The sequence below is a fragment of the Pseudomonas sp. RL genome (assembly GCF_000647775.1).
Classification (GTDB): Bacteria; Pseudomonadota; Gammaproteobacteria; order Pseudomonadales; family Pseudomonadaceae; genus Serpens; species Serpens flexibilis.
In genome coordinates this window covers 55,368-111,503 of sequence record NZ_JBOY01000010.1, presented here as the reverse complement: position 1 = coordinate 111,503, position 56,136 = coordinate 55,368, and the positions used below count along the sequence as shown (strand labels likewise).

Below are 56,136 nucleotides of genomic sequence, written 5' to 3'. Positions count from 1 at the left end.
GGCCATGACCGAGCACAGGCTTTCCAGCTCCTCGGCCGTCAGCGACTGCTGCGGGTGGTCGAGGATCAGCGCGATGGTCATGTAGAAGCGCTGCAGGGTCTGCACGATCGAGCGCGACAGCAGGGTGAGCAGCACGAATTGTCCGGAACTGGGCGCCGGGCGAATGAACACATCATCCTCGCGGCGCAGCAGCTGCATGTCGACAAAGGCGTCCAGCCACCGGTCGACCGCCGCCTCCAGCTCCTCGGCCTCGAAACGGATGAACAGCTCCGCCTGCAGGTACGGGTACTGCGCGCGGGTGTAGCGCAGGATCTGCTCGCGGCTGATGCGTCCGCTGTTCTGGAAGAAGCTGGCCAGCAGGGCGGGCAGGGCGAAGATGTGCAGCACGTTGTTGCGGTAGTAGGTCATCAGCACCGCGTGCTGTTCGTTCAGGTAGATGATCTCGCCGAGCGCATCGCGCTGGCTGTCGATCAATTCCATGTCCAGCACATGCTGGATCAGCGCCTCGCCATTGCCCTGCGGCACGGTGGTGTGCGGCGAGTAGGGCACCTGGCGCAGCAGCGTCTGGTAGGCCTCCAGTATGCTGGCCAGGCCGGGACGGTCGATGGCCAGCTTGCTGGTGGAGAGCATGACCATGGCCACCAGGTTGACCGGGTTGATCGCCGCCGCCTCGTTGATGTGGCGCGCCACCTCGGTGCCCAGCTGGTTGGTCACGCCGTTCAGCCATTCGGGACGGTAGTCCGGCCCGCCGCTGTTCTGGCGCCAGTCCGGCTGCCGGCGGTCGAGGAACTCGGCCAGACGGATCGGCTCGCCGAAGTTCACCGACACCTGGCCGAAACGCTGGCGCAGCGCGCCGAGTACGCGGAACAGGTCGCCGATGGACTCCTTCTTCTTCGCCGCGCCGCGCAGCTCGCCCAGGTAGGTGCGGCCCTCCAGGACGCGCTCGTAGCCGATGTACACCGGCACGAAGGCGATCGGCAGGCGGCTGGAGCGCAGGAAGCTGCGCAGGGTGATGGCCAGCATGCCGGTCTTCGGCTGCAGGGTGCGCCCGGTGCGCGAGCGGCCGCCCTCGACGAAGTACTCCACCGGGAAGCCCCGGCTGAACAGGGTGTGCAGGTACTCGTTGAACACCGCCGTGTACAGCGGGTTGCCCTTGAAGGTGCGGCGCATGAAGAAGGCGCCGCCGCGGCGCAGCAGTCCGCCGATCACCGGCATGTTGAGGTTGATGCCGGCGGCGATGTGCGGGGTGCTCAGGCCGTTGCGGAACAGCAGGTAGGAGAGCAGCAGGTAGTCGATGTGGCTGCGGTGGCAGGGCACATAGATGATCTCGTGGCCGTGGGCGATGTGCTTCACGCCGTCCACGTTGTTGACCTGTACGCCGTCGTAGATCTTGTTCCAGAACCAGGTCAGCACCAGCTCCAGGAAGCGGATGGCAGTGTAGGCGTAGTCGGAAGCGATCTCGTTGCCATAGCGCAGGGCGCGGGCCTCGGCCTTTTCCAGGCTGATGCCGTCGCGTTCGGCTTCGGCGGCGATGGCCTCGCGTACCAGCGGCGCATGCACCAGGCCCTTGACCAGGTTGCGCCGGTGCGAGATGTCCGGGCCGATCACGGCGGCCTTCTGGTTGCGGAAATGCACGCGCAGGATGCGGTGGGCCATGCGCTGGGTGCGTTCGGCACCCTTGCCCTGGCTGACCAGTTCGCGCAACTGGATCGGCGCGGAGAACTGCACGCGGGTCTTGCGACCGAGGAACAGGATGGTCAGCAGCTTGCGCAAGCGCCCTGTGACCGCCCAGCTGTCGGCGAACAGCAGTTTCCACGGGCTGGTTTCGCGTGACGGCGACTGACCCCAGTACACGCTGACCGGCACGATCTGCGCCTCGGCCAGCGCGTTCTGGCTGACCAGGGTGACCAGGCGGGTCAGGGTGGGTGCAATCACCGGCTTGCTGCGCCGGCCGAGCCAGCGCGACGGCGCGTCGAGGAAGAAGCAGGCTTCCGGCTCCTGGTGGCCCTCCATGGATACCTGGGCCAGCGGACGGGGCAGGGCATTCTTCCGGCATTCCTGCTCGACCACCATCAGGTCGCTCAGGGACGGACTCTGCAGCACGTAGAACACCGGCTTGCTGCGATCGAGGTCCAGTGTCAGGGCGGATTTGCCAATGGTCTCGGAGCGAACCCAGAGATACAGCAGGCGACGCAGGGTGCCGACAACCAGACGGCTAAAGGGAAGGCGGGGCATACGGGATTCAGGTCAAACGAGCAATTGCTCGGGAGGCGCTAGTGTGCCCCATGGCGGGGCGGTGGAAAAGCGTAAAACGCTGAAACGCAATGACCTTTGACAGGCGCGCGGACTGGTCGCTGGCGTCTTGCCAGTGCCGCCGGGCTGCTTCTATAGTCCGCCGTCATTTGCAGGCACGGGTGACGGGCCGCGCAGGCGCCTGGCACCCGCGACAACGGAGGGTTAATCAAGCCATGATCGAACTGCGCCAATTGACCAAGCGCTTCGCTCGGCACACGGCGGTCGACGCCCTGTCCCTGACCGTGCGCCCCGGCGAGGTACTGGGCTTTCTCGGCCCCAACGGGGCCGGCAAGTCCACCACCATGAAGATGCTCACCGGCTTCCTGGCGCCCACCTCGGGCACCGCCCTGATTCAGGGCTTCGATATCCAGACCCAGACCCGCCAGGCCCAGCGGCTGATCGGCTACCTGCCGGAAGGCGCGCCCTGCTACGAAGACATGCGCGTCGGCGCCTTCCTCGGCTTCATTGCCGAGGTGCGCGGCTACCGGGGCGAGGAGCAGCGTCGCCGGGTCGCCCGCGTGGTCGAGCAACTGGAGCTTGATCGTGTCCTGGGTCAGACCATCGACACGCTGTCCAAGGGCTTCAAGCGCCGCGTCGGGCTGGCCCAGGCAATCCTCCACGATCCGCAGGTGCTGATCCTCGACGAACCCACCGACGGGCTGGACCCCAACCAGAAACACCAGGTGCGCGAGCTGATCCGCGGACTGGCGGCGGACAAGATTGTCATCATCTCCACTCACATCCTCGAAGAAGTCGGCGCCCTGTGCTCCCGCGCGGTGGTGATCGCCAACGGCCGGCTGGTGGCCGACGACACGCCGCTGGCCCTGGAACGTCGCTCCCGCTATCACCAGGCGGTGACCCTGGTCAGCGATGAGGCGCTGGACAGCGAGGCGCTGCGCGCGCTGCCCGGCGTGGCGGGCATCGAGCGCAACGCCCGCGAGCACAGCCTGACGCTGCTGGCCGCGCCGGGGCAGGTGATCTATCCGCAGGTCAGCGAACTGATCCGCCAGCGCGGCTGGGTGGTGCGCGAGCTGGACGTCGAGCGCGGCCGGCTGGATGAAGTGTTCCGCAACCTGACCCGGGGAGAGGCGGCATGAGGCAGTTGTCGGTGATCTTCAAGCGTGAGCTGGCCAGCTACTTCGCCACGCCGCTGGCCTATGTGTTCCTGATGATCTTCCTGGTGCTGTCCGGGGTGTTCACCTTCTACCTGGGCGGTTTCTATGAGCGCAACCAGGCCGATCTCACCGTGTTCTTCGGTTTCCATCCCTGGCTGTACCTGTTCCTGGTCCCGGCCATCGCCATGCGCCTGTGGGCCGAGGAGCGCAAGTCCGGCACCATCGAACTGCTGATGACCCTGCCGATCAGTCGTGCCGAGGCAGTGGCCGGCAAGTTCCTCGCCGCCTGGGTGTTCGCCGGGTTGGCGCTGCTGCTGACCTTCCCCATGGTGCTGACCGTCAACTACCTGGGCGAGCCGGACAACGGCGCCATCCTCACCGGCTACCTGGGCAGCTGGCTGCTGGCCGGCAGCTACCTGGCGGTGGGCGGCTGCATGTCGGCCCTGGCGCGCAACCAGGTGATCGCCTTCATCCTCGCGGTCAGCGTGTGCTTCCTGTTCATCGTCAGCGGCTTCCCGATGGTGCTCGACCTGTTCAGCGCCTGGGCGCCGCAGGGGCTGGTCGACGCGGTGGCCTCGCTGAGCTTCCTGGTGCGTTTCGACGCCATCAGCAAGGGCGTGATCGACCTGCGCGACCTGTTGTATTTCCTCAGCTTCATCGCGGCCTGGCTGGCTGCGACAGCGGTGGTGATCGATCTGAAGAAGGCGGACTGACCCATGAAACGCATCCTGTATTCCGGACTCGGGCTGCTGCTCATCGCCGTGGCATTCCTGCTCTTCAACGGCCTGTCCGGCGCGCTGCTGAGCGGCGCGCGACTGGATCTCACCGAGCAGAAGCTCTACACCCTGTCGCCGGGTACCCGGCAAATCCTCGCGTCGCTCGACGAGCCGCTGACCCTGCGCCTGTTCTATTCCGACCAGGCCACCGGCGAGCTGCCGGCGCTGCGCAACCAGGCGCGGCGTGTCGAGGAACTGCTACGCACATACGTGCGTGCCGCCGATGGCAAGCTGAGCCTGCAGGTGATCGATCCGCAGCCGTTCTCCGAGCAGGAGGACGAAGCGGCCCAGGCGGGCCTGCAGGCGGTGCCGCTGAATACCTCCGGCGACCAGGTCTATTTCGGCCTGGTGGCCAGCAATGCGCGCGGCGACCGGCAGGTCATTCCGTTCTTCGCGCTGGATCAGGAGGCGTTCCTCGAATACGAGATCAGCCGGCTGATCCATGTTCTTGTGCGACGTGAGCTGCCGGTGGTGGGTGTGCTGTCCGGGCTGCAGCTCAATGGCGGCTTCGACATGCTGGCCCGCCAGCCCACCGCGCCCTGGATGATCATGGAGGAGATCCGCCAGCTGTTCCGCATCGAAAGCCTGGACGCCGAACTCGACGAGATCCCCGAGCATGTCTCGGTGCTCATGCTGGTACACCCCAAGCAACTTTCGCAGCCGACGCTGTATGCCATCGACCAGTTCGTGCTGCGCGGCGGCAAGCTGCTGGCGTTCGTCGACCCCTACAGCGAGGCGGATACCGGCACTGGCTTCCCGGGCGAGGAGATCGAGCGCGCCTCCAGTCTCGACCCGCTGCTGGCCGCCTGGGGTGTGCGCCTGGCACCCGATCAGGTCCTCGCCGACGGCGGCTACGGCATGACCGTAGGGATGGGTGCGGGCCGTGCGGTGCGCCATCCGGCCTGGGTCAGCCTGCCGTCCGAGGCAGTGGATCCGGAGGATGTGGTCACCGCCGGCCTGGAGGCGGTCAACCTGGCCAGCGCCGGTCTGCTCGAACCCCTGGCGGGCGCCAGCACCCGTTTCACGCCACTGCTGCGCAGCTCGCCGCTGAGCATGCCGGTGGACGCCAAGCGCCTGGGCGTGCTGGGCAATCCCGAGGAGCTGCTGCGCGACCTGCGGCCGGACGGCCAGCGCAAGGTGCTGGCCGCCCGCATCGAAGGGCCGGCGCGCAGTGCCTATCCCGAAGGCATCGAAGGTCGCAAGGACGGCCTGCAGGAGGCCGGGCGCATCGACCTGATCCTGGTGGCGGATACCGACCTGCTCAGCGATCACCTGTGGGTGCAGGTGCAGCAGTTCTTCGGTCAGCGGGTGCCGCAGCCGTTTGCCGACAATGCCGGCTTCGTTGTCAACGCGCTGGACAACCTGGCCGGCTCCCCGGCCCTGATCAGCGTGCGTTCGCGCGGCCGTTACCAGCGCCCGTTCGAGGTGGTGCAGACGTTGCAGCGCCAGGCGGAGACGCGCTTCCTGGAACAGGAACAGCGCCTGCAGCAGCGCCTGGCGGAGACTGAGCGCCAACTGGCGGAGCTGCAGCGCCCGGCGGATGATGGACAGCTGCTGGAACTGAACGCTGAGCAGGAAAAGGCGGTGCGCCGCTTCCTCGACGAGAAGCTGCGTATCCGCAAGGAACTGCGCGAGGTGAATTACCAGCTCAACGCCGATATCGAAGCCCTGGGGCGGACGCTGAAGTTTCTCAATATCGCCCTGGTGCCGCTGCTGCTGACGCTCGGTGCGCTGGCAGTGTGGTTCTGGCGTCGGCGGCGGGCCTGATGAAGCCCTGGCTGGCGCTTGCGCTCTTGCTACCGTTTGGCGCGCTTGCCGCGCCGGCGTCGTCCTGGACGGCGCGGCTGGCGGAGCTGGATGGGCTGGAAGTGCACCGCGCAGGGTTGCCACCCGTCCGCCTGGCGCGCGAGAACGAACGCTGGGTACTGGTCGACAAGGCCGGGTACCCGGCCGACCCGACACTGGTGCGGACCTTTCTGGCCGCCCTGGCCAGCGCGCAACCCCTCGAGCACGTGGCAGCCGAGGCAGTGCCTCGCGACATCCGCATCACCTTGCGCCATGGCGAGGCCGTGGAGTCGCTCCACCTGGCGAGCGAAGCCGGCCAGGAAGGACGCCTGCTGTATCGAGGAGACGAGCTCCGGCCGTGGCGGGTGGACGGCGTGCTGCCGTTGCCACTGCAGGAGTTGCACTGGCTGGATCGCCGGCTGATCGCCGTTCCGCCCGCCGAGATACGTGAACTGCAGTTGCACAAGGCCAACGGATCGCAGCTGGTGTTCTTCCGGCACGGCGATGCGCCGATGCGCCTGGAGCAGTTGCCTGGCCGGCAGGTACCGGATGCGCGGGCGCTCGACGAGCTGCTGGCGGTCTTCGCCGATCTGCGTTTCAGCGAGGTGGTGCCTCAGGACCAGCTGGCCTTCAGCAAGCGCCCCCGGCTGCGCTTCACCCTGCGTACCCAGGCGGGCGCAAGAGTCGACGGTGCGGTTTATCGTCACAGAAGCTTCCACTGGCTGACCCTTTCTCAGGGCAGCAGCCTGCCGGAGGCGCAGTGGTGGGGACGGGCCGGTTGGCTGTATCGACTTGAATCCTGGCAAGTTTCCTTGCTGGAACGCGAACTGGCTGCCTACAGCGGGCAACGGCAGTCAAGGCATTGAGCCAGCAAGTTGGCCAAAAGGGGTCTTTTCAGAGCAGGCGGTTTCTTTATACTGCCCGGGCGGTCCGCTCTGCGAGCAAGCCTTTCAGTGGGGAGCTGAGTCTCGCCGGCATCATGGAACGCACTGGCCCCTCGATGGATTCCAGGGGGCCCCTACTAATAAAAATTGCTTAGTTGGAGATGTGGTAAAGATGGCTAATCGTGAATTGGGCACCGTCAAGTGGTTCAACGACGCCAAGGGCTACGGATTCATCCAGCGTGAGGGCGGCGCTGATGTGTTCGTCCACTACCGTGCCATTCGTGGCGAAGGTCACCGCACCCTGACCGAGGGACAGCAGGTGGAGTTCGCCGTCATTCAGGGCCAGAAGGGCCTGCAGGCCGAAGACGTTGCCGCACTCTGACTAAGCAAAAAGCCCGCCCTCCGGCGGGCTTTTTGCTGTAAGCGTGTCGAGCAGTGCTTCCATCAGGGTCGGGCCGTCGGATGGCGGCCGATCCTTTCGTCAGCCCGTGCGCCAGGCAATCTCTGCCACGCCCTCGTCGCTGACCCGCAGCCAGCGGTCGGCGTCTTCCTCCCCCTGCTTCTCATCCCAGCTCCCCGGCGAGCAGCGTACTTCCACGCCCAGCGCGGCATGGGCCGCCTGCGCGCAGGCGAGGTCGTCCGCCCAGGGCGTGGCGTCGCTTTCCAGGTACAGGCTGTGCCACTTGCCCACCGCCTGCGGCAGCCAGGTCACCTCGATATCGCCGCTGAGGCACTTGAAGGTCTGCCCCTTGCGTTGCCAGGGCGTGCAGGGGCCGATGGCCTGTTCCAGCCAGGCGGTCACGGCCTGCTGATCGGCGTCCTTGAGATAGATCTCGATGTCCGGTTGGCGCATGAAGGGCGATCCTGAAGAAGGGCGGAAAGTGGGCGGAGTTTATCCTGTTGCGGCGATGTCTGTACCGGGCTGTCCGCTCCCACAAACAAGCAGCGGCCTGCACGGAGCCCCGAGGGAGCGAATTCATTCGCGAGCTTTGGGGCGGCCGGCTAGGGGCGGCCGGCTAGGGGCGGCCGGCTAGGTGCGACCGGCCAGGCGCAGCCTGCACCAAGAGCTCGCGGACAAGTCCGCCACAAAAACCAAAAAACAGCCTAACCGCGCGTGATCCAGTCATAGCGAATCGACACCGTCACCTCCAGCGGCGCATCCACCACGGCGGCGCGGCGCTCGGCGGTGGCGCGCCAGCCGTGGGGCGTCATGGCGAGCAGATCGGCGCGGGCCTGGGCGTCGCCCAGGCGCAGGCGGTATTCGAGGGTCTCGCTGTGGGCCAGCGCCATGCCGTCCGGAATCTGCGTCAGGTGCTTGGCGTCGTCGTAGGGGCGCACCTCGTCATACAGGCGCGCGCGCAGCTCCAGCAGGTGCTCCTGGGTCGGCCCCATGCGCAGCAGGCCGCCGCCTGGCGCCAGCAGGCGGCGGGCTTCCAGCCAGTCCAGCGGGCTGAACACGCTGGCCAGCAGGTCGCAGCTGGCGTCGGCGAGCGGCACGCGGGCCATGCTGGCGACCATCCAGGTCAATTGCGGCGCACGCCGGCAGGCACGCTTGACCGCCTCGCGGGAAATGTCCAGCGCGTAGCCGTCGGCCTCGGGCAGTTTTTCCGCGATCTGCCCGGTGTAGTAGCCCTCGCCGCAGCCGATATCCAGCCAGCGGCGCGGCGTGTAGCCGGCCGCCAGTTCCGCCAGGCGCCGGGCCAGCGGCGCGTAGTGGCCGCCGTCCAGGAAGCGCCGGCGTGCTTCCACCATGGCCTGGTTGTCGCCGGGGTCGCGGCTGTTCTTGTGCTGTACCGGCAGCAGGTTCAGGTAGCCCTGGCGGGCGCGATCGAAGCGGTGGCCGGCCGGGCAGGCCACGCCGTTGTCGACGTTGTGCAGCGCGCCCTGGCAGAGGGGACAGATCAGCATGGTCAGGCCGCCAGCAGTTTCACCAGGGTCTGGTAGTAGACCTCGGTGAGCAGATCCAGATCGCTGGCCAGCACGCGCTCGTCGATCTGGTGGATGGTGGCGTTGACCGGCCCCAGCTCGACCACCTGGGTGCCCAGGGTGGCGATGAAGCGCCCGTCCGAGGTGCCGCCGCTGGTGGACGGGGTGGTGTCATGGCCGGTGATCTCGCGAATGCTCGCCGCCACGGCATCCAGCAGTTCGCCCGGCTGGGTGAGGAACGGCAGGCCCGACAGCGACCAGTCGATGCTCCAGTCCAGGCCGTGCCGGTCGAGGATCGCTGCCACGCGCTGCTTGAGGCCGTCCTCGGTGGATTCGGTGCTGAAGCGGAAGTTGAACACCACCTGCAGCTCTCCGGGGATCACGTTGGTGGCGCCGGTGCCGCCGTTGATGTTGGAGATCTGGAAGCTGGTCGGCGGGAAGAAGGCGTTGCCATCGTCCCAGTGCTCGGCGGCCAGCTCGGCCAGCGCCGGGGCGGCCAGGTGGATCGGATTGCGCGCCAGGTGCGGGTAGGCCACATGGCCCTGCTTGCCGCGCACGGTGAGTACGGCGCCCAGCGAGCCGCGCCGGCCATTCTTCACCACGTCGCCGAGGCGCTCGGTGCTCGAGGGCTCACCGACGATGCACCAGTCCAGGCGCTCGCCACGCGCGCGCAGGCGCTCCACCACCGCCTTGGTGCCATGCTCGGCCGGGCCTTCCTCGTCGCTGGTGATCAGGAAGGCGATGGCGCCCTTATGGTTCGGATGGTTGGCCACGAAGCGCTCGACGGCGATGATCATCGACGCCAGGCTGCCCTTCATGTCCGCCGCGCCACGGCCGCGGAGCATGCCGTCGGCGTCGATCTGCGCCTCGAACGGACTGAGCTGCCACTTGGCCTCCGGGCCGGTGGGCACCACGTCGGTATGGCCGGCGAAGCACAGCACCGGGCCTTCGCCGCCGCGCCGCGCCCAGAAGTTGTCCACCTCGGCGATGCGCATCGGCTCGACGGCGAAGCCACAGGCTTCCAGGCGACGCATCATCAGCTCCTGACAGCCCTCGTCCAGCGGCGTGACCGAGGGACGGCGAATCAGCTCGCAGGCGAGTTCCAGGGTGGGGGACAGGGTGCTCATGAGGGCTCCACGGTGGGTTGGCGAATCGGGCGCGTATCTTAAAGGAAAGCCGCGCGTCGCCGTCAGCCCTCGGTGGCCAGTGTTTCCACCCGCTCGCGGGCCGGTAGCGAGGACAGCAATGCCATGATCAGCGCCGCCAGGTAGGGCAGCGACTGCACCAGCAGCACCAGCACCCAGAAGTACAGGTCGCCGCCCGGGTTGTCCTCGGTGAGCAGCAGGCCCGCCGCTGCGCACCACAGCAGCAGCATGACGAACACCTCCTCGCGCGCCTCCGCCAGCGCCTTGAACAGCCCCGAGCGGCTGGCCAGCTTGGGGGTGCGGAAGAAGGGGATGCTGCGGGTGACGAAGCCGAACAGCACCGCCTTGGCGATGGTGTAGGACAGCGCCAGCCCGGCCACCGCCGCGTACAGCGCATCGGTCAGGCTCACGCCCACGGCGCGGCGGTACAGGTAGAGCATCTTGCCGACCTTGAAGACGAACAGCGCCAGCGGCGGCAGGGCGAAGATCAGCAGCGGCGGATCGACGCGCTGCGGCACGATGATCATCGCCGCCGACCACAGCAGCGCGCCAAGGGTGAAGAAGATGTTCAGCCCGTCGGCGATCCACGGCAGCCAGCCGGCGATGAAGTGGTAGCGCTGACCGGACGTCAGCTGGCAGTCCTTGCCGAGCAGCAGGCAACGGGCGTGGTGCTTCATGATCTGGATAGCGCCGTAGGCCCAGCGAAAGCGCTGTTTCTTGTAGTCGCTGAAGGTGTCGGGCATCAGGCCACGACCGTAGCTGCGCTCCGAGTAGCCCGCCGATAAACCCTGTTCGAACACCCGCAGGCCCAGCTCGGCATCCTCGGTGATGCACCAGTCGGCCCAGCCCAGCGCGTCCAGTACGCTGCGGCGCGTCATGGTCATGGTGCCGTGCTGGATAATGGCGTCGCGTTCGTTGCGGGTGACCATGCCGATGTGGAAGAAGCCCTTGTACTCCGCGTAGCACAGGCGCTTGAAGGTGCTTTCCTCGCCGTCGCGAAAATCCTGCGGCGACTGCACCACGGCAATCTTCGGGTCGGCGAAGTGCGGCACCATGTGCCGCAGCCAGTCGGGTTCCACGCAGTAGTCGGCGTCGATCACCGCGATCACTTCGGCATCCGGCGCGGTGTGCGGCAGCACCCAGTTCAAGGCGCCGCCCTTGAAGCCTTCCAGCGGTGCGACGTGGAAGAAACGAAAGCGCGGACCAAGCCGTTCGCAGTGGGCCTGCACCGGCTGCCACACGGCCGGGTCTTTGGTGTTGTTGTCGATCACCAGCACCTCGAAGTCCGGATAGTCGAGGCGGGACAGCGCATCCAGGGTGCGCTTGAGCATGTCAGGCGGCTCGTTGTAGCAGGGCACGTGCACGGACACCTTCGGCCGGTAGGCATCGTCGCGGGTCACCGGCGGAAAGGGGCGCCGGCGCCGGCTCAGCCAGACGGTTTCGGCCAGCTCGTGGGCCTCGGTGAGCAGCACGATGAACACGCCCAGGGCGCCAACGCCGAGCAGCGCGCCCACCGTCAGGGTGAACCAGGTGGCGTATTGCAGGCTGTAGTCGTAGGCCATCCACACCAGCAGTGAGCCGAAGGCGAAGGCCACCAGGGCCAGGAAAGCGCGGCCGTGGGTGCGCAGGTTGCTACCGTCGATCAGCAGCAGGGTCAGCGCCAGCACGGCCAGCACCGCCGAACCGATGGCCAGCAGGCGCCACTGCGGGATGGCGATCACCGGGCCGCTGAAGGCGAACTTGGGCTGTCGCTCCAGGTTCCAGACGCCCCAGTAGGCACCCACCGAACCTTCGTCATCCATTTTCCACGGCTGGTCGAAGGCCTCGATGATGAAGTAGTTGTAGCCGCGCAGGTTCAGCGCATTCACCAGGGTGCGCAGGTAAATGGCCTGGTCCGCCGGGCTGGCCTCGGCCGGGCCGCGCGCCCGGCCGTTGCTGGGCCAGCCCACTTCGGAAAGCAGCAGTGGCTTGCCGGGGAACTGTTTCTTCAGGTCCTGCACGCGTTCCAGCACGAAGGCAGTGGCGTGCTGGCGGGGAATGAATTCCCAGTAGGGCAGGATGTGCGCGGCAATCAGGTCCACTTCGCGGGCCAGCTGCGGGTGCTCCTGCCAGATGTGCCACTGCTCGGAGGTGGAAACCGGCACCTTGACCGCCTCGCGCACGCGGCGGATGTAGGCGATCAGCGCCTCGGGCTCGATTTCGCCCCGGTACAAAGCTTCGTTGCCGACCAGCACGCGCACCACGCTGCGCGACTGGTTGGCCAGCTCGATGGCCCGGGTGATCTCCCGTTCGTTGCGCTCGAGATCGGTGCTGATCCACACCCCCAGGGTCACGCGCAGGCCGAACTCCTCGGCCAGGCGGGGAATGTCGGCCTGGCTGCCTTCCACCGAGTAGGTACGGATGTTGTTGGTCTGGCCGCTGACCAGCTGCAGGTCGCCGCGGATGTCCTCGTCGCTGGGGTAGCGGTTGTCGCGCGGGTCCTGGCCGGGCCGGAACGGCGAGAAGGAATAGCCCGCCACTTGCTCAGGCCAATTCGGCGCGGGCATCGGGCGGTTGACCAGCGCCCAGGCGCCGATGAACAGCGCGGCGATGGCCACCACGATGACCAGGGTCAGCAGTGGTCGGGTGGGGTGGTTCATGAACGCGGCCTCCTTGGCCTCACCGCAATGAGCATTGGTCAGCAAGCGGGTGGCGGAAGTTCTCTGCCCGACAAAGCATCGCCACTGAAGCCGCTACGCGCCCGCAGGTGCACTTCATTACTCCGTTGAACGCGCGGATAATGCCGACCCGTTCGTGAGGTACGGCAATGAGTAGCGAAGATCAGCGTTTCGGCGGCATCGCCCGCCTGTATGGCCGCGAGGGCCTGGACCGCCTGCAGGCGGCGCATGTGGCGGTGGTGGGGATCGGCGGGGTCGGTTCCTGGGCGGCCGAGGCCCTGGCGCGCAGCGGGGTGGGCGAGATTTCCCTGTTCGACCTGGACGATGTCTGCATCACCAACACCAACCGCCAGTTGCACGCCATCGAAGGCAACGTCGGCCGTGCCAAGGTGGAGGTGATGGCCGAGCGGATTCGCGCCATCAACCCGGCCTGCCGGATGCATGCCGTGGCGGACTTCGTGACCCGCGAGACCATGGCCGAGTACATCACCCCGCAGCTCGACTACGTGATCGACTGCATCGACAGCGTGCAGGCCAAGGCGGCGCTGATCGCCTGGTGCAAGCGCCGCAAGATCGGCATCGTCACCACCGGCGGCGCGGGCGGGCAGATCGATCCGACGCAGATCCAGATCGCCGACCTGAACAAGACCTTCAACGACCCGCTGGCCGCCAAGGTGCGTTCGCTGCTGCGCCGCGACTACGGCTTCTCGCGAACCCCGGGCCGCACCTACAGCGTGCCCTGCGTGTTCTCCAGCGAGCAGCTGCGCTATCCCAAGCCGGACGGCGGGGTGTGCCAGAGCAAGAGCTTCGTCGGCGAGGGCGTGAAGCTGGACTGCGCCGGCGGCTTCGGTGCGGTGATGATGGTCACGGCCAGCTTCGGCATGGCCGCCGCCGCCAAGGCGGTGGAGAAGCTGGTAGCCGGCGCGCGCCGGCCGGCGGAGCGGGGCGTTTCTTAGGGCGGCAGCGTAGATACGGCTGCCCGATGCTCCGTCCGGTGGCCAACGCGTTGCGTTGACCACCCTGCGCGGCCTTCTGGGTGGGCGTTCCCGTGCCTGAAAACGTAGGGCAGTCGGCGCATTTCCCGGCCGCCGATGCGGCAGGCACCAACGCCGCGTCGCAGGACAACGTTTTCTTGTCCGCCATCGCGCCGTCCCGGCGCGCCGTGGCGGCCGGAACAACGCCGACCGCCCTACGAGCGGGTCAGCTCCCGCATGCGCTGCAAGACGGCATTCATGCCGTTGCTGCGCGACGGCGAGAGTTGGCGGGACAGGCCCAACTGGTCGAACCACTCCGCCACATCGAGCTGGGCCAGCTCTTCACCACCGAGACCATCGACCCGCGCCAGCAGCACGGCCAGCAGGCCGCGCAGCAGGCGGGCATCGCTGTAGGCGCGAAAGTGCCAGCAGCCCTCGCGCCGTTCGGCCAGCAGCCACACGCTGCTTTCGCAGCCCTGCACCTGGTTGGCCGGCACGCGCTCCACCTCGCCGAGCGGTTCAAGACGTTCGCCCCACTGCATCAGCAGGCGCGCGCGCTGCTCCCAGCCGGGACAGCCGGCGAAGGCGTCCAGCGCCGCCCGTGCGGCAGGTGGCAGGCTCATCGCAGGATCTCCAGCGCCTGGTCCAGGGCGGCGAAGAAACGGGTGAGGTCCTCGCCGTCGTTGTACAGCCCCAGCGACACGCGAATGGCGCCCGGCACGCCGAGGCGCTGCATCAGCGGCATGGCGCAGTGGTTGCCGCCGCGCACGGCGACACCCTGTTCGCCCAGCAGCTGGGCCAGGTCGGCGTGGTGCACGTCGTCCACCACGAAGCTGGCCAGCGCCGCCTGGGGCTCGCCGAGCAGGCGAACGCCCTCGCGTACCGACAGGCCGGCCACCAGATGCTCCAGCAGTGCCTGCTCGTGCCGGCGCACGGCCTGGGCATCCAGGCTGCACAGGTAGTCCAGGGCCGCGCTCAGGCCAATCACCCCGGCGATCGGCGGCGTGCCGGCTTCCAGGCCCATGGGCGCGGCATGGAAGTCCGCGCTGTGGAAGTCCGCCCGGCGCACCATCTCGCCGCCGAACTGCCAGTGCTTGAGGCGATCCAGGCAATCGGCGCGCCCGTAGAGCACGCCGACACCGTCCGGCCCGTAGAGCTTGTGGGCGGAGAAGGCATAAAAGTCGCAGCCAAGCGCCTGCAGATCGTGGCGGCCGTGCACGCTGGCCTGGGCGCCGTCGACCACGGTGATCGCGCCCTGCGCCCGGGCCAGTTGCAACAGTGCTTCCACGGGTTGCCAGCGGCCGAGCACGTTGGACAGCTGGCTGACCGCCAGGATGCGCGTGCGCGGGCCGATCAGGCGGGCCGCGGCGTCCAGTTCGATCTCGCCCCGGGCGTCCAGCGGCAGGATCACCAGCCGGGCCTGGGTGCGCAACGCCAGTTGCTGCCAGGGCAGCAGGTTGGCGTGGTGCTCCAGGGCGCTGATGGCGATCTCATCGCCCGCCGCCAAGCGATGCTCCAGGCCGTAGGCCAGCAGGTTGAGCGCTTCCGTGGTGCCGCGGGTGAAGACGATCTGGCTCGGACTGGCGGCATTCAGCCAGCTCGCTACCCGCTGCCGGGCGGCCTCGTACAGGCGGGTGACCCGCTCGGCCGGCGAATGCTGGGCGCGATGCACGTTGGCCACGCCGCTGGTGTAGTAGCCGGTCAGCGCGTCGATCAGCGCCTGCGGCTTCTGGGCGGTGGCGGCGCTGTCCAGATAGGTCTGGCCCTGGGCTTCGAACAGCGACAGGGCCGGAAAGTCAGCGCGCCAGGGGGAATGCAGAACCATGCGTACCACCTCAGGCGGCGGCCGCGAGTCGCGGTCGCGGCCTGTCGTGACAGGTCAGTTGTGGGCGTGCAGCGCTTCGTTGAGCTCGATGGCGCTCTTGTTGGTCTTGCATTCGACCGCGCCGGTCTGGGAATTGCGGCGGAACAGCAGGTCCGGCTGGCCGGCCAGGTCGCGGGCCTTGACTACCTTGACCAGCGCGTTCTGGTCGTCGAGGACCGCCACCTTGGTGCCGGCGGTGATGTACAGGCCCGACTCCACGGTGTTGCGGTCGCCCAGCGGGATGCCGATGCCGGCATTGGCGCCGATCAGGCAGCCTTCGCCGACGCTGATGACGATGTTGCCGCCGCCCGACAGGGTGCCCATGGTGGAGCAGCCGCCGCCCAGGTCCGAGCCCTTGCCGACGAACACGCCGGCGGAAATGCGCCCTTCGACCATGCCCGGGCCGGCGGTGCCGGCGTTGAAGTTGACGAAGCCTTCGTGCATCACCGTGGTGCCTTCACCAATGTAGGCACCCAGGCGGATACGCGCGCTGTCGGCGATGCGCACGCCGCTCGGCACCACGTAGTCGGTCATCTTCGGGAACTTGTCCACCGAGAACACTTCCAGCAGGCGGCCCTTGAGGCGCGCTTCGAGCTGGCATTCGGCCAGTTCGGCAAGATCGATGGCGCCTTCGCTGGTCCAGGCCACGTTGGGCAGCAGGGGGAAGATGCCGGTCAGGTTCAGGCCGTGGGGCTTGACCAGGCGATGCGACAGCAGGTGCAGCTTCAGGTACGCCTCCGGGGTGGAGGTCAGCGCGGCGTCTTCCGCCAGCAGGGTGGCTACCAGCGGCTTCTGGCTTTCGGCCAGGCGCACCAGCAGCGCGGACTGGACCGCGTCGATGCCTTTCAGGGCGGCGGCCAGGTCGGCAGCCTTGTCCTTGTTGATGGCGATGGCCTGGTTGCCGCCGGTGTAGTCCAACAGCGGCAGCACGGCGGCTACCAGCTCGGCAGACGGCTTGAGCAGCGGCTGGGCGTAGAAGATTTCCAGCCAGGCGCCCTGACGATTCTGGGTTCCGACCCCGAAGGCCAGGCTGAAGAGAGAGGTGGTCATGGTCGGTATTCCTTCTGGGTCGTCAGGTGTAAAGGGGAATCAGCCGATGGCTTCGCGATACAGATCGGGCTTGAAGCCGACCAGCGTGCGCGCGCCCAGGTCGAGCACCGGGCGCTTGATCATCGAGGGCTGGGCCAGCATCAACTCGATGGCCCGGGCTTCGTCCAGGCCGGCCTTCTGGCTGTCGTCGAGCTTACGGAAGGTGGTGCCGGCGCGGTTCAGCACGGTCTGCCAGCCATGTTCGGCACACCAGCGCTGCAGGTGCTCGCGCGTGATGCCGGCGCTCTTGTAGTCGTGGAAGGCGTACTCGGTGCCGTGCTCGTCGAGCCAGGCGCGGGCCTTCTTCATCGTGTCGCAGGCCTTGATGCCGTAGAGGGTGTAAGCCATTGGTTTCGATTCTCTTGCGGTCGCCGGCGGCCGGTGCCGGACGGGCGGCGAATTATGCCACGCGCCGCCGTTGTGTTGTTTGCGCGTGAGGCGCGCATCCGCATGTGCGTGGGGTGGTCAACGCTGCGCCTTGACCGCCCTACAGGGTTGGATGGCCCGCCGTCCTAGGCGGCCAGGAAGCGGCGGATGCGCTCGGCTGCCTCGACGCATTCCTCCAGCGACGCTACCAGCGCCATGCGCACGCGGCCCGCGCCGGGGTTGAAGCCATCCACCTCGCGGGACAGGAACGAGCCGGGCAGCACGGTGACGTGTTCGGCGGCGAACAGGTCGCGGGCGAAGGTGGCATCGTCCCCCGGGGTTTTCGCCCACAGGTAGAAGCCGCCGTCCGGGCGCTGCACGTCGAGTACCGGCGCGAGGATGTCCAGCACCGCATCGAACTTCTGCCGGTACAGGGCGCGGTTGGCGCGCACATGTGCCTCGTCCTTCCAGGCCGCTTCGCTGGCCAGCTGGACATGGCCGGGCAGGGCGCAGCCATGGTAGGTGCGGTAGAGCAGATAGCCCTTGAGGATCTCGGCGTCGCCGGCCACGAAACCGGAGCGCAGGCCCGGCAGGTTGGAGCGCTTGGACAGGCTGTGGAACACCACGCAGCGCTTGAAGTCGCTGCGCCCCAGCGCGACGCAGGCACTGAGCAGGCCGGGCGGCGGGCTGTTCTCGTCGAAGTACAGTTCGCTGTAGCACTCGTCCGCGGCGATCACGAAGTCGTGTTCATCGGCCAGGGCAATCAGCCTCTTCAGGGTTTCCAGCGGCAGCAGGGCGCCGGTGGGGTTGCCTGGCGAGCAGATGAACAGGATCTGCGTGCGCTGCCAGATCTCGGTCGGCACGGCATCGAAATCCGGTGCGAAGCCGTTGTCGGCCAGGCATGGCAGGTAGTGCGGGGTGGCGCCGGCCAGCAGGGCCGCGCCTTCGTAGATCTGATAGAAGGGGTTGGGACTGACCACCAGCCCGCCCTGCTCGCGGTTGAACACCGCCTGCACGAAGGAGAACAGCGCCTCGCGGGTACCGCTGACCGGCAGCGCGTGGCGCCCGGCGTCCATCCAGCCGTCCGGTACGCCGAAGCGCTGCTGGCACCAGGCGACGATGGCTTCGCGCAGGGCGGGCGAACCCAGGGTGGCCGGATAGACCGACAGCTGGTCCATGTGCGCGGCCAGCGTCTGGGCGACAAAAGCCGGCGCGGCATGCTTGGGCTCGCCGATGGACAGGGCGATGTGCGACCGGTCGGCCGGCGGCTGCGCACCGGCCATCAGGGCGCGCAGCTTCTCGAAGGGGTAGGGGTGGAGCAGGGACAGGGCTGAATTCATGGGAGTGTCAGATGCTGAGGTGGTTCAGGTTGATGGCGGGACTGCCTTCCACAGCAAGCTGTTCAACAATGGCCTTCTGCAGGCGTGCGCACAGCTCGGGATCGGAGAGGGGCTGGTTGTGGGCGTCGGTGATGAAGAACACGTCTTCGACGCGCTCGCCCAGGGTAGTGATCTTGGCGTTCTGCAGAGAAAGATCGAAGTCCAGGAAGATCTTGCCGATACGCGCCAGCAGGCCGGGGCGGTCGGGAGCGATCAGCTCCAGCACGGTGACAGCGCGCTGCGCATCGTTGTGGATGGTCACCTGGGGCGCGAAGGCGAAGTGCTTGAGCTGGCGCGTCACCCGACGCTGGATGATCGCCGGATAGTCGGGACTCTTCAGGGCATCGATCAGGCCGCGGCGAATCTCCTCGACGCGCTCGGGCGTGTCGATCACCCGGCCGTCCTCGGCGTCCAGCACGATGTAGGTGTCCAGGGTGAACTGGCTGGTCGAGGTGATGATCCGCGCGTCATGGATATCCAGGTTGAGCTGGTCCATGGCGGCCACGGTCACCGCGAAGAAGTCGTGCTGGTCGGGGGCGTAGATGAAGATCTGGCTGGCGCCTTCCACCTCGCGCTGGGCGGTCTGGCGGATCAGCACCAGCGGTTCGCCGCCGGGCGGATGGTCGAGGATGGCCTGGGTGTGCCAGGCGATGTCGTCGGCGCTGTGGCGCAGGAAATAGTCGTCGCCCAGTTGGCTCCACAGCTGTTCCGCCGCATCCGGGTCGATGCCGGCGGCGGCCAGCAGGTCGAGCGCGGCGCTCTGCGTCTGGCAGATCTGCTCCTCGCGATCCAGCGGGTTGGCCAGACCCCGGTTCAGGGCGCGCTTGGTCTCGTCGTAGAGCTGGCGCAGCAGGCTGGCCCGCCAGGAGTTCCACAGGGTCGGGTTGGTGGCGTTGATGTCCGCCACGGTCAGTACGTAGAGGTAATCCAGCCGCGTGCCGTCGCCGACCATCTGGGCGAAGTCGTTGATCACCTGTGGGTCTGAGAGGTCCTTGCGCTGCGCGGTGGTGGACATCGCCAGGTGGTTGTTGACCAGCCAGACGATCAGCCGGCTGTCCCACGGCGGCAGCTGGTGGCGGGCGCAGAAGGCTTCGGCGAACTGCGCGCCGATCTCCGAGTGGTCGCCCCCGCGGCCCTTGCCGATGTCGTGGTAGAGGCCGGCCAGGTAGATCAGTTCCGGCTTGGGCAACTGGTCGATCAGGCGGCTGGCCAGCGGGAACTTCTCCGCCAGCTCCGGCCACTTGAACTTGCGCAGGTGCTTGATCAGGTTGAGGGTGTGCGCGTCCACCGTATAGATGTGGAACAGGTCGTGCTGCATCTGTCCGACGATCTGGCCGAACTCCGGCAGGTAGCGGCCGAGGATGCCGTAGCGGTTCATGCGCCGCAGGTTGCGGTGAATGCCCTGGCTGCTGCGGAACAGCTCGATGAACAGGCTGGTGTTGCGGATGTCGGCGCGGAACTCGTCGTCGATCAGGTAGCGGTGGTCGCGCAGCTGGCGAATGGTGTCGGCGCGCACACCCTTGATGCCCGGCTGCTGGGCCAGCAGCACGAAGATTTCCAGGATGGCGAAGGGCGTGCGCTCGAAGACCTGATCGTGGGTCACTTCCAGGTAGCCGTTGCGGATCTGGAAGCGGTTGTTCAGCGGTACCGGCGGCTCGTCGCCGTCGTGGGCGAGGATGACTTCCTCGAAGTGCTGCTTGATCAGGTCGTTGAGTTCCGCCACGCCCATGACCACGCGGTAGTATTTCTGCATGAAGCGCTCGACGGCAGTCTTGGCGTCGTTATTGCTGTAGCCGAGCAGGCCAGCGATGCGCCGCTGGTGGTCGAACAGCAGACGATCCTCGGCGCGGCCGGCCAGCATGTGCAGCGCGTAGCGCACCTTCCAGAGGAACTCCTGGGCGCTGGTGAGGATGGCGTACTCGCTTTCCAGCAGGAAACCCTGCGCCACCATGGCCTGCATGTTCAGGGTGCCGAAGTGGCGGCGGGCCATCCAGAGGATGGTCTGGATGTCACGCAGTCCACCCGGCGAACCCTTCACGTTGGGCTCCAGGTTGTATTCGGTGTCGTTGTACTTGGCGTGGCGGGCGCGCAGTTCCTTGCGCTTGGCCAGGAAGAACTCCTCGCTCGGCCACATCTGCTGCGGGCTGGTGACCGCCTGCATGCGTTCGCGCAGGTGCTCGGGGCCGGCGATGGTGCGGCTTTCCATCAGGTTGGTGATCACCGTCAGATCGGCGCGCGCCTCTTCGGCGCATTCGTCCACCGAGCGCACGCTCTGGCCGACATCCAGGCCGATGTCCCAGAGCAGGGTGAGGAAGCCCTCGATGGGCTCGCGGAACAGCTCGTGATCCTCGCCGTCCAGCAGAATCAGCAGATCGATGTCCGAATAGGGATGCAACTCGCCACGCCCGTAACCGCCCACGGCCAACAGGGCGATGGCCGCATCGTTGCTCCAGTCGAACCGTTGCCAGGCCAGCTGCAGGATCTGGTCGACGAACCAGGCGCGATCCCGGACCAGCTGGCGGATGTCGTGGCCCGCCAGGAAGCGGTGATCCAGCACCTCGCGGGCGCGGGCAATAGCCTTCTTGAAGGCCGCGATGGGGCTGGCCTTGAGGGACAGTTCCGCCTGGAACTGGCTGGGGTCGAACAATTCGGTATCGGTCTGGAGCATGACGGCGGCCTTACTGCGGGATGGGCGGCTGAGGCAAGTTTCAGGCCGATCGGTGAGCGATGGTGTCGTCCTTGCGCAGGGTCAGGATCTCGTAGCCGGTGGCGGTGACCAGCAGGGTGTGTTCCCACTGGGCGGACAGCTTGCGGTCCTTGGTGATGGCGGTCCAGCCATCGCCCAGGGTGCGGGTTTCCGGGCGACCCTGGTTGAGCATCGGCTCGATGGTGAAGGTCATGCCTTCCTTGAGTTCCAGGCCGGTGCCTGCCTTGCCGTAGTGCAGCACCTGGGGTTCCTCGTGGAAAACCGCACCAATACCGTGCCCGCAGTACTCGCGCACGATGGAGAAGCCGTGGCTCTCGGCATGCTTCTGGATCACTTCGCCGATATCGCCCAGATGGGTGCCCGGACGCACCAGTTCGATGCCCTTGTAGAGGCACTCCTGGGTGATGCGGCACAGGCGTTCGGCCCATTCCGGCACGTTGCCGACCATGAACATCTTGCTGGTATCGCCGTGGTAACCGTCCTTGATGACGGTGATGTCGATGTTGATGATGTCGCCGTTCTTCAGCGGCTTGTCATTGGGGATGCCATGGCACACCACGTGGTTGATCGACGTGCAGATCGACTTGGGAAAGCCGTGGTAGTTGAGCGGGGCGGGGATGGCCTGCTGAACGTTGACGATATAGTCGTGGCAGATGCGATCCAGCTCCTCGGTGGTGACCCCGGCCTTGACGTGGGGCTCGATCATTTCCAGCACCTCGGCGGCCAGGCGGCCGGCGACGCGCATCTTCTCGATTTCTTCCGGGGTCTTGATGGACACGGTCATGGGGGATCTCTTTCCGGCGCTCGGCGGCGCGCTCTGCAATACAAGGAAGCGAAATGATAAACCAAAGCGATTGCCGTCGGGCGGCTGGCGCGGCCGGCCGGGTCGGCAAAAAAGCCGCGCGCCAGCGCCGGCCCTTCTAGCTTCCGATTGCTCGTTATGCTATAAAACGCGCCGCTCGACGGGGTGGTCCCGTCAGGCGATCAAATCCGCACACGCGTCGACACGGTTTCCTGGGTGCCCGAAAGGGTTGGAGATCGGGATGCGTGGAGGCCTAACCCGACTTATAGAGGAACGATCATGTCCCAAGTCACCATGCGCGATATGCTGAAGGCCGGTGTGCACTTCGGCCACCAGACCCGTTACTGGAACCCGAAGATGGGCAAGTACATCTTCGGTGCGCGCAACAAGATTCACATCGTCAACCTGGAAAAGACCCTGCCGATGTTCAACGAGGCTCTGGCCTTCGTTGAGAAGCTGGCTGCCGGCAAGAACAAGATCCTGTTCGTGGGCACCAAGCGTTCCGCTGGCAAGATCGTTGCCGAAGAAGCCGCCCGTTGCGGCATGCCCTATGTCGACCACCGCTGGCTGGGCGGCATGCTCACCAACTACAAGACCATCCGCGCCTCCATCAAGCGTCTGCGCGAGCTCGAAGGCCAGTCCCAGGACGGCACCTTCGACAAGCTGACCAAGAAGGAAGCCCTGATGCGCACCCGCGACCTCGAGAAGCTCGAGCGCAGCCTGGGCGGTATCAAGGACATGGGCGGTCTGCCGGACGCGCTGTTCGTGATCGACGTCGACCACGAGCGTATTGCCATCAGCGAAGCCAACAAGCTGGGCATCCCGGTCATCGGCGTTGTCGATACCAACAGCAGCCCGGAAGGCGTGGACTACATCATCCCCGGTAACGACGACGCCATCCGCGCAGTCCAGCTGTACCTGGGCGCGATGGCCGACGCTGTGCTGCGTGGCAAGCAGAACGGTGGCGCTGGCGACGAGTTCGTCGAAGAAGCTGCTTCCGAAGCCGCCGCTGGCTGATAGCTCGACACCGTTGAGCGAAGCGTCAAGCGAAAAAAGGGGGCTAGGCCCCCTTTTTCGCCACTCCCGAATCGACTGGCCCGCCTGGCGGGCAAGCAAACGAATCAATCCCTTTCCTGAGGATCGCGAACATGGCAGAGATTACTGCAGCCCTCGTCAAAGAACTGCGTGAGCGCACCGGCCAAGGCATGATGGAGTGCAAGAAGGCCCTGGTTGCCGCCAATGGCGACATCGAGAAGGCCATCGACGACATGCGTGCTTCCGGCGCCATCAAGGCCGCCAAGAAGGCTGGCAACATTGCCGCCGAAGGCTCCATCGCCGCCAAGGTTTCCGATGACAACAAGACCGCTGTCATCATGGAAGTCAACTCCCAGACCGACTTCCTGGCCCTGCAGGCCGATTTCAAGACCTTCGTCGCCGAGAGCCTGGACAAGGCGTTCGCTGCGGGCTACACCGACGCCGCTCCGCTGGTCGCTGATCGCGAAGAAGCGCGCCAGGCCCTGGTTGCCAAGTGCGGTGAAAACGTCAACATCCGCCGTCTGACCCGCGTGGAAGGCGACGTGGTGGGTGCCTACCTGCACGGTCACCGTATCGGCGTCCTGGTCTGCCTGAAGGGCGGTAACCCGGAGCTGGCTCGCGACATCGCCATGCACGTGGCTGCCGCCAACCCGGCCGTTCTGAACCCCTCCGACGTTTCCGACGAGCTGATCGCCAAGGAAAAGGAAATCTTCCTGCAGCTGAACGCCGAGAAGATTGCCGGCAAGCCGGAAAACATCGTCGAGAACATGGTCAAGGGCCGTATCAGCAAGTTCCTGGCCGAAGCCAGCCTGGTCGAGCAGGCCTTCGTCAAGGATCCGGAAGTCAAGGTCGGCGAGCTGGCCAAGAAGGCCGGCGCTGAAATCGTCTCCTTCGTGCGTTACGAAGTAGGTGAAGGCATCGAGAAGGTCGAAGTAGACTTCGCTGCCGAAGTAGCTGCCCAGATGGCTTCTTCCAAGTAACAAGTCTGACGGTTTTCGAACTGTCGCCCCGAAGAGGCTGCCCGCTCACGCGTGCGGCCTTTTCGTCAAAGAGGGGACGCAAAACCGTTTCAGCCGGACGTGTCCGGTATTTGGGTGGTCTCACGGGCACCCATTCGCAGGCCAGGCCTGCAAGAACAGCAAAACGCCGCAGGAGAGATACGCAATGGCACAGCAGGTGAGTGGTCAACCTCGCTATAAACGCATCCTACTCAAACTCAGCGGCGAAGCCCTGATGGGGTCTGAGGATTTCGGGATTGACCCCAAGGTGCTGGATCGTATGGCGCTGGAGGTCGGGCAACTGGTCGGTATCGGCGTCCAGGTCGGTCTGGTGATCGGCGGCGGCAACCTGTTCCGCGGTGCCGCGCTGTCGGCGGCGGGCATGGACCGCGTCACCGGTGACCATATGGGCATGCTGGCCACCGTGATGAATGCGCTGGCCATGCGTGACGCCCTGGAACGCTCCAACATCCCTGCGTTGGTCATGTCGGCCATTTCCATGGTCGGCGTCACCGACCACTACGACCGCCGCAAGGCCATGCGCCACCTCAAGAGCGGCGAAGTGGTGATCTTCTCCGCCGGCACCGGCAACCCCTTCTTTACCACCGACTCGGCAGCCTGCCTGCGCGCCATCGAGATCGATGCGGATGTGGTGCTCAAGGCCACCAAGGTGGACGGTGTCTACACGGCTGATCCGTTCAAGGATCCGAATGCCGAGAAGTTCGAGCGCCTGACCTATGATGGCGTACTGGACCGCAAGCTGGAGGTCATGGACCTGACGGCCATCTGCCTGGTCCGCGACCACAAGATGCCGCTGCGCGTCTTCAACATGAACAAGCCTGGCGCCCTGCTGAACATCGTTCTGGGCGGCGCCGAAGGAACCCTGATCGAGGAGTCGAACGTATGATCAACGAGATCAAACAGGATGCGCAGAGCCGCATGGAAAAGAGCGTCGAGTCGCTCAAGACCGCTTTCGCGAAGATCCGTACCGGTCGCGCCCACCCCAGCATCCTGGATGGCGTGATGGTCTCCTACTACGGTAGCGACACCCCGCTGCGCCAGATCGCCAACGTCACCGTCGAGGACTCCCGCACCCTGGCGCTGACCGTGTTCGACAAGGGCATGATCCAGGCCGTGGAGAAGGCGATCATGACCTCTGACCTGGGTCTGAACCCGGCTACCGCTGGCACCACCATTCGCGTGCCGATGCCGCCGCTGACCGAGGAAACCCGCAAGGGCTACACCAAGCAGGCGCGTGGCGAGGCCGAGAACACCCGTGTGGCCATCCGCAACATCCGGCGCGACGCGCTGGCTCAGCTCAAGGATCTGGTCAAGGAAAAGGAAATCAGCGAAGACGACGAGCGCCGCGCCGCCGACGAGGTGCAGAAGCTCACCGACAAGTTCGTCGCCGAGGTTGAGAAGGCTCTGGAAGCCAAGGAAACCGACCTGATGGCCGTTTGAGGTCTGCAGGAACCAGCATGAGCAAGCACAACCAGGAAACCCAGCCGGCAGTACCGCGGCATGTGGCGATCATCATGGATGGGAACAATCGCTGGGCCAAGAAGCGCTTGCTGCCCGGTGTCGCCGGCCACAAGGCCGGCGTCGACGCGGTGCGGGCCGTCATCGAGGTATGCGTCGAGTCGGGCGTGGAGGTGCTGACGCTGTTCGCGTTCTCCAGCGAGAACTGGCAGCGTCCCGCTGACGAAGTCAGCGCGCTGATGGAACTGTTCCTCACGGCCCTGCGCCGCGAGGCGCGCAAGCTGAGTCAGAACGGCATTCGCCTGCGCATCATCGGCGACCGCTCGCGCTTCCACCCCGAGCTGCAGGCCGCCATGGCCGAGGCCGAGGCGCTGGCCAGCGAAGGCCGCTTCCTCCTGCAGGTGGCTGCCAACTATGGCGGCCAGTGGGATATCACCCAGGCCGCACGGCAACTGGCCGAACGGGTGCAGGCGGGCGAGTTGCGCGCCGAGCAGATCGATGCAGCGATGCTGGAGGGCTGCCTGGCCACCGCCGGTCAGCCGTTGCCCGACCTGTGCATCCGCACCGGCGGCGAGCACCGCATCAGCAACTTCCTGCTCTGGCAACTGGCCTACAGCGAGCTGTATTTCTCCGACCTCTACTGGCCGGATTTCAAACACGAGGCCATGCGCAAGGCGCTGGCCAATTTCGCCACCCGGCAGCGACGTTTCGGCAAGACCGGAGACCAGGTGGCTGGGGACTCTCGCGGATGTTGAAACAACGCATTATCACCGCCCTGATCCTGCTGCCGGTTGCGCTGGCGGGTTTCTTCCTGCTGGAAGGCCAGTGGTTCGCTCTGTTCATCGGCGCCGTCATCACCCTTGGTGCCTGGGAGTGGGCGCGGTTGGCCGGTCTGCAGGCCCAGAAGCTGCGTATCGCCTACGCGCTGGTCGTGGTGATCCTGGCGAGCTGGCTGTTCCGCTTTCCGCAGCTGGCGGTGCCGGTGCTGGTGCTGGGGATGCTCTGGTGGTTGGCCGCGATCTGGGCGGTGCTGCGCTACCCGGCCAGCGCCGAAGCCTGGCGCGCCCAGCCGGTGCAGCTGCTGATCGGCCTGCTGATCCTGCTGCCGGCGTTCCAGGGCCTGCTGCTGCTCAAGCAGTGGCCGCTGGGCAACTGGCTGATCGTGGCGGTGATGGTGCTGGTGTGGGTCGCCGATATCGGTGCCTATTTTTCCGGTCGCGCGTTCGGCAAGCGCAAGCTGGCGCCGAAAGTCAGCCCGGGCAAGAGCTGGGAAGGGGTGTTCGGTGGACTGCTGGCCAGTCTGCTGGTGACGCTGGGCGTCGGCCTCTATCGCGACTGGCTGCCCAGCGATCTGCTGCTGGCCATGCTGGGCGCCGCTGTGGTGGTGCTGATCTCGGTGGTCGGTGATCTGACTGAAAGCATGTTCAAGCGCCAGGCCGGGGTGAAGGACAGCAGCAACCTGCTGCCCGGGCACGGCGGCGTGCTGGATCGCATCGACAGCCTGACCGCGGCCGTTCCGGTGTTCGCGGTCCTGCTCTGGGCTGCTGGTTGGGGAACCCTGTGAAACCTCAATGGATTACCGTGCTGGGTGCTACCGGCTCCATCGGCCTGAGTACCCTGGACGTCGTGGCGCGGCACCCCGAACGCTACCGCGTCTTTGCGCTGACCGGGCATTCGCGTCTCGTCGAACTGGAAACCCTGTGTCTGAAGCACAAGCCGCGCTTTGCCGTGGTGGCCGACCAGGCCGCCGCGCGGCACCTGCAGGAGCGCCTGCAGGCCGCGGGCCTGGAAACCCGGGTGCTGGCGGGCGAGGATGGGTTGTGCGAGGTCGCCGGTCACCCTGAGGTGGATGCGGTGATGGCTGCGATCGTCGGCGCCGCCGGCCTGCGTCCGACCCTGGCGGCCGTGCAGGCCGGCAAGCGTGTGCTGCTGGCCAACAAGGAAGCGCTGGTGATGTCCGGCGCGCTCTTCATGCAGGCGGTGCGCGAGCATGGTGCGGTGCTGTTGCCCATCGACAGCGAGCACAACGCTATCTTCCAGGGCTTGCCCGGCGATTACGCCCGCGGGCTGTCCGCAGTGGGCGTGCGCCGCATCCTGCTGACCGCGTCCGGCGGCCCGTTCCGCGAAATGCCGGCCGCAGCGCTGAGCGATGTCACGCCCGAGCAGGCCTGCGCCCATCCCAACTGGTCGATGGGGCGCAAGATTTCCGTGGACTCGGCGAGCATGATGAACAAGGGCCTCGAGCTGATCGAAGCCTGCTGGTTGTTCGATGCGCGTCCCGAGCAGGTGGAAGTGGTGGTTCATCCGCAAAGCGTGATCCATTCGCTGGTCGACTATGTAGACGGTTCTGTGCTGGCCCAGCTGGGCAATCCGGACATGCGTACGCCGATCGGTCATGCCCTGGCCTGGCCGGAGCGCATCGACACCGGTGTGGCGCCGCTGGACCTGTTCAAGGTCGCACGTCTGGACTTCCAGGCGCCGGATGAAACGCGGTTCCCCTGTCTGCGCCTGGCCCGCGAAGCCGCCCAGATCGGCGGCAGCGCCCCGGCGATGCTGAACGCGGCCAATGAGGTGGCGGTTGCCGCCTTTCTCGAGCGGCGTATCCGCTTTACCGACATTGCACAAATCATTGAAAGCGTACTGAACGCCGAGCCCGTGGTGGCTGTCGAAGACCTTCGGGCAGTTCTGCATGCCGACCATCTGGCCCGTGTGCGGGCACAGGAATGGCTGCAGCGGCATGCTTGCTAGCCGTCCGGCAGTACCGGAAGTCGTTGAGGCAGGGACTCGCCGCGGAGGATTACGATGAGCGCTGTATACATGATCGTGGGCACCCTGATTGCGCTGGGTGTGCTGGTGACCTTCCACGAGTTCGGCCACTTCTGGGTTGCCCGCCGGTGTGGCGTGAAGGTGTTGCGCTTCTCGGTGGGCTTCGGCACGCCGTTGCTGCGCTGGCACGATCGCCACGGCACCGAGTTCGTGGTGGCCGCCATTCCGCTGGGTGGCTATGTAAAAATGCTGGACGAGCGGGAAAGCGAGGTGCCGACAGAGCTGCTCGGCCAGACCTTCAACCGCAAATCCGTCCGTCAGCGCTTCGCCATCGTTTCCGCCGGACCGATTGCCAACTTCCTGCTGGCCCTGCTGTTCTTCTGGCTGATCGCCATGCTCGGCACCCAGCAGGTGCGCCCGGTGATCGGGCAGGTGCTACCGGGAACGCCGGCCGCGGAGGCTGGACTGCAGGCCGGGCAGGAGATCCTTGCGGTGGACGGCAAGGCCGTCGATGGCTGGGGTGCGGTCAATCTGCAGCTGGTTCGCCGGCTGGGCGAAACCGGCGTGCTGCAGGTACGGGTCAGCGAGCCGGACAGCACCGTCGAGCATGACTACCAGATCAGCCTGAATGCCTGGCAACGCGGTGTCGAAGAGCCGGACCCGATCGGCTCGCTCGGCCTGCAACCCTGGCGTCCGGCCGTTCCGGCCGTTCTCGCGCATATCGATCCGAGCGGGCCGGCGCAGGCTGCCGGCCTGCGCACGGGAGACCGTCTGCTCAGCCTGGATGGCGTCGCCCTGCGCGACTGGCAGGATCTGGTGGAGCGGGTGCGGGCGCGTGCGGATCAGCAGGTGGTGCTGCAAGTCGAGCGCGCAGGCCAGCCACTGGCAGTCGAGGTGCAGCTGGCTGGCCGTGGTGAAGGCGAGGCTCGCCAGGGCTATCTGGGCGCCGGGGTGAGCGGTGTGGACTGGCCAGCGGAAATGCTTCGCGAGATTCGTTATGGTCCGCTCGATGCGGTCTGGCAGAGCGTGCAGCGCACCTGGTCGATGAGCCAGCTGACCCTGGATTCACTGGGCAAGATGCTGTTCGGGGAGCTCTCGGTAAAAAACTTGAGCGGTCCGATCACCATTGCTAAAGTGGCCGGCACTTCGGCCCAGTCCGGGCTGGCGGATTTCCTGAATTTCCTTGCCTATTTGAGCATCAGCCTGGGCATTCTCAACCTGTTGCCGATTCCCGTGCTTGATGGCGGACACCTGCTCTTCTATCTCTACGAATGGGCAAGAGGAAAACCGCTGCCGGAAAAGGTCCAGGCCTGGGGGATGCAGATCGGCATCGCGCTGGTCATAGGGGTCATGTTGCTGGCCTTGTTCAATGATCTGGGGCGGCTGTGAGCCGCAGTTCTGACGTTCAGCAGTCACATAATCAGTTTTAAAAAAGGACTTCATGAAACGCCTGCTACCTGCGGCGATTGCCGCCCTCCTGATCGCCGAGGCCCACGCGGAGTCCTTCGTAGTCAACGACATTCGTGTCAACGGCCTGCAGCGGGTCTCTGCCGGCAGCGTCTTTGCGGCGTTGCCGTTGAACGTTGGCGAAAAGGTCGACGAGCGCCGCCTGGTGGATGCTTCGCGCGCGCTGTTCCGCACCGGCTTCTTCCAGGACATCCGCCTGGGTCGCGACGGCAATGCGCTGGTCATCGATTTGGTCGAACGTCCGTCGATTTCCAGCATCGAGATCGAAGGCAACAAGGCGATCCAGACCGAAGACCTGCTGCGCGGCCTGCAGCAATCCGGGTTGGCCGAGGGCGAGATCTTCCAGCCGGCCACCCTCGAAGGCGTGCGCAACGAGCTGCAACGCCAGTATGTCGCCCAGGGCCGCTATTCCGCCGAGATCGTCGCCAAGGTCGAGCCGCAGCCGCGCAACCGTGTGGCGCTGAAGATCGAAGTCAACGAGGGCAGCGTCGCCAGCATTCAGCACATCAATGTGGTGGGCAACAGCGTCTTTTCCGATGAGGAAGTCACCGACCTGTTCGAGCTGAAGGCCAGCCACTGGGCCTCGTTCTTCAAGAACGACGACAAGTACGCCCGCGAAAAGCTCTCCGGCGACCTGGAACGCCTGCGCTCGTTCTACCTGGACCGCGGCTATATCAACATGGATATCGTCTCGACCCAGGTGTCCATCACGCCGGACAAGAAGAACGTCTACATCACCGTCAATATCGACGAGGGCGAGAAGTTCACCGTGCGTGACGTGCGCCTCTCGGGCGACCTCAAGGTGCCCGAGGAGGAAATTCGAGCGCTGCTGCTGGTCAAGCCGGGCCAAGTGTTCTCGCGCCGGGTGATGACCACCACCTCCGAGCTGCTGACCCGTCGGCTGGGCAACGAAGGCTATACCTTCGCCAACGTCAACGGCGTGCCCGAGACCCACGCGGATGACAATTCGGTCACCGTCACCTTCGTGGTCGATCCGGGCAAGCGCGCCTACGTCAACCGCATCAACTTCCGCGGCAACACCAAGACCGAGGACGAGGTGCTGCGCCGCGAGATGCGCCAGATGGAAGGCGGCTGGGCCTCCACCTACCTGATCGACCAGTCCAAGGCACGCCTCGAGCGCCTGGGCTTCTTCAAGGAAGTCAACGTCGAGACCCCGGCGGTTCCAGGTACCGACGACCAGATCGACGTGAACTACACGGTCGAGGAGCAGCCGTCCGGCTCGATCATGGCGAGCATCGGCTTCGCCCAGAACTCCGGCCTGATCCTCGGCGGCTCAATCAGCCAGAACAACTTCCTCGGCACCGGCAACCGCGTCAGCCTCGGCCTGACCCGCAGCGAATACCAGGAACGCTACAACTTCAGCTTCCTGGACCCGTACTGGACACCCGACGGCGTCAGCCTCGGCTACAACGCCTTCTACCGCAGCACCGACTATGACGAGCTGGACTACAGCATCTCCAGCTACTCGGTGAACAGCCTGGGCGTGGGCCTGACCTTTGGTTACCCGATCAGCGAGTACTCGCGCCTCAGCTACGGGCTCTCGGCGCAGCAGGACGAGATTCAGACCGGTCTGTATACGGTCGACGAAATCGTCCAGTTCATCGAAGGCGAGGGCGACAGCTACACCAACTTCAAGGCCAACATCGGCTGGTCGCAATCGGCGCTCAACCGGGGCGTGCTGGCCACCCGCGGCCATTCGCAGAGCCTCTACGTCGAAGCCACGCTGCCGGGCAGCGACCTGTCCTTCTACAAGATCGACTACCGCGGGCAGATATTCGCGCCGCTGGGTGACAAGTATGCGCTGCGTTTCCATACCCAGCTGGGTTATGGCGACGGCTTTGGTGACAGCGAAGGCCTGCCGTTCTACGAGCATTACTACGCAGGCGGTTTCAACTCTGTGCGTGGCTTCGAGGACAGCAGCCTGGGCCCCCGCAGTACGCCGAGCGTGGTCCGCGATGCCAACGGGGATATCGTTTACAGCGTTCGCGACCAGTACGGCCGTGTCACCGATCCCGATCAGGACCCGCTGCCCTTCGGCGGCAACGTGCTGATCCAGGGTGGCGTCGAGCTGCTGTTCCCGCTGCCCTTCGTCAAGGACCAGCGCTCGTTGCGCACGACCCTGTTCGTCGATGTGGGCAACGTATTCGACACCAACTGCAGTGCGTCCCAGAAGAACCGTAACGATCCGAGCTGCGACATCGACATCGGCAACATGGCCAGCTCCGTCGGCGTCGGCCTGACCTGGATCACCGCGCTGGGCCCGCTGAGCTTCAGCCTGGCCAAGCCGATCAATGAGCCGGAAGACTCCGACACCCAGGTCTTCCAGTTCTCCCTTGGTCAAACCTTCTGATCCACCCAACCCTGGAGTACACCGTGCGTAAACTCACCCAGCTGGTTCTCCTGGCCTCCGCCCTGGTGGCTGCCCCGGCTTTTGCCGAAATGAAGATCGCCGTACTGAACTACCAGATGGCGCTGCTCGAGTCCGATGCCGCCAAGCGCTACGCCGTGGACGCCGAGAAGAAATACGGTCCGGATCTCAACAAGCTGAAGACCCTGGAAAGCGACGCCAAGCGTCTGCAGGATCGCCTGACCAAGGAAGGCGACAAGCTGTCCACCGCCGAGCGTGAGCGCCTGGAGCTGGAGTTCCGCCAGAAGGCTCGTGACTTCCAGGCTCAGTCCCGCGAGTTGAACGAAGCCAAGGCGCGTGGTGACCAGGAAACCCTGCAGCAGCTCAAGCCCAAGCTCGACCAGGCCGTTGCCGATGTGCTCAAGAAGGGCAACTACGACCTGGTTCTGGACCGCGCCGCCGTCATCGACGTCAAACCGCAACTCGACATCACCCGCCAGGTGATCGAACGGATGAACCAACTGCGCTGAAGTATGAAGTCTCTAGCATTCACTCTCGGCGAGCTGGCCGAGCGACTGGGCGCCACCCTGCGTGGCGCCGCCGACAAGCAGATCTCCGGACTGGCCACCCTGCAGGACGCCGGCCCCGGGCAACTGACCTTCCTGGCCAATCCCCAGTACCGCAAGTACCTGGACCAGACCCGGGCCGGCGCCGTGCTGCTCAAGGCTGCAGACGCCGAGGGGTATGCAGGCGACGCGCTGGTGGTACCGGATCCCTATCTGGCCTACGCGGGGCTCTCGCACCTGTTCGATCGCAAGCCGGTCGCCGGCGCGGGCATTCATCCCTCCGCCGTGGTGGCCGATGACGCCGAAATCGATCCTAGCGCCAGCATCGGGCCCTGTGCCGTCATCGAAAGCGGCGCCAGGATCGGCGCCCATGTGACCATCGGCGCGCACTGCGTGATCGGCGCCCGCTCCGTGGTGGGCGAGGGTGGCTGGCTGGCACCGCGGGTCACCCTTTACCACGACGTCACCATCGGCAAGCGCGTGGTGATTCAGTCTGGCGCGGTGATTGGCGGCGAAGGCTTCGGCTTCGCCAACCAGAAGGGTGTCTGGCAGAAGATCGCCCAGATCGGCGGCGTGACCATCGGCGACGATGTGGAAATCGGCGCGAATACCACTGTAGATCGCGGAGCGCTGGCCGATACCCTGATCGGTAACGGCGTCAAACTCGACAACCAGATCATGATCGCGCACAACGTGCAGATCGGCGACCACACCGCCATGGCGGGCTGCGTGGGCATTTCCGGCAGCACCAAGATCGGCCGTCATTGCATGATCGCCGGCGGCGTCGGCATGGTCGGGCACATCGAAGTCTGCGACAACGTGTTCGTCACCGGTATGACCATGGTGACCCGTTCGATCACCGAACCGGGCTCCTATTCCTCCGGTACGGCCATGCAACCGGCGGCCGAGTGGCGCAAGAGCGCGGCGCGCATCCGTCAGCTCGACGAGATGGCCCGCCGTCTGCAACAACTTGAAAAACGTCTGGCGGCCGTGACCCCGGACGGGGATGCCTCATCTGAAGCCTGAAGGTTTCAACCGCATTCTTCCTGAGTATCAAGGCTTCCTGAACATGATGGACATCAACGAAATACGTGAACTGCTGCCGCACCGCTACCCGTTCCTGCTGGTGGACCGGGTCGAGGCCATTGATCTGGAAGGCAAGACCATTCGCGCCTACAAGAACGTCACGATCAACGAGCCGTTCTTCAACGGGCATTTCCCGCAGCACCCGATCATGCCGGGCGTGCTGATCATCGAAGCCATGGCCCAGGCCGCCGGCCTCCTGGGTTTCCGCATGCTGGATGCCACGCCGGCGGACGGCACCCTCTACTACTTCGTCGGTTCCGACAACCTGCGCTTCCGTCAGCCGGTCGTGCCCGGCGACAAGCTGACCCTGCAGGCGCGCTTCCTTAGCGCCAAGCGTGGCATCTGGAAGTTCGCCTGCGAGGCGAGCGTGGACGACAAGCCGGTCTGCTCGGCGGAAATCATTTGTGCGGAACGCAAACTATGAGTTCGATTGACCCGCGCGCGATCATCGACCCGAGTGCCCGTCTGGCCGAAAACGTCAGCGTCGGCCCCTGGTCGATCATCGGCCCGGATGTGGAGATCGGTGAAGGTACCGTCATCGGCCCGCATGTGATCGTCAAGGGTCCCACCCGCATCGGTCGCAACAACCAGATCTTCCAGTTCTCTTCCATCGGCGAAGACACTCCCGACCTCAAGTACAAGGGTGAAGCCACTCGCCTGGTGATCGGTGACCACAATGTCATCCGTGAAGGCGTGACCCTGCACCGGGGCACCGTGCAGGACCGTTCGGAAACCACCATCGGCAGCCACAACCTGATCATGGCCTACGCCCATGTGGGGCATGACTGCGTGATCGGCAACCACTGCATCCTGGTGAACAATACCGCGCTGGCGGGTCACGTGGTGATGGACGACTGGGCGATCCTCTCCGGCTACACCCTGGTGCACCAGCACGTGCGTATCGGCGCCCACAGCTTCTCCGGCATGGGCACGGCCATCGGCAAGGACGTGCCGGCCTTCGTCACCGTATTCGGCAACCCGGCCGAGGCGCGCAGCATGAACTTCGAGGGCATGCGCCGGCGCGGTTTCTCCGCCGAGGCGATCCAGGCCCTGCGCCGCGCCTACAAGATCGTCTACCGCCAGGGTCTGACCATCGAGCAGGCCTTGGCCGAGCTCGAAGGCACGGCCAGCCAGTTCCCCGAAGTGGCTCTGTTCCGTGACTCCATCCGCGCCTCCACGCGCGGCATCACCCGCTGACGCCATGGCGGCTTCCTTGCGCGTCGCACTGGTCGCCGGCGAAGCGTCCGGCGACATCCTCGGCTCGGGCTTGATGCGTGCCCTCAAGGCACGCCATCCGGAGGTGGAGTTCATCGGCGTAGGCGGTCCGCGCATGGAGGCCGAGGGCCTGGTCTCCATGTTCCCCATGGAGCGCCTGGCGGTCATGGGCCTGGTCGAGGTGCTCGGCCGACTGCCCGAGCTGCTGCGCCGCCGCAAGCAGCTGATCGCCGACCTGACCGCCGCCAAGCCCGACGTGTTCATCGGCATCGACGCCCCGGATTTCAACCTCGGTGTCGAGTTCAAGTTGCGTCAGGCCGGCATCAAGACCGTTCACTATGTCAGCCCCTCGGTGTGGGCTTGGCGGCAGAAGCGCGTGTTCAAGATCCGCGATGCCTGCGATCTGATGCTGACCCTGTTCCCGTTCGAGGCACAGTTCTACACCGAGCACCAGGTGCCGGTGTGCTTCGTCGGCCACCCGCTGGCCGACGATATCCCGCTGCAGGCCGACCGCGCCCAGGCGCGCCGCGAGCTGGGTCTGGCAGAGGAGGGCGCCGTGGTGGCCCTGCTGCCGGGTAGTCGGGGCGGCGAAGTGGCCAAGCTGGGCAGTCTGTTCCTGGATGCCGCCGAGCGCCTGCGCGCCCTGCGTCCGGAGCTGCACTTCGTATTACCCTGCGCCAACGCCGAACGCCGCGCCCAGCTCGAACAGATGCTGGCCGGCCGCAACCTGGCGCTGACCCTGCTCGACGGCCAGTCGCACCAAGCGCTCGCCGCCTGTGATGCGGTGCTGATCGCCTCGGGCACCGCCACCCTGGAAGCGCTGCTGTACAAGCGGCCCATGGTGGTCGCCTACAAGGTGGCGCCGCTGACCTACCGCATTCTCAAGCGGCTGGTGAAGAGCCCCTACGTGTCGTTGCCCAACCTGCTGGCCCAGCGCCTGCTGGTGCCCGAACTGATCCAGGATGCGGCCACCCCGGACGCCCTGGCGCAGACGCTGGCACCGCTGATCGTCGATGGCCACGCGCAGACCGACGGTTTCGACCAGATCCACCGCACGCTGCGCCGCGACGCCTCGGCGCGTGCCGCCGACGCGGTGCTGGAACTGGTAGGGCAGCGCTGAGCATGCAACTGGGTCTGGATTTCGAACTGGTCGAAGAGCTGGTCGCCGGGGTCGACGAAGTCGGCCGCGGCCCGCTGTGCGGCCCGGTGGTCACCGCCGCGGTGATCCTCGATCCGGCCCGCCCGATCCAGGGCCTCAACGACTCCAAGAAACTCACCGAAGCGCGCCGCGAGGCGCTGTTCGACGAGATCCAGGAAAAGGCCCTGGCCTGGTGCATCGCCCGCGCCGAAGTGGACGAAATCGACCGCCTCAACATCCTGCATGCCACCATGCTCGCCATGCAGCGCGCTGTGGAGGGGTTGAGCGTCACCCCGAAACTCGCCCTGATCGACGGCAACCGCTGCCCGAAACTCGCCGTGCCCAGCGCCCCGGTGATCGGCGGCGACGCCGAGGTGCCCGCCATCGCCGCCGCCTCCATCCTCGCCAAGGTCAGCCGCGATCGGGAAATGCAGGCGCTGGACCTGATCTACCCCGGCTACGGCCTGGCCGGCCACAAGGGCTACCCCACGCCCGTCCACCTCGAAGCGCTGCAGCGCCTTGGCGCCACGCCTATCCACCGACGCAGCTTTGCGCCGGTGCGCAAAGCACTGGAAATTCTCTAGAGCTTCCCAGCCGATCTGCTGGTGGCTTCGATCCCGGTCAAACGCTTGCGTCATCCTTCTTGGTAACGAAAACGGGGCCTACTCTTTCGAGTGGCCCCGTCTGCCCGGCTAATGCTGCGTAATAGGTGGCGGGTTTAGTTACGCTTCCGGTTCCGCATACGCATTGGCGTTGTTTCGATTGTGTTGAATGACCAAGCCGATGAGGCAGGCTACGGCGATCAGGATGCCAATCGGTTTGGCATAGTGGATTGGCAGGTTAAAGCCAATCCCGGCCGTTGCGATATACGAAATGGTCACGGCGGTGCCGATCACGGCGGGGATGCTGACAATCCAGTGGAAGCTGCCCCGATCCAACAAATACTTGGTTGCCAGCCACAGCACGCTGGTGGACAGCAGCATGTTGGAGAAAGCGAAGTATCGCCAGATCAGCGAGAAGTCCAGGAACGTCATCAGATACGCCACGCCCAGCAGCGGCGCCGACAAAGCCAGGCGGCGCATGGCGGACTGGGGAATGTTGAAGGCGTCGGTGATGGTCAGGCGCAGCGAGCGGAAAGCGGTGTCGCCGGAGGTGATCGGGAAGATGGCCACTGCCAAGATCGCCATCACTCCGCCAAAGATGCCCAGGTAGCTGGTAGCGATATGGTTGACCACAAAGCCCGGCCCGCCTTGGTCGAGCATAGCCTTGAGTTCGACATAGCCGCCGGGGAAGGTGGCGATGCCTGCCGTGGCCCACACGCAGGCGACTATGCCTTCGCACATCATCGCGCCGTAGAACACCGGGCGAGCATATTTTTCATTGGTGAGGCAGCGGGCGATCATCGGCGACTGGGTAGAGTGGAAACCACTGATGGCCCCGCAGGTTATGGTCAGGAACAGCAACGGCCAAATGGGCAGTCCGCTGGGGTTGGGCGTCAGGAAGTCATGCTCATGGTGGCCGTCGAAGTAGGCGAACAGATCGGTGACCTGAGGCAGGTGGGGCGCTTCACGCAGCAGCGCTAGAGCAACCAGGCTGGTCATCACGATCATCAGCAAGCCAAACAGCGGATACAGTTTGGCGATGATTTTGTCGATGGGTAGCAAGGTCGCGAAGAAATAATAGGCGAGTATTAACAATACCCAAAATGTATTTCCGGCCAGGAAAGTGCCTTCGAAATAGGACAGGTTGCTCAGCAGGCCTGCCGGGCTCATGATGAAAACCACGCCAACGAAGAAAAGCAGCATGCAAGTGAAGACCAGCATGAAGCCTTTGAAGATCACGTTGTAATAGTTTCCGGCAATCTCCGGCAGGCTTTTACCATCTTCCTTGAGGCTCATAACGCCGGAGAAATAGTCATGCACCGCACCGCCAATAACGTTGCCGATGACAATCCAGACCAGCGCGATCGGGCCATACAGGGCGCCCAGGATGGGGCCGAAAATAGGGCCGATACCGGCAATGTTCAAAAACTGAATCAGAAATGCCCTCATGGGGCTGATGGGGACGTAGTCGACGCCGTCATGCAGGCGCTGTTGGGGGGTTATGGCTGTAGGGTCTATGCCCGCTTGTTTTTCAACAAATGGGCTGTAGAACTTGTAGCCGAGTAAAAGTATTGCAAGGCTGGCAAAGAAAATGAGCATTTATGGACCTCGTTTTGTAGGAGTAAGCTCCGCTGGCTGCTCTGCTCTAATGGGAGCTTTTTTGAGGGTAAGCCAATGAGCGCTCTCGCTTATTGAGCATCAGCCTAAAGTCGTAGATGTGGAGCGAAAGGGGGCAGATTATTTTTTCGTCTAGGCTGACTCGTGCAGGAATGAGGGAAAAGACACGGCATTTATTTATCGCCCCATTCTTTAAAGCAGAAGACCGCGGGTGACGGCTCGGTTAGCCCCCTCCGGGACCTGATTTTGCCCAGATGGACACCCCCTTGACCCGTCACGCAACACTGGAAACGTCCGCCATGCCCGCCACTCGCCTCTGGATCAAGAACCCCCTCGCCCTGTTCACCGCCAACGAGCAGCGCGCGCCGGGCGGGCTGGTGATTGAAGGCGGGGTGATCGTCGAGCTGCTGGGCGCCGGTCAGGCGCCGGCGCGGCCGGTGGACAGCACCTTCGATGCCCGCGAGCACGTGGTGTTGCCGGGGCTGGTCAATGCCCATCATCACTTCTATCAGACCCTGACCCGCGCCTGGGGGCCGGTGGCCAGTGTGTCGCTGCTCGACTGGCTGATGACGCTCTACCCGGTGTGGGCCGGGCTGACGGCCGAGCAACTGGCACTGGCCAGCCGGGTCGCGCTGGCCGAGCTGTTGCTGTCGGGTTGCACCACCACGGTGGATCAGCATTACCTGTTCCCGGACGGCCTGGAGCAAGCCATCGATATAGAGGTGGAAGCGGTGCGCGAGCTGGGTATGCGCGCCACCCTGTGCCGGGGCTCGATGAACCTGGCCAAGCCCGACGGCGGGCGGCCCTACCGGCGCCTGGAGCAGGACGCCGAGGTGATCCTCGCCGACAGCGCGCGGCTGATCGACCGCTACCACCAGCGCGGCGACGGCGCGCAGATCCAGATCGCCCTGGCGCCCTGTTCGCCGTTCTCGGTCACCCGTGAGCTGATGCGCGACACCGCCGTGCTGGCCGAGGCGCGCGATGTGCGGCTGCACACGCACCTGGGCGAGACGCCGGACGATGCGGCGTACTGCCTGCGGCGCCACAACATGCATGCGGTGGGCTACCTGAAGAGCGTCGGCTGGCTGGGGTCGCGCACCTGGCTGGCCCATGGCATCCACTTCAGCCTGGTGGAGATCGACCGCCTCGGCGCCGCCGGCGTCGGTATCTGCCATTGTCCGAGCGCCAACATGCGCCTGGGCAGCGGTATCTGCCGGACCCTGCAGCTGGAGGTCGAAGGGGCGATCATTGGCCTCGGCGTCGATGGCTCGGCCGCCAACGATACCTCCAACCTGATGCTCGAGGCGCGCCAGGCGCTGTACCTGCAGCGTCTGCGCTACGGCGCGGCGGCGATCACGCCGGAGAAGGTGCTTGGCTGGGCGACCCGGGGCTCGGCGCGCCTGCTGGGGCGCAATGACATCGGCGAGCTGGCGGTGGGTAAACAGGCCGACCTGGCGCTGTTCAAGCTCGACGAGCTGCGCTTTTCCGGCAGTCACGACCCGCTGGCCGCGCTGCTGCTGTGCGGCGCCGAGCGAGCCGACCGGGTCATGGTCGGCGGCCGCTGGCGGGTGATCGACGGACAGATCGATGGGCTGGACGTCGCCGCGCTGATCGCTGCGCACAACCAGGCGGCGCGGCAGCTGATTGCCGGTTAGCACTTGTGGCGCTGCCCACCGCCCCGCCTGCGCGCTTTCCGTTACAATCCCGCCCCTTACCGTCAGCCGTGCCCAGGTCAGCCATGCCCGTTTCGTTCGTCCATCTGCGTCTGCACACCGAGTTCTCGCTGGTCGATGGCCTGGTGCGCGTCAAGCCGTTGGTCAAGGCCGTGGCGGCGGCCGGGATGCCGGCGGTGGCGGTCACCGAAATCAACAACATGCATTCGCTGGTGCAGTTCTACAAGGCGGCCAATGGCGCGGGCATCAAGCCGATCTGCGGTGCGGATATCTGGCTGGCCAGCCCGGAAGAAGATGGCCCGCTGAGCCGCATGACCCTGCTGGTGATGAACGCCAAGGGCTATCTGAACCTCACCGAGCTGGTCTCCCGCGGCTGGACCGAAGGCCAGCGCAACGGCATGGTGGTGATCGAGCGCGACTGGGTCAAGGAAGCGTCCGAAGGGCTGATCGCCCTGTCTGGCGCCAAGGAAGGGGAGGTTGGCCAAGCGCTGCTGAATGGCGACGAGGCGCTGGCCGAGCGTCTGCTGCGTGAATGGATGGATGCCTTTCCGGAGCGTTTCTACGTCGAGCTGCAGCGCACCAACCGGGTCAACGACGAGGAATACCTGCACGCCGCCGTGCCGCTGGCCGATCACTGCGGCGCGCCGATCGTGGCCACCAACGATGTACGCTTCCTCAAGCAGGACGATTTCGCCGCCCACGAAACCCGCGTTTGCATCGGCGAAGGCCGCTCCCTGGACGACCCGCGCCGCCCGCGCCTGTACAGCGACCAGCAGTACCTGAAGTCGCCCGAGGAAATGGCCGAGCTGTTCAGCGACCTGCCGGACGCCATCGAGAACACGGTGGAAATCGCCCGGCGCTGCAACATCGAGGTAAAGCTGGGCAAGCACTTCCTGCCGGACTTCCCGACTCCCAACGGCATGAACATCGACGACTACCTGCGCCATGCCTCCTACGAGGGGCTGGAAGAGCGGCTGGCGGTGCTCTGGCCGAAGGCAACCACGCCCAATTACGAAGAAGTGCGCCAGCGTTACGTGGACCGCCTGGAGTTCGAGCTCAACACCATCATTCAGATGGGCTTTCCCGGCTACTTCCTGATCGTGATGGACTTCATCCAGTGGGCCAAGAACAACGGCGTGCCGGTGGGGCCGGGGCGGGGCTCGGGTGCGGGCTCGCTGGTCGCCTATGTGCTGAAGATCACTGACCTCGATCCGCTGGCCTACGACCTGCTGTTTGAACGCTTCCTGAACCCCGAGCGGGTGTCCATGCCCGACTTCGACGTCGACTTCTGCATGGACGGCCGCGACCGGGTGATCGAGTACGTGGCCGACAAGTACGGCCGCAACGCGGTGAGCCAGATCGTTACCTTCGGCACCATGGCCGCCAAGGCGGTGGTGCGCGACGTGGCGCGCGCCCAGGGCAAGTCCTACGGCCTGGCCGACAAGCTGTCGAAGATGATCCCCTTCGAAGTGGGCATGACCCTGGAGAAGGCCTTCGAGATGGAGGAGCCGCTGCGCGAGTTCCTCAAGAACGACGAGGAAGCCCAGGAAATCTGGGACATGTCCCTCAAGCTGGAAGGCATCACCCGCGGCACCGGCAAGCACGCCGGCGGCGTGGTAATCGCACCGACCAAGCTCACCGATTTCTCCGCCGTACTGTGCGACGAGGACGGCAACGGCCTGGTGACCCAGTTCGACAAGGACGACGTGGAGCAGGCCGGCCTGGTGAAGTTCGACTTCCTAGGCCTGCGCACCCTGACCATCATCAAGTGGGCGCTGGAGACCATCCACCGCGAGCAGCGCCGTCGCGGCGAGACCGAGCTGGTCGACATCGACCGCATTCCGCTGGATGACAAGAAAACCTACGACATGCTGCAGAAGGCCGAGACCACGGCCGTGTTCCAGTTGGAATCGCGCGGCATGAAGGAGCTGATCAAGAAGCTCAAGCCCGACTGCCTGGAAGACATGATCGCCCTGGTGGCGCTGTTCCGCCCCGGCCCGCTGCAGTCGGGCATGGTGGACGACTTCATCAACCGCAAGCACGGCCGCGCGCCGCTCTCCTACCCGCACCCCGACTACCAGTACGCGGGTCTCGAGCCGGTGCTCAAGCCCACCTACGGCATCATCCTGTACCAGGAACAGGTGATGCAGATCGCCCAGGTGATGGCCGGCTACACCCTCGGCGGCGCCGACATGCTGCGCCGCGCCATGGGCAAGAAGAAGCCCGAGGAAATGGCCAAGCAGCGCGGCGGCTTCATCGAGGGCTGCGCGAACAACGGCATCGATGCGGAGCTGGCGGGCAACATCTTCGACCTGGTGGAAAAATTCGCCGGCTACGGTTTCAACAAGTCCCACTCGGCCGCCTATGGTCTGGTTTCCTACCAGACCGCCTGGCTGAAGGCGCATTACCCGGCGCCGTTCATGGCGGCGGTGCTCTCGGCGGACATGCACAACACCGACAAGGTGGTGATCCTCATCGAAGAGTGCCGCAGCATGAAGCTGCGCCTCGATGCGCCAGACGTGAACACCTCGGAGTTCAAGTTCACCGTCAACGAGGATGGCCGCATCGTCTACGGCCTGGGCGCCATCAAGGGCGTCGGCGAGGGGCCGGTGGAGGCCATCGTCGAGTGCCGCGCCGAGGGAGGGCCGTTCAAGGACCTGTTCGACTTCTGCAGCCGCGTCGACCTCAAGCGCATCAACAAGCGCACCCTGGAGGCGCTGATCCGCTCCGGCGCGCTGGATCGCCTCGGTCCCTACTATCAAGACGAGCCGAAGGCCTACCAGGCCAGCGTGGACCTCAACCGCGCCGTGCTGCTGGCCGCCATGGAGGAAGCCGTGCAGGCTGCCGAGCAGACCGCGCGCAGCGAGCAGAGCGGCCACATGGACTTGTTCGGCGGCCTGTTCGCCGAGCCGGAGGCAGACGTGTACGCCAACCACCGCAAGGTGCGCGAGCTGTCGATCAAGGAACGCCTGCGCGGCGAGAAGGAAACCCTCGGCCTGTATCTGACCGGCCACCCCATCGACGAGTACGAGAAGGAAGTGCGGCGTTTCGCCCGCCAGCGCATCGTCGATCTCAAGCCGTCGCGCGAGCTGCAGACCATCGCCGGGCTGATCGTCAACCTGCGGGTGATGAAGAACAAGAAGGGCGACAAGATGGGCTTCATCACCCTGGATGACCGCTCTGGGCGCATCGAGGCTTCGTTGTTCGCCGACGCCTTCGCCAGCAACCAGGCGCTGCTGCAGAATGACGCGCTGGTGGTGGTGGAAGGCGAGGTCAGCCACGACGATTTCTCCGGCGGCCTGCGCCTGCGCGCCAAGCGCGTGCTGAGCCTGGAAAGCGCGCGCACCGCGCTGGCCGAGAGCCTGCGCCTGAAGGTCGATCATCAGATGCTGCAGGGCGAGCGCCTGCGCTGGATGGCTGATCTGTTCAAGCGCCATCGGGGCGCCTGTCCGCTGACCCTGGACTATACCGGTAGCGAGGCACGCGCCCAGTTGCAGTTCGGGGAGGCCTGGCAGGTGGACCCGACCGACAACCTGATTCAGGCGTTGCGTGACCAGTTCGGACGCGACAACGTCTTCCTGCACTACCGCTAGCGGGAATGACCGCCAGCTCGACCACGGGAGCCCCGAATCTTCGAGGTGGGCTCCTCCCGGAACAGCCGCCCGGCCCCTGGCCGCGAAACAAGACGGATGACTATGAACCCGAACTTTCTGGATTTCGAACAGCCGATTGCCGACCTGCAGGCCAAGATCGAGGAGCTGCGCCTGGTGGGCAACGACAATTCGCTGAACATCGGCGAAGAGATCGGTCGTCTGCAGGAGAAGAGCCTGTCGCTGACCGCCAGCATCTTCAGCAACCTGACCAGCTGGCAGATCGCCCAACTGGCCCGTCATCCCAAGCGTCCCTACACCCTGGATTACATCAGCCACATCTTCAGCGAGTTTGAAGAGCTGCATGGCGACCGGCACTTTTCCGATGACGCCGCCATCGTCGGCGGTGTGGCGCGCCTGGGCGAGCGCCCGGTGATGATCATCGGCCACCAGAAGGGCCGCGACGTGCGCGAGAAGGTGCGCCGCAACTTCGGCATGCCGCGTCCGGAAGGCTACCGCAAGGCCTGCCGCCTGATGGAAATGGCCGAGCGCTTCAAGATGCCGATCCTCACCTTCATCGATACCCCCGGCGCCTATCCGGGCATCGATGCCGAGGAGCGCAACCAGAGCGAGGCCATCGCCTGGAACCTGCGCGTGATGGCGCGCCTGAAGACGCCGATCATCGCCACCGTGATCGGTGAAGGTGGTTCCGGCGGCGCACTGGCCATCGGCGTGTGCGACCAGCTGAACATGCTGCAGTACTCCACCTATTCGGTGATCTCCCCGGAAGGTTGCGCCTCTATCCTGTGGCGTACTGCCGAGAAGGCCCCGGAAGCTGCCGAGGCCATGGGCATTACTGCCGAGCGCCTGCGCGAGCTGGGCATCGTCGACGAGATCATCAAGGAGCCGCTGGGCGGCGCCCACCGCGATCCGGGCAGCATGGCCGCCAGCCTGCGCGACAAGCTGAATGCTCAGCTGGATATGCTGCAAGGCCTGGAAACCGACGCCCTGCTGGCGCGTCGCTACGAGCGCCTGATGAGCTACGGCGTGGCCTGATCGGTCCGTCCGCGTTGCTGCACCTCGGAGCCGACGTCAGTCGGCTCCTTGCTTTCCGGGGCCTGGCCCCGCTAGCCTCCCGCCATGACGCTTCCTGATCGACTTCTCCATGCCCTCGCGCCCTGGCGCGACGCGGCTGCCTGGCGCGTGGCCTTTTCCGGTGGGCTGGATTCAACGGTACTCCTGCATCTGCTCGCCGAGCTGCGCGAGCGCGAAACCCTGCCGCCGCTTTCCGCCATCCATGTCGCCCATGGCCTGCAGGCCGCCGCCGAACCCTGGCCGGCGCATTGCCGCGCGGTGTGTGAGCGGCTGGGCATCGCACTGCAGGTTGTCCGGGTCGAGGTGGATCGCAATGCCGCCAGCCTGGAACAGGCGGCGCGCGAGGCGCGTTATGCCGCGTTCGCCTCGGCGCTGCGGCCCGGCGATGTGCTGCTCACCGCCCAGCATCACGACGACCAGGCTGAGACGCTGCTGTTTCGCCTGTTGCGTGGCGCCGGCGTGCGTGGCCTGGGCGGCATGCCGGTGAGTCGTCCGCTGGGGGCGGGGAGCCTGGTCCGGCCGCTGTTGGCGGTGTCGCGCGCCGAGCTTGAAAGTTGGGCGAGACACCACGGTCTGCAGTGGGTGGAAGACCCTTCGAACACCGATACCCGCTTCGCCCGCAATTTTCTGCGCCAGCAGGTCATGCCGCTGCTGGCGGGCTACTGGCCTCAGGTGGCGGGCAATCTGGCGCGCACGGCCGCGCACCTGCGCGAGGCGGATGCCCTGCTGGGCGAGCTGGCCGACCAGGACCTGGTCGCGGCGCGCGAACCGTCGCCCTGGCTCTGGCTGAGCCTGCCTTCATTACGCCTGGAACCGCTGCAGATGCTGTCCGAAGCACGTCAGCGCAACGCGCTGCGTCACTGGCTGGCGCCGCTGACGCGGCTGCCGGACAGCGAGCATTGGGCGGGCTGGGCCTGCCTGCGCGACGCCGTCGACGATCGTGCGCCGGTCTGGCGTCTGCAGGGCGGCGAGCTGCGTCGCGCCGCCGGCCGGCTCTGGTGGCTGTCGGGCCCCTGGCTGAACAGCGTTCATCTGAACGCCGGCTTTGCGGGAGGGCAGATCGACCTGCCGGGCAATGGCCTGGCGCGCTGGGAGGGCCGCCTGCCTTCGGGGGAGCTGCGGCTGGCCTACCGGCAAGGCGGCGAGCGGATGACGCTGGCGGCGCGCGGCACGCGTGACCTGAAACGGCTGCTCAACGAGAGCGGGCTACCGCCGTTCGTGCGCGACCGTTTGCCACTGCTGCTGCGCGGCGACGAGCTGCTGGCGGTGGCCAACCTGCCCCCGCTATGCACCTCGGAAGTGCGAGGTCGCCTGCATTGGGAATGCCCGAAGGCCAACCTCGGGTTTGAGCTGACCGGTTGATTCCGGTAGACTGCGCTCCCGTCTTATTACAGCTTCTGCGGCTTCCTCCGGAACCCGTGGTAGCTGGCTATTGTCGCATTGCGCAATCGCTCCTTCGCTTACCCCGCGGCGCCGGCCGCTTACTAACGCAGACTTCTAGGGTTTTTCATGACGCGCTACATCTTCGTCACGGGTGGTGTTGTTTCTTCATTGGGGAAAGGCATCGCCTCGGCTTCATTGGCGGCCATCCTGGAGGCGCGGGGCCTGAAGGTCACCATGCTGAAGCTGGACCCCTACATCAACGTGGACCCGGGCACCATGAGCCCGTTCCAGCACGGTGAGGTCTTCGTCACCCACGACGGCGCCGAGACCGACCTGGACCTGGGCCACTACGAGCGCTTCATCCGCACCCGGATGACCCAGAACAACAACTTCACCACCGGCCGCGTCTACGCCGACGTGCTGCGCAAGGAGCGCCGGGGTGACTATCTGGGCGCCACCATCCAGGTGATTCCGCACATCACCGACGAGATCAAGCGCCGGGTGATCAAGGGCGCCGGCGACGCCGACGTGGCCCTGGTGGAAATCGGCGGCACAGTGGGTGACATCGAATCCCAGCCGTTCCTGGAAGCGATCCGCCAGTTGCGCGTGGAAGTGGGCGCCAAGCGCGCCATGCTGATGCACCTGACCCTGGTGCCGTACATCGCCACCGCCGGCGAGACCAAGACCAAGCCGACCCAGCATTCCGTCAAGGAGCTGCGCTCCATTGGCCTGCAGCCGGACGTGCTTGTCTGCCGCTCCGAACAGCCCATCGACGTCTCCTCGCGCCGCAAGATCGCCCTGTTCACCAACGTGGAAGAGCGCGCGGTGATCAGCCTGCCGGACGCCGACACCATCTATCGCATCCCCGGCATCCTGCATGCCCAGGGCCTGGACGACTACGTGCTCGAGCGCTTCGGTCTGGAGTGCGACAGCGCCGACCTGTCCGAATGGGAGCGCGTGGTCGACGCCAAGCTGCATCCTGAGAAGGACGTCACCATCGCCATGGTCGGCAAGTACATGGAGCTGCTGGACGCCTACAAGTCGCTGATCGAGGCGCTGAACCACGCCGGCATCCAGAGCCGCACCAAGGTCAATCTGCGCTACATCGATTCCGAAGACATCGAGAACCAGGGCACCGGCCTGCTGGAAGGCGTCGACGCCATCCTGGTTCCTGGTGGCTTCGGTCTGCGCGGCGTGGAAGGCAAGATCAAGACCGTGCAGTACGCCCGCGAAAACAAGATCCCCTACCTGGGTATCTGCCTGGGCATGCAGGTGGCGGTCATCGAATACGCCCGCAACGTGCTGGGCTGGAGCGACGCCAACTCCACCGAATTCGACAAGTCCAGCCAGCACCCGGTGGTCGGCCTGATCACCGAATGGCAGGACGCGACCGGCGCCGTGGAAACCCGTACCGACGCCTCCGATCTGGGCGGCACCATGCGCCTGGGCGCGCAGGAATGCCGTCTGGAAGCCGGCTCGAAGGTGGCCCAGGCCTATGGCGCCGAGGTGATCGAAGAGCGTCACCGCCACCGCTACGAAGTGAACAACAACCTGCTGCCGCAGCTGACCCAGGCCGGCCTGAAGGTCTCCGGCCGCTCGATGGACGGCGCGCTGGTCGAAGTGGTGGAAGCACCGAACCATCCGTGGTTCGTGGCCTGCCAGTTCCACCCGGAATTCACCTCCACCCCGCGTGACGGCCACCCGCTGTTCAGTGGCTTCGTGAACGCCGCGCTGGAATACAAGGCGAACAAGGCATGACCCAGAAGATCATCCGCGTCGGTAACATCGAGATCGCCAACGACAAGCCGTTCGTGCTGTTCGGCGGCATCAACGTGCTGGAGTCCCGCGACCTGGCGATGCAGGCCTGCGAGGAGTACGTGCGGGTGACCGAGAAGCTCGGCATTCCCTACGTGTTCAAGGCCAGCTTCGACAAGGCCAACCGCTCCTCGATCACCTCCTTCCGCGGCCCGGGCCTGGAAGAGGGCATGAAGATCTTCGAGGAAGTGAAGAAGACATTCGGCGTGCCGGTACTCACCGATGTGCACGAACCCTACCAGGCCGCCCCGGTGGCCGAGGTGTGCGACATCATCCAGCTGCCGGCCTTCCTGTCGCGCCAGACCGACCTGGTGGTGGCCATGGCCAAGACCGGCGCGGTGATCAATATCAAGAAGGCCCAGTTCCTCGCCCCGCAGGAGATGAAGCACATCCTGCGCAAGTGCGAGGAGGCCGGTAACGATCAGCTGATCCTCTGCGAGCGCGGCTCCAGCTTCGGCTATAACAACCTGGTCGTGGACATGCTCGGCTTCGGCATCATGAAGCAGTTCGAGTACCCGGTGTTCTTCGACGTGACCCACGCGCTGCAAATGCCGGGTGGTCGCGCCGACTCCGCCGGCGGCCGCCGCGCCCAGGTCACCGACCTGGCCAAGGCCGGTCTGTCGCAAGGCCTGGCCGGCCTGTTCCTGGAAGCCCATCCGGACCCGGACAACGCCAAGTGCGACGGTCCCTGTGCTCTGCGCCTGAACAAGCTGGAAGCCTTCCTCACCCAGCTCAAGCAGCTGGACGACCTGATCAAGCAATTCCCCGCTATCGAGACCGCTTGAGGCGCTCGCCCAAGCCCCTTTCACTGGAGTGTTAGCAAGCATGGCAAAAATCGTCGACATCAAGGGCCGCGAAGTCCTGGACTCCCGCGGTAACCCGACCGTGGAAGCCGACGTGATTCTCGACAATGGTATCGTGGGCAGCGCGTGCGCCCCGTCCGGCGCCTCCACCGGTTCGCGCGAAGCGCTCGAGCTGCGCGATGGCGACAAGAGCCGTTACTTGGGCAAGGGCGTGCTGAAGGCCGTGGCCAACGTCAATGGGCCGATCCGTGACCTGCTGCTGGGCAAGGACCCGGCCGACCAGAAGGCCCTGGACCGCGCAATGATCGAGCTGGACGGTACCGAGAACAAGGCCAAGCTGGGCGCCAACGCCATCCTGGCGGTCTCCCTGGCCGCCGCCAAGGCCGCTGCCAAGGCCAAGGGCATTCCGCTGTACGCGCATATCGCCGACCTGAACGGCACCCCCGGCGTCTATTCCATGCCGGTGCCGATGATGAACATCATCAACGGCGGCGAGCATGCCGACAACAACGTCGACATCCAGGAATTCATGGTCCAGCCGGTAGGCGCCAAGACCTTCGCCGACGCGCTGCGCATGGGCGCCGAGATCTTCCATCACCTGAAAGCCGTGCTGAAGGCCCGTGGCCTGAACACCGCCGTCGGCGACGAAGGTGGCTTTGCGCCGAACCTGGCCTCCAACGAAGATGCCCTGGCCGCCATCGCCGAAGCCGTGGCCAACGCCGGCTACAAGCTGGGCACCGACATCACCCTGGCCCTGGACTGCGCGTCGTCCGAGTTCTACAAGGATGGCCAGTACGACCTGGCCGGTGAAGGCAAGGTGTTCAGCGCCGAAGGCTTCGCCGACTACCTGGCCGGCCTGACCCAGCGCTACCCGATCATCTCCATCGAAGACGGCATGGACGAATCCGACTGGGCCGGCTGGAAGGTGCTGACCGACAAGATCGGCGCCAAGGTGCAACTGGTCGGCGACGACCTGTTCGTCACCAACACCAAGATCCTCAAGCGCGGCATCGAAGAGAAGATCGGCAACTCGATCCTGATCAAGTTCAACCAGATCGGCTCGCTGACCGAGACCCTGGAAGCCATCCAGATGGCCAAGGCCGCCGGCTTCACCGCGGTGATCTCGCACCGTTCCGGTGAGACCGAGGACAGCACCATCGCCGACCTGGCCGTGGGCACTGCCGCCGGTCAGATCAAGACCGGTTCCCTGTGCCGTTCCGACCGTGTGTCCAAGTACAACCAGCTGCTGCGTATCGAAGAGCAGTTGGGCGGCAAGGCTCCGTACAAGGGCCGCGCCGAGTTCCGTGGCTGATCGCCGACGGTGAAAAAGGGCAGCGCAGGCTGCCCTTTTTGTATGTGTGGGCGTGGATCTTTGTAGGAGCGGCTTCAGCCGCGATGCTTTGTGCGAGGTCTAGCCTGGCCGGCCGCGCCTAGCCGGTCGCCCCTAGCCGGTCGCCCCAAAAGCTCGCGACTGAAGTCGCTCCTACAGGTCTTTGCCGGTCGCCGCTTTTGTGGGGGCGGGCCTAGCCGTCCGGGCATGCACGCATTACCTTAGCCCCTCACTCTGGCTGGGCCGATTCATGTTGAGACCTTTCTACCTGCTTTTTGCTGTACTGCTTCTGCTGCTGGCCGGCCTGCAGTACCGCTTGTGGCTGGGCGATGGCGGCGTGGCGCAGATTCGCGACATGAACCGGCAGATCGAGGCCCAGCGCAGCGAGAACGCCCGCCTGCTGGAACGCAATCGCATCCTCGAAGCCGAGGTCAGGGAGCTCAAGCAGGGCATGGAAACCGTGGAAGAGCGGGCGCGACATGAACTGGGCATGGTCAAAGAGGGCGAAACCCTCTTTCAGTTGACGGAATGATGTCTGACTCCCTGCCGGCCTTCTGGGCCGTGATTCCCGCCGCCGGCATCGGCAGCCGCATGCGCGCCGACCGTCCCAAGCAATACCTGGCGCTGGCCGGCCGCACGATCCTCGAACATACCCTGGCCTGCTTTCTCGACCATCCCGGCCTCAAGGGTGTGGTGGTCAGCCTGGCCGAGGATGATCCGTTCTGGCCGCAGCTGTCCTGCGCCCGGGATCTGCGCATTCACCGCGCGCCGGGCGGCAGCGAGCGCGCTGATTCGGTGTTCAATGCCCTGCTTCGGCTGGTCGAGCTGGGCGCCGGGGAGGACGACTGGGTGCTGGTGCATGACGCCGCGCGGCCCAACCTGGCGCGCAGCGACCTGGACAACCTGTTGGCGGTGTTGGCCGACGACCCGGTGGGCGGCCTGCTGGCGGTACCCGCGCGCGACACGCTCAAGCGCGCCGGCCCGGACGGGCGGGTGCGGGAAACCGTCGACCGCTCGGTGATCTGGCAGGCCTACACGCCGCAGATGTTCCGCCTGGCGCCGCTGCAGCACGCACTGGCCGATGCCCGGGTGGCTGGTGTCGCAGTCACCGACGAGGCTTCGGCCATGGAATGGGCCGGACTGGCGCCGCGCCTGGTGGAAGGGCGCGCCGACAACCTCAAGGTCACCCGCCCCGAAGACCTGCAGTGGCTGGCCCAGCGCTGGGGCCGATGAGGCGAGCGTAGGGCGCTCGGCGCTGTTCCGACCGCCGGCACGGCGTTGGCACCAGGGTGGCCAACGCGACATGGCCAGCCCCGTAGGGTGGGTAACTCGCGCAGCGATTACCCACCGAAAGGTGCAGACCGGTGGTGGACAAGCAAAGCGTTGCCCACCCTACGCCAGCGACATCGGCCGTGTGCGGTGGCTAATACCGGTAGATCGCCGCCGCCCCGCTGCGGGTCGGCATGCGTTCCTGCGGCACCACCACGACCTCACCCCCCTGTTGGATCGTCCAGCTGGCCAGTTCCTCGAGCAGGTCCGCGCAGTTGCTCTGCTCGCTGTCCACCTCCAGCGCCTGGCCGGCGCTCTGGTCGGCGTGGCCGGGGATCTTGCGATCGGCTTCCACCAGCAGGGTGGATACCCGCCCTTCACGGGTGGCCTGGGCGATCAGGTTGAGCTGGTCGCTGGACTGCCCCCGGTTGGCCAATGCCTGGAACTGCCCCACCAAGCCCTCCAGGCGCTTCAGGTAGCGCGGCTGCATCACCTGCCAGCTCTTGTCCCGCAATTGCTGGTCATTGAGCAGGCCGGGGTCCAGCGGTATGCCTTCCGGCAGCAGGAACTCGTTGCGGCTGAGCGCGCGGAACATCGCCTGGTTATCCGGTAGCGCGGCCAGCAGCAGTGGCAGCTCGGTGGGGCGGCTGTGATGTTCCAGGATGGCCTTGTCCAACAGGCGGAAGAAGCGCTCGCGATCGCTGTTGATCTCGTCCTGCTTGCCGGAACCGCCGCTTTCGGCGTGCATCGAGCCGGCTCGCTCGCTGGCGCGACCGTAACCCTGGGGCAGTCCGCTCTGGCCTTTCTCGGTCAGCTCGCTGCCCAGTGCCGCTTCCAGCGTTTCCGGGACGCCTTCGGCCAGCGGTACGCGGCTGATGCCATCGCGGTTGCCTTCATACAGGCGCACCCGCTCCAGGGTCAGGCAGAGGATCTGGTAGCGGTCGGCCGATTGCACGATGCGCACCAGTGGGCGAATGCTGGGGCGATCATTGACCACCGCCAGTTCGGGAACGCGGCGTTGCAGGTGAAACACCTGGAAATGACCGGGTGCACTGAAGGCGGCCAGTCCGTCCAGACTGTGGTTCCAGAATTCCTGGGCCTGGGCCAGGGTGCGCAAGGGCTTGAGCAGATCCTCGATGAGCGGTTCGCTGACATCCTTGCGCTCGCGCAGCATGCTCTCCAGCTGGCGGATCAGGGCCTTGAAGCGGATCGGGTCCTGTTCCCGTTCGGGGAAGGTGCGGTGGGTCGGCTGGTAGAGGGAAAGGCAGGGGGTGGCGCTTTCGGTCAGCAATTGGCGAAGGGATTCGCGGGTGAGCAACGCAGCCATGACGCATCTCCTTTGAGGTCAAGAAAGATTCACAGTTGATGCTTGCCGATCAGATGGTCCAGCGCGTTGCCCAGCTTGGTGGTGGCCCCCGTGATGGCCAGTTCGAGGGAGTCGGCCTTGTGGGTCACCGACAACGGATCATGATTCTTCAGTCGTGCCTCGATCTGGCAGCGCTTGTCCTGGGCGCCGCCCTTGCCGCCGTTCTCGTCGTGCAGATGCACCTGCAGGCGGGTCAGGTAGTTGTCGAAGCGGTTCAGCGTGCTTTCCAGCGAAGCGCGCACGCGGTCCTCCAGACCCTGGCTGACGTCGATGCTGTGGTTGCTGTGAACCTGAATGAGCATGGGGGTCTCCTTTCATGTTCAGCGGGCCGAAGAGCCAGGTTTCCCCGGGGCGTCTCGGAAGGCTGATATGCTCTAACGCCATAAACGCCTCTGGAGCATGCTCATGACCATCCGCTCACGCGCCGCGGTTGCCTTCGCCGCCAATCAGCCCCTGCAGATCGTTGAAGTGGATGTGGAGCCACCCCGCGCCGGCGAAGTGCTGGTGCGCATCGTCGCCACCGGGGTCTGCCACACCGATGCCTACACGCTTTCGGGGCAGGACTCCGAAGGCGTGTTCCCCTGCATTCTAGGTCACGAAGGGGGAGGCATCGTGGAAGCGGTGGGCGAGGGTGTCACCTCGGTGGCAGTCGGTGATCATGTGATTCCGCTCTATACCGCCGAATGCGGGGCTTGCAAGTTCTGCACGTCCGGCAAGACCAACCTGTGCAGCGCGGTGCGCGAGACGCAAGGCAAGGGCCTGATGCCCGATGGCACCACGCGTTTCAGCTACCAGGGCCAGCCGGTCTACCACTACATGGGCTGCTCGACCTTCTCGGAGTACACCGTGCTGCCCGAGGTCTCGGTGGCGAAGATCCCCAAGGAAGCCCCCCTGGAAAAGGTCTGCCTACTGGGCTGTGGCGTGACCACTGGTATTGGCGCGGTGCTCAACACCGCCAAGGTCGAGGAGGGTGCCACGGTGGCCATCTTCGGGCTGGGCGGCATCGGCCTGGCGGCGATCATCGGCGCCAAGATGGCCAAGGCCAGCCGCATCATCGCCATCGACATCAACCCCGCCAAGTTCGCCATCGCCCGCGAGCTGGGCGCCACCGACTGCGTCAATCCCCAGGACTACGACAAGCCGATCCAGAACGTGGTGGTCGAGATGACCGACGGTGGTGTCGACTACAGCTTCGAATGTGTCGGCAATGTGCAACTGATGCGCGCCGCGCTGGAGTGCTGCCACAAGGGCTGGGGGGAGTCCACCATCATCGGCGTGGCCCCGGCGGGCGCGGAAATCAGCACCCGTCCGTTCCAGCTGGTCACTGGCCGGGTCTGGCGCGGTTCGGCGTTCGGCGGCGTCAAGGGCCGTACCGAACTGCCCGGCTATGTGGAAAAGGCGCAGCGCGGCGAGATCCCGCTGGACACCTTCATTACCCACAACCTGCCGCTGGACAAGATCAATGAGGCTTTCGAGCTGATGCACGAAGGCAAGAGCATTCGTACCGTCATTCACTTCTGATTCGTGGGCGTGGAGCCGTCGCCGCCAGGCGCCGCCTCCACCTCGACTGCACGAGGCATCGGCATGACCCTTGAACTCCTTTCCAGCAACAAGTGCTTCGGTGGCTGGAACAAGCGATACCGCCATCGTTCCCGCACCCTCGACTGCGAGATGGTATTCGGCATCTACCTGCCGCCCCAGGCCGTGCGGGGTGCGAAGTTGCCGGTGGTGTACTGGCTGTCCGGCCTGACCTGCACGGACGAGAACTTCATGCACAAGGCCGGTGCGCAGCGGCTGGCGGCGGAGCTCGGCCTGGTGCTGGTGACGCCCGACACCAGCCCGCGCGGCCCCGGTGTGCCCGATGATCCGGAGGGCGCCTGGGACTTCGGCCTGGGTGCCGGCTTCTATGTGGATGCGACCCAACACCCCTGGGCTCAGCATTACCGCATGCACGACTACGTGGTGCGGGAGCTGCCCGCGCTGATCGAGGCCGAGTTCCCGGTATCGGAGCTGCGCGCCATCAGTGGCCACTCCATGGGCGGTCATGGTGCGATGGTCTGTGCGCTGCGCAACCCCGGACGCTACCGCTCGGTCTCGGCCTTTGCGCCCATTGGCAATCCGATCAGCAGCCCCTGGGGGGAGAAGGCCTTCACCCACCTGCTGGGAGACGATCACGCAACCTGGAAGCCCTGGGACGCCTGCGCGCTGATCGCCGCCACCCGCGGCAAGGACTGCGAGCGTCTGCCCATCCTGGTGGACCAGGGGGAGGATGACGAATTTGTTGATCTGCAGCTCAAGCCCGAGGTGCTCAGGGCCAGCGCCGAGACCAGCGGCTACCCCCTGACGCTGCGTCGCCAGCCCGGTTACGACCACAGTTATTACTTCGTGGCCAGTTTCATCGAGGACCACCTGCGCTATCACGCCCAACACCTGGCGCAGCCGAGCGCCTGATAGCCGAGTCGGGTAGAATCACGCCCTGTTTTTCTCCAGGGCGTTTCTTCATGCGTATCGGCCACGGCTACGACGTTCACCGCTTCGGCGAGGGCGATTTCATCACCCTTGGCGGAGTGCGGATTCCCCACAAGTTCGGGCTGGTTGCCCATTCCGATGGCGATGTCGTGCTGCACGCGCTGAGCGACGCGCTACTCGGTGCGGTCGCCCTGGGCGACATCGGCAAGCACTTCCCGGATACCGACCCGACCTTCAAGGGCGCCGACAGCCGCGTGTTGCTGCGCCATGTGGTCAAGCTGGTGCGCGAGAAGGGCTGGCAGGTCGGCAACGTGGATGCCACCATCATCGCCCAGGCGCCCAAGATGGCGCCGCATATCCAGGTCATGCGCGAACGCATCGCCGAGGATCTGCAGGTGGAGCTGGATCAGGTGAACGTCAAGGCGACCACCACCGAGAAGCTCGGTTTCACCGGCCGTGAGGAAGGTATCGCCGTGCATGCGGTGGCCCTGCTGCTGCCGCTATGACCGAGACCGATCTGCTCGGGCCTCGCGCCCATGGTGAGCCCTGCGGCAGCGCGCTGCTGAAGGAAACCGCCGAGGACTTCCAGGTCGACGAAGTGCTGGACATCCCGCTCAGCGGCAGCGGCGAGCACCTCTGGCTGTGGGTCGAGAAGCGCAATCTGAATACCGAGGATGCCGCGCGGCGCATCGCCAAGGCCGCGCGCCTGCCGATCAAGGCCGTCAGCTATGCCGGCCTCAAGGACCGCCAGGCGCTGACGCGCCAGTGGTTCAGCCTGCACCTGCCGGGCAAGACCGATCCCGATCTGAGCGCCGCCGAGGACGACAGCCTGCGCCTGCTCAAGCAGGTCCGTCACAGCCGCAAACTGCAGCGCGGTGCCCATGCCGCCAACGGCTTCACCCTGCGCCTGACCCACCTGCAGGCTGACCGCGAGGCACTGGAGCAGCGCCTGCTGCGCATCCAGGCCGAGGGTGTGCCGAATTACTTCGGCTTGCAGCGTTTCGGCTTCGACGGCGGCAATGTCGCGCAGGCGCGCGAGTTCGCCGCCCGGCAGGAGCTTCCGGTGCAGCGCAACCTGCGCTCGCGGCTGCTGTCTGCGGCGCGCAGTTATCTGTTCAACCGGGCACTGGCCGCGCGGGTTGCCAACGGGACCTGGAACCGCGCGCAGGTGGGTGATCTGCTGGCCTTCACCGACAGCCGCAGCTTCTTTCCCGCCGGCGAGGCGGAGTGCAGCGATCCGCG

49 protein-coding genes (2 of these 49 running past the window's edge) are annotated in these 56,136 nt (G+C 65.6%); 34 read left to right on the top strand and 15 right to left on the bottom strand.

Annotation, left to right across the window (positions count from 1 at the left end; genetic code table 11):
* On the bottom strand, positions 1 to 2,235 hold the 5' portion of the coding sequence (gene plsB, locus AS93_RS0103160) for a glycerol-3-phosphate 1-O-acyltransferase PlsB (protein WP_027589241.1). The gene continues 258 nt to the left of window position 1, outside the view; 2,235 of the gene's 2,493 nt are visible here — the first part of the coding sequence; it begins with the start codon at positions 2,233 to 2,235; the stop codon falls past the left edge of the window.
* A 233-nt stretch (positions 2,236 to 2,468) separates the two neighbouring features.
* Here plsB and AS93_RS0103155 point away from each other — a divergent pair, with 233 nt between their 5' ends.
* The 5 genes from AS93_RS0103155 to AS93_RS0103135 all read left to right on the top strand — a co-directional run bounded on the left by AS93_RS0103155 (position 2,469) and on the right by AS93_RS0103135 (position 7,237).
* Complete coding sequence (locus tag AS93_RS0103155; protein WP_027589240.1) at positions 2,469 to 3,392, top strand: ATP-binding cassette domain-containing protein; 924 nt, start codon at positions 2,469 to 2,471, stop codon at positions 3,390 to 3,392.
* Positions 3,389 to 4,123 carry an ABC transporter permease subunit gene (locus AS93_RS0103150; RefSeq protein ID WP_027589239.1) on the top strand — a complete coding sequence of 245 codons (735 nt, stop codon included), beginning with the start codon at positions 3,389 to 3,391 and terminating at the stop codon, positions 4,121 to 4,123. Before AS93_RS0103155 ends, AS93_RS0103150 begins: the two co-directional genes overlap by 4 nt.
* A gap of 3 nt (positions 4,124 to 4,126) precedes the next feature.
* Positions 4,127 to 5,953: a Gldg family protein gene (locus tag AS93_RS0103145; protein ID WP_027589238.1), complete on the top strand. Its 1,827-nt coding sequence runs from the start codon at positions 4,127 to 4,129 to the stop codon at positions 5,951 to 5,953.
* A complete protein-coding gene (locus tag AS93_RS0103140; protein WP_155956099.1) occupies positions 5,953 to 6,837 on the top strand; it encodes a DUF4340 domain-containing protein in 885 nt (294 codons plus the stop codon). The genes AS93_RS0103145 and AS93_RS0103140 overlap by 1 nt, the downstream gene beginning before the upstream one ends.
* Before the next feature lie 190 nt (positions 6,838 to 7,027).
* A complete protein-coding gene (locus tag AS93_RS0103135) occupies positions 7,028 to 7,237 on the top strand; it encodes a cold-shock protein (RefSeq protein WP_027589236.1) in 210 nt (69 codons plus the stop codon).
* Positions 7,238 to 7,336: 99 nt separating this feature from the next.
* Here AS93_RS0103135 and AS93_RS0103130 read toward each other — a convergent pair whose 3' ends face one another.
* The 4 genes from AS93_RS0103130 to AS93_RS0103115 all read right to left on the bottom strand — a co-directional run bounded on the left by AS93_RS0103130 (position 7,337) and on the right by AS93_RS0103115 (position 12,565).
* Positions 7,337 to 7,708, bottom strand: coding sequence for a hypothetical protein (locus AS93_RS0103130; RefSeq protein WP_027589235.1), 372 nt, complete (start codon positions 7,706 to 7,708; stop codon positions 7,337 to 7,339).
* A 251-nt stretch (positions 7,709 to 7,959) separates the two neighbouring features.
* On the bottom strand, positions 7,960 to 8,763 hold the full coding sequence (locus tag AS93_RS0103125; protein WP_027589234.1) for a putative RNA methyltransferase: 804 nt from the start codon (positions 8,761 to 8,763) through the stop codon (positions 7,960 to 7,962).
* Between the two features lie 2 nt (positions 8,764 to 8,765).
* Positions 8,766 to 9,908, bottom strand: coding sequence for a succinyl-diaminopimelate desuccinylase (gene dapE / locus AS93_RS0103120; RefSeq protein WP_027589233.1), 1,143 nt, complete (start codon positions 9,906 to 9,908; stop codon positions 8,766 to 8,768).
* A gap of 62 nt (positions 9,909 to 9,970) precedes the next feature.
* The gene (locus AS93_RS0103115; protein ID WP_027589232.1) at positions 9,971 to 12,565 is read right to left on the bottom strand and encodes a glycosyltransferase; all 2,595 of its coding nucleotides are present in this window, start codon (positions 12,563 to 12,565) and stop codon (positions 9,971 to 9,973) included.
* 167 nt (positions 12,566 to 12,732) lie between these two features.
* Between AS93_RS0103115 and tcdA the strand changes: the two genes are divergently transcribed.
* Positions 12,733 to 13,539, top strand: coding sequence for a tRNA cyclic N6-threonylcarbamoyladenosine(37) synthase TcdA (gene tcdA / locus AS93_RS0103110; protein WP_027589231.1), 807 nt, complete (start codon positions 12,733 to 12,735; stop codon positions 13,537 to 13,539).
* A gap of 233 nt (positions 13,540 to 13,772) precedes the next feature.
* On the opposite strand, the gene AS93_RS0103105 is transcribed toward tcdA, so the two are convergent.
* The 7 genes from AS93_RS0103105 to map all read right to left on the bottom strand — a co-directional run bounded on the left by AS93_RS0103105 (position 13,773) and on the right by map (position 21,746).
* Complete coding sequence (locus AS93_RS0103105) at positions 13,773 to 14,180, bottom strand: SufE family protein (protein WP_027589230.1); 408 nt, start codon at positions 14,178 to 14,180, stop codon at positions 13,773 to 13,775.
* Positions 14,177 to 15,382, bottom strand: coding sequence for an aminotransferase class V-fold PLP-dependent enzyme (locus AS93_RS0103100; RefSeq protein WP_027589229.1), 1,206 nt, complete (start codon positions 15,380 to 15,382; stop codon positions 14,177 to 14,179). Before AS93_RS0103100 ends, AS93_RS0103105 begins: the two co-directional genes overlap by 4 nt.
* Positions 15,383 to 15,436: 54 nt before the next feature.
* Entirely contained in the window at positions 15,437 to 16,471 is a 1,035-nt protein-coding gene (gene dapD, locus AS93_RS0103095; RefSeq protein WP_027589228.1) for a 2,3,4,5-tetrahydropyridine-2,6-dicarboxylate N-succinyltransferase, read from the bottom strand.
* Between the two features lie 39 nt (positions 16,472 to 16,510).
* A complete protein-coding gene (locus AS93_RS0103090) occupies positions 16,511 to 16,858 on the bottom strand; it encodes an ArsC family reductase (protein ID WP_027589227.1) in 348 nt (115 codons plus the stop codon).
* Between the two features lie 164 nt (positions 16,859 to 17,022).
* Complete coding sequence (gene dapC / locus AS93_RS0103085) at positions 17,023 to 18,216, bottom strand: succinyldiaminopimelate transaminase (protein ID WP_027589226.1); 1,194 nt, start codon at positions 18,214 to 18,216, stop codon at positions 17,023 to 17,025.
* 7 nt (positions 18,217 to 18,223) lie between these two features.
* Entirely contained in the window at positions 18,224 to 20,923 is a 2,700-nt protein-coding gene (locus AS93_RS0103080) for a [protein-PII] uridylyltransferase (protein ID WP_027589225.1), read from the bottom strand.
* Between the two features lie 40 nt (positions 20,924 to 20,963).
* Positions 20,964 to 21,746: a type I methionyl aminopeptidase gene (map, locus tag AS93_RS0103075; protein ID WP_027589224.1), complete on the bottom strand. Its 783-nt coding sequence runs from the start codon at positions 21,744 to 21,746 to the stop codon at positions 20,964 to 20,966.
* A 297-nt stretch (positions 21,747 to 22,043) separates the two neighbouring features.
* Between map and rpsB the strand changes: the two genes are divergently transcribed.
* From rpsB to rnhB, 15 genes are all read left to right on the top strand, one after another.
* Positions 22,044 to 22,781 (top strand): 30S ribosomal protein S2, encoded by a 738-nt coding sequence (gene rpsB / locus AS93_RS0103070; RefSeq protein ID WP_027589223.1) that lies wholly within the window; start codon positions 22,044 to 22,046, stop codon positions 22,779 to 22,781.
* Positions 22,782 to 22,912: 131 nt separating this feature from the next.
* Positions 22,913 to 23,779, top strand: a complete 867-nt coding sequence (gene tsf, locus AS93_RS0103065; protein ID WP_027589222.1) for a translation elongation factor Ts — start codon at positions 22,913 to 22,915, stop codon at positions 23,777 to 23,779.
* Between the two features lie 184 nt (positions 23,780 to 23,963).
* Positions 23,964 to 24,704, top strand: coding sequence for a UMP kinase (gene pyrH / locus AS93_RS0103060; RefSeq protein WP_027589221.1), 741 nt, complete (start codon positions 23,964 to 23,966; stop codon positions 24,702 to 24,704).
* Positions 24,701 to 25,258, top strand: a complete 558-nt coding sequence (gene frr, locus AS93_RS0103055) for a ribosome recycling factor (protein ID WP_027589220.1) — start codon at positions 24,701 to 24,703, stop codon at positions 25,256 to 25,258. The genes pyrH and frr overlap by 4 nt, the downstream gene beginning before the upstream one ends.
* 17 nt (positions 25,259 to 25,275) lie before the next feature.
* On the top strand, positions 25,276 to 26,031 hold the full coding sequence (gene uppS / locus AS93_RS0103050) for a polyprenyl diphosphate synthase (RefSeq protein WP_027589219.1): 756 nt from the start codon (positions 25,276 to 25,278) through the stop codon (positions 26,029 to 26,031).
* On the top strand, positions 26,025 to 26,840 hold the full coding sequence (locus AS93_RS0103045; RefSeq protein ID WP_027589218.1) for a phosphatidate cytidylyltransferase: 816 nt from the start codon (positions 26,025 to 26,027) through the stop codon (positions 26,838 to 26,840). Before uppS ends, AS93_RS0103045 begins: the two co-directional genes overlap by 7 nt.
* Entirely contained in the window at positions 26,837 to 28,024 is a 1,188-nt protein-coding gene (gene ispC, locus AS93_RS0103040; protein ID WP_027589217.1) for a 1-deoxy-D-xylulose-5-phosphate reductoisomerase, read from the top strand. The genes AS93_RS0103045 and ispC overlap by 4 nt, the downstream gene beginning before the upstream one ends.
* 54 nt (positions 28,025 to 28,078) lie before the next feature.
* Entirely contained in the window at positions 28,079 to 29,431 is a 1,353-nt protein-coding gene (rseP, locus tag AS93_RS0103035; protein ID WP_027589216.1) for a sigma E protease regulator RseP, read from the top strand.
* A 52-nt stretch (positions 29,432 to 29,483) separates the two neighbouring features.
* Positions 29,484 to 31,880, top strand: coding sequence for an outer membrane protein assembly factor BamA (bamA, locus tag AS93_RS0103030; RefSeq protein ID WP_027589215.1), 2,397 nt, complete (start codon positions 29,484 to 29,486; stop codon positions 31,878 to 31,880).
* Between the two features lie 23 nt (positions 31,881 to 31,903).
* On the top strand, positions 31,904 to 32,407 hold the full coding sequence (locus AS93_RS0103025; protein ID WP_027589214.1) for an OmpH family outer membrane protein: 504 nt from the start codon (positions 31,904 to 31,906) through the stop codon (positions 32,405 to 32,407).
* Positions 32,408 to 32,410: 3 nt separating this feature from the next.
* Positions 32,411 to 33,469: a UDP-3-O-(3-hydroxymyristoyl)glucosamine N-acyltransferase gene (gene lpxD, locus AS93_RS0103020; protein WP_027589213.1), complete on the top strand. Its 1,059-nt coding sequence runs from the start codon at positions 32,411 to 32,413 to the stop codon at positions 33,467 to 33,469.
* Between the two features lie 43 nt (positions 33,470 to 33,512).
* On the top strand, positions 33,513 to 33,953 hold the full coding sequence (gene fabZ / locus AS93_RS0103015; protein ID WP_027589212.1) for a 3-hydroxyacyl-ACP dehydratase FabZ: 441 nt from the start codon (positions 33,513 to 33,515) through the stop codon (positions 33,951 to 33,953).
* Positions 33,950 to 34,726, top strand: coding sequence for an acyl-ACP--UDP-N-acetylglucosamine O-acyltransferase (gene lpxA / locus AS93_RS0103010; protein WP_027589211.1), 777 nt, complete (start codon positions 33,950 to 33,952; stop codon positions 34,724 to 34,726). The genes fabZ and lpxA overlap by 4 nt, the downstream gene beginning before the upstream one ends.
* 4 nt (positions 34,727 to 34,730) lie before the next feature.
* Positions 34,731 to 35,864, top strand: a complete 1,134-nt coding sequence (gene lpxB, locus AS93_RS0103005) for a lipid-A-disaccharide synthase (protein ID WP_027589210.1) — start codon at positions 34,731 to 34,733, stop codon at positions 35,862 to 35,864.
* A gap of 2 nt (positions 35,865 to 35,866) precedes the next feature.
* On the top strand, positions 35,867 to 36,466 hold the full coding sequence (rnhB, locus tag AS93_RS0103000; protein ID WP_027589209.1) for a ribonuclease HII: 600 nt from the start codon (positions 35,867 to 35,869) through the stop codon (positions 36,464 to 36,466).
* A 138-nt stretch (positions 36,467 to 36,604) separates the two neighbouring features.
* On the opposite strand, the gene AS93_RS0102995 is transcribed toward rnhB, so the two are convergent.
* Positions 36,605 to 38,083, bottom strand: coding sequence for a carbon starvation CstA family protein (locus tag AS93_RS0102995; RefSeq protein WP_027589208.1), 1,479 nt, complete (start codon positions 38,081 to 38,083; stop codon positions 36,605 to 36,607).
* 317 nt (positions 38,084 to 38,400) lie between these two features.
* Here AS93_RS0102995 and AS93_RS0102990 point away from each other — a divergent pair, with 317 nt between their 5' ends.
* The 9 genes from AS93_RS0102990 to ispD all read left to right on the top strand — a co-directional run bounded on the left by AS93_RS0102990 (position 38,401) and on the right by ispD (position 51,023).
* On the top strand, positions 38,401 to 39,756 hold the full coding sequence (locus AS93_RS0102990; RefSeq protein ID WP_027589207.1) for an 8-oxoguanine deaminase: 1,356 nt from the start codon (positions 38,401 to 38,403) through the stop codon (positions 39,754 to 39,756).
* An 83-nt stretch (positions 39,757 to 39,839) separates the two neighbouring features.
* Positions 39,840 to 43,367, top strand: coding sequence for a DNA polymerase III subunit alpha (gene dnaE / locus AS93_RS0102985; protein WP_027589206.1), 3,528 nt, complete (start codon positions 39,840 to 39,842; stop codon positions 43,365 to 43,367).
* A gap of 102 nt (positions 43,368 to 43,469) precedes the next feature.
* Complete coding sequence (locus AS93_RS0102980) at positions 43,470 to 44,420, top strand: acetyl-CoA carboxylase carboxyltransferase subunit alpha (protein ID WP_027589205.1); 951 nt, start codon at positions 43,470 to 43,472, stop codon at positions 44,418 to 44,420.
* Positions 44,421 to 44,504: 84 nt separating this feature from the next.
* Positions 44,505 to 45,821 (top strand): tRNA lysidine(34) synthetase TilS, encoded by a 1,317-nt coding sequence (gene tilS / locus AS93_RS0102975; protein WP_027589204.1) that lies wholly within the window; start codon positions 44,505 to 44,507, stop codon positions 45,819 to 45,821.
* Between the two features lie 147 nt (positions 45,822 to 45,968).
* Positions 45,969 to 47,600, top strand: a complete 1,632-nt coding sequence (locus AS93_RS0102970; protein ID WP_027589203.1) for a CTP synthase — start codon at positions 45,969 to 45,971, stop codon at positions 47,598 to 47,600.
* On the top strand, positions 47,597 to 48,442 hold the full coding sequence (kdsA, locus tag AS93_RS0102965; RefSeq protein WP_027589202.1) for a 3-deoxy-8-phosphooctulonate synthase: 846 nt from the start codon (positions 47,597 to 47,599) through the stop codon (positions 48,440 to 48,442). Before AS93_RS0102970 ends, kdsA begins: the two co-directional genes overlap by 4 nt.
* 40 nt (positions 48,443 to 48,482) lie before the next feature.
* On the top strand, positions 48,483 to 49,772 hold the full coding sequence (gene eno, locus AS93_RS0102960) for a phosphopyruvate hydratase (RefSeq protein WP_027589201.1): 1,290 nt from the start codon (positions 48,483 to 48,485) through the stop codon (positions 49,770 to 49,772).
* 268 nt (positions 49,773 to 50,040) lie between these two features.
* Positions 50,041 to 50,322, top strand: a complete 282-nt coding sequence (ftsB, locus tag AS93_RS0102955) for a cell division protein FtsB (protein ID WP_027589200.1) — start codon at positions 50,041 to 50,043, stop codon at positions 50,320 to 50,322.
* The gene (gene ispD / locus AS93_RS0102950; protein ID WP_037008440.1) at positions 50,319 to 51,023 is read left to right on the top strand and encodes a 2-C-methyl-D-erythritol 4-phosphate cytidylyltransferase; all 705 of its coding nucleotides are present in this window, start codon (positions 50,319 to 50,321) and stop codon (positions 51,021 to 51,023) included. The genes ftsB and ispD overlap by 4 nt, the downstream gene beginning before the upstream one ends.
* A gap of 190 nt (positions 51,024 to 51,213) precedes the next feature.
* On the opposite strand, the gene AS93_RS0102945 is transcribed toward ispD, so the two are convergent.
* A complete protein-coding gene (locus AS93_RS0102945) occupies positions 51,214 to 52,386 on the bottom strand; it encodes a hypothetical protein (protein WP_027589198.1) in 1,173 nt (390 codons plus the stop codon).
* Between the two features lie 29 nt (positions 52,387 to 52,415).
* On the bottom strand, positions 52,416 to 52,727 hold the full coding sequence (locus AS93_RS0102940; protein ID WP_027589197.1) for an HPF/RaiA family ribosome-associated protein: 312 nt from the start codon (positions 52,725 to 52,727) through the stop codon (positions 52,416 to 52,418).
* Positions 52,728 to 52,830: 103 nt separating this feature from the next.
* Between AS93_RS0102940 and AS93_RS0102935 the strand changes: the two genes are divergently transcribed.
* From AS93_RS0102935 to truD, 4 genes are all read left to right on the top strand, one after another.
* Positions 52,831 to 53,946, top strand: a complete 1,116-nt coding sequence (locus AS93_RS0102935; RefSeq protein ID WP_027589196.1) for an S-(hydroxymethyl)glutathione dehydrogenase/class III alcohol dehydrogenase — start codon at positions 52,831 to 52,833, stop codon at positions 53,944 to 53,946.
* Between the two features lie 63 nt (positions 53,947 to 54,009).
* On the top strand, positions 54,010 to 54,876 hold the full coding sequence (gene fghA / locus AS93_RS0102930) for an S-formylglutathione hydrolase (protein WP_027589195.1): 867 nt from the start codon (positions 54,010 to 54,012) through the stop codon (positions 54,874 to 54,876).
* A gap of 50 nt (positions 54,877 to 54,926) precedes the next feature.
* Positions 54,927 to 55,400, top strand: coding sequence for a 2-C-methyl-D-erythritol 2,4-cyclodiphosphate synthase (gene ispF, locus AS93_RS0102925; protein ID WP_027589194.1), 474 nt, complete (start codon positions 54,927 to 54,929; stop codon positions 55,398 to 55,400).
* Positions 55,397 to 56,136, top strand: partial view of a tRNA pseudouridine(13) synthase TruD gene (truD, locus tag AS93_RS0102920; RefSeq protein ID WP_027589193.1) — the 5' portion only. It continues 319 nt past the right edge of the window; only the first 740 of its 1,059 coding nucleotides appear in the window; the start codon lies at positions 55,397 to 55,399; the stop codon falls past the right edge of the window. The genes ispF and truD overlap by 4 nt, the downstream gene beginning before the upstream one ends.

What these genes read in the sequence shown, in the direction of transcription:
- AS93_RS0103130 (WP_027589235.1), bottom strand. Translation starts at nt 7,708, where the DNA reads ATGCGCCAACCGGACATCGAGATCTATCTCAAGGACGCCGATCAGCAG.
- bamA (WP_027589215.1), top strand. Translation starts at nt 29,484, where the DNA reads ATGAAACGCCTGCTACCTGCGGCGATTGCCGCCCTCCTGATCGCCGAG.
- tilS (WP_027589204.1), top strand. Translation starts at nt 44,505, where the DNA reads ATGACGCTTCCTGATCGACTTCTCCATGCCCTCGCGCCCTGGCGCGAC.
- ispD (WP_037008440.1), top strand. Translation starts at nt 50,319, where the DNA reads ATGATGTCTGACTCCCTGCCGGCCTTCTGGGCCGTGATTCCCGCCGCC.
- lpxB (WP_027589210.1), top strand. Translation starts at nt 34,731, where the DNA reads ATGGCGGCTTCCTTGCGCGTCGCACTGGTCGCCGGCGAAGCGTCCGGC.
- pyrH (WP_027589221.1), top strand. Translation starts at nt 23,964, where the DNA reads ATGGCACAGCAGGTGAGTGGTCAACCTCGCTATAAACGCATCCTACTC.
- tsf (WP_027589222.1), top strand. Translation starts at nt 22,913, where the DNA reads ATGGCAGAGATTACTGCAGCCCTCGTCAAAGAACTGCGTGAGCGCACC.
- AS93_RS0102935 (WP_027589196.1), top strand. Translation starts at nt 52,831, where the DNA reads ATGACCATCCGCTCACGCGCCGCGGTTGCCTTCGCCGCCAATCAGCCC.
- dnaE (WP_027589206.1), top strand. Translation starts at nt 39,840, where the DNA reads ATGCCCGTTTCGTTCGTCCATCTGCGTCTGCACACCGAGTTCTCGCTG.
- AS93_RS0103145 (WP_027589238.1), top strand. Translation starts at nt 4,127, where the DNA reads ATGAAACGCATCCTGTATTCCGGACTCGGGCTGCTGCTCATCGCCGTG.
- AS93_RS0103135 (WP_027589236.1), top strand. Translation starts at nt 7,028, where the DNA reads ATGGCTAATCGTGAATTGGGCACCGTCAAGTGGTTCAACGACGCCAAG.
- rnhB (WP_027589209.1), top strand. Translation starts at nt 35,867, where the DNA reads ATGCAACTGGGTCTGGATTTCGAACTGGTCGAAGAGCTGGTCGCCGGG.
- lpxA (WP_027589211.1), top strand. Translation starts at nt 33,950, where the DNA reads ATGAGTTCGATTGACCCGCGCGCGATCATCGACCCGAGTGCCCGTCTG.
- AS93_RS0103100 (WP_027589229.1), bottom strand. Translation starts at nt 15,382, where the DNA reads ATGGTTCTGCATTCCCCCTGGCGCGCTGACTTTCCGGCCCTGTCGCTG.
- map (WP_027589224.1), bottom strand. Translation starts at nt 21,746, where the DNA reads ATGACCGTGTCCATCAAGACCCCGGAAGAAATCGAGAAGATGCGCGTC.
- fabZ (WP_027589212.1), top strand. Translation starts at nt 33,513, where the DNA reads ATGATGGACATCAACGAAATACGTGAACTGCTGCCGCACCGCTACCCG.
- dapD (WP_027589228.1), bottom strand. Translation starts at nt 16,471, where the DNA reads ATGACCACCTCTCTCTTCAGCCTGGCCTTCGGGGTCGGAACCCAGAAT.
- AS93_RS0102990 (WP_027589207.1), top strand. Translation starts at nt 38,401, where the DNA reads ATGCCCGCCACTCGCCTCTGGATCAAGAACCCCCTCGCCCTGTTCACC.
- AS93_RS0103105 (WP_027589230.1), bottom strand. Translation starts at nt 14,180, where the DNA reads ATGAGCCTGCCACCTGCCGCACGGGCGGCGCTGGACGCCTTCGCCGGC.
- AS93_RS0103150 (WP_027589239.1), top strand. Translation starts at nt 3,389, where the DNA reads ATGAGGCAGTTGTCGGTGATCTTCAAGCGTGAGCTGGCCAGCTACTTC.
- AS93_RS0103080 (WP_027589225.1), bottom strand. Translation starts at nt 20,923, where the DNA reads ATGCTCCAGACCGATACCGAATTGTTCGACCCCAGCCAGTTCCAGGCG.
- ispF (WP_027589194.1), top strand. Translation starts at nt 54,927, where the DNA reads ATGCGTATCGGCCACGGCTACGACGTTCACCGCTTCGGCGAGGGCGAT.
- kdsA (WP_027589202.1), top strand. Translation starts at nt 47,597, where the DNA reads ATGACCCAGAAGATCATCCGCGTCGGTAACATCGAGATCGCCAACGAC.
- lpxD (WP_027589213.1), top strand. Translation starts at nt 32,411, where the DNA reads ATGAAGTCTCTAGCATTCACTCTCGGCGAGCTGGCCGAGCGACTGGGC.
- AS93_RS0103125 (WP_027589234.1), bottom strand. Translation starts at nt 8,763, where the DNA reads ATGCTGATCTGTCCCCTCTGCCAGGGCGCGCTGCACAACGTCGACAAC.
- AS93_RS0102945 (WP_027589198.1), bottom strand. Translation starts at nt 52,386, where the DNA reads ATGGCTGCGTTGCTCACCCGCGAATCCCTTCGCCAATTGCTGACCGAA.
- AS93_RS0103045 (WP_027589218.1), top strand. Translation starts at nt 26,025, where the DNA reads ATGTTGAAACAACGCATTATCACCGCCCTGATCCTGCTGCCGGTTGCG.
- AS93_RS0102940 (WP_027589197.1), bottom strand. Translation starts at nt 52,727, where the DNA reads ATGCTCATTCAGGTTCACAGCAACCACAGCATCGACGTCAGCCAGGGT.
- AS93_RS0103155 (WP_027589240.1), top strand. Translation starts at nt 2,469, where the DNA reads ATGATCGAACTGCGCCAATTGACCAAGCGCTTCGCTCGGCACACGGCG.
- tcdA (WP_027589231.1), top strand. Translation starts at nt 12,733, where the DNA reads ATGAGTAGCGAAGATCAGCGTTTCGGCGGCATCGCCCGCCTGTATGGC.
- AS93_RS0103090 (WP_027589227.1), bottom strand. Translation starts at nt 16,858, where the DNA reads ATGGCTTACACCCTCTACGGCATCAAGGCCTGCGACACGATGAAGAAG.
- AS93_RS0102970 (WP_027589203.1), top strand. Translation starts at nt 45,969, where the DNA reads ATGACGCGCTACATCTTCGTCACGGGTGGTGTTGTTTCTTCATTGGGG.
- dapC (WP_027589226.1), bottom strand. Translation starts at nt 18,216, where the DNA reads ATGAATTCAGCCCTGTCCCTGCTCCACCCCTACCCCTTCGAGAAGCTG.
- uppS (WP_027589219.1), top strand. Translation starts at nt 25,276, where the DNA reads ATGAGCAAGCACAACCAGGAAACCCAGCCGGCAGTACCGCGGCATGTG.
- ftsB (WP_027589200.1), top strand. Translation starts at nt 50,041, where the DNA reads ATGTTGAGACCTTTCTACCTGCTTTTTGCTGTACTGCTTCTGCTGCTG.
- eno (WP_027589201.1), top strand. Translation starts at nt 48,483, where the DNA reads ATGGCAAAAATCGTCGACATCAAGGGCCGCGAAGTCCTGGACTCCCGC.
- AS93_RS0102995 (WP_027589208.1), bottom strand. Translation starts at nt 38,083, where the DNA reads ATGCTCATTTTCTTTGCCAGCCTTGCAATACTTTTACTCGGCTACAAG.
- AS93_RS0103115 (WP_027589232.1), bottom strand. Translation starts at nt 12,565, where the DNA reads ATGAACCACCCCACCCGACCACTGCTGACCCTGGTCATCGTGGTGGCC.
- rpsB (WP_027589223.1), top strand. Translation starts at nt 22,044, where the DNA reads ATGTCCCAAGTCACCATGCGCGATATGCTGAAGGCCGGTGTGCACTTC.
- rseP (WP_027589216.1), top strand. Translation starts at nt 28,079, where the DNA reads ATGAGCGCTGTATACATGATCGTGGGCACCCTGATTGCGCTGGGTGTG.
- AS93_RS0103140 (WP_155956099.1), top strand. Translation starts at nt 5,953, where the DNA reads ATGAAGCCCTGGCTGGCGCTTGCGCTCTTGCTACCGTTTGGCGCGCTT.
- frr (WP_027589220.1), top strand. Translation starts at nt 24,701, where the DNA reads ATGATCAACGAGATCAAACAGGATGCGCAGAGCCGCATGGAAAAGAGC.
- dapE (WP_027589233.1), bottom strand. Translation starts at nt 9,908, where the DNA reads ATGAGCACCCTGTCCCCCACCCTGGAACTCGCCTGCGAGCTGATTCGC.
- AS93_RS0102980 (WP_027589205.1), top strand. Translation starts at nt 43,470, where the DNA reads ATGAACCCGAACTTTCTGGATTTCGAACAGCCGATTGCCGACCTGCAG.
- fghA (WP_027589195.1), top strand. Translation starts at nt 54,010, where the DNA reads ATGACCCTTGAACTCCTTTCCAGCAACAAGTGCTTCGGTGGCTGGAAC.